Origin of the sequence: Streptococcus sp. F0442, assembly GCF_000314795.2 — a bacterium.
In the GTDB taxonomy this organism is placed as follows: domain Bacteria; phylum Bacillota; class Bacilli; order Lactobacillales; family Streptococcaceae; genus Streptococcus.
In genome coordinates, this window is record NZ_KB373314.1 from 407095 (window position 1) to 463444 (window position 56350).

Below are 56350 nucleotides of genomic sequence, written 5' to 3' on the forward strand. Positions count from 1 at the left end.
TTCTTGTGGAGCTGCTACAAATTCTGGAGCCTCTGGAGCTGCAACTGGTTCTTCCACAGGTGCAGTTGGTGCTGCGACAAACTCTGGGGCTTGTGATGCTTCTGGAACCACTACTTCTTCTTGAAACTCTCCAGCAGCAAGTGCTTGAGCAATTTCTTCTGCACTAGCAGAACGACCATTTACGGCTTCAAAATAATCCAGCCAATCTTGTTTTGACATATTTAATCTCCTTAACTATTGTTCATACTAGGGTATTATACAAAATTTCTGAACCATTTTCAATGAAAGACTGGAAAATCCCTGTAATATCTTTTGAAAAACATACAAATTCTATACATTTCTAGAAATAAGTAAAGAAAAACGCCTCTTTTCAGAGGTCGTAGAATGTAGACAAACTATTTTAAAGTAAAATAAGTTAAGCTATTCTTCAAAGAAATAAAAATGAGTTCCAATTTTAAAATCGATTCAAAAAAATACCAAAACTTTCCGCTGTGAGTAAAGTGCCTGAAACAATAACGTTTCAGGCACTCGGAATTATTGAGACCTTAGGCTCAATAATTAGTCTTGGAACTTCGAAGAAGTTCGCAGACGTCCGTACTCACCTAAGGAAAGTTTTTAATTTGATTTTATCTTCAATCTGAGACCTCTTTTCAGAGGTCTTTTTTTAGGATTCAAATGCATCCATGCCACCTTGGACGTTGGTCACATCATAGCCTTGCTCTTCCAAAAATTGGCAAGCGCGTGCTGAGCGTCGACCAGACTTGCAGATGACATAATAGGACTGATCCTTCTCTAATTCCTGGTAGCGATCTGCTAACTCCGATAGGGGAAGAAGACGAACTCCATCTAAATGAAGCACATCATACTCTTCCTGCTCGCGTACATCAAGAACGTGTAAGTCTCCTTTTTGATAAGCTTGGTAAAAGCTTGAAAATAGAATTTCTTTCATGATTTCTCCTATATGGTCTGTTATGGAAGGGTTAGAATTTCATAGTTAAAGCTAATTGACTCTAAAAATCGGAACAAGTCTTGGGTCTTAATAAAGATGGTTTTTTCATTGGTATTGGGATGGAAGGTCATGATCTCCTCTGACACAATGTCTTTATCGAAATAGACTCGAATATCTTTTTCTTCATTGTTTAATAAACCAAATGGAGAAACCGTTCCTGGCGGTAATTGCATTTTTTCTGCTAGGGATTCGGCTGAAGCCATACGGATCCGGTTGGCTTCCACTTGCTCTTTGAAATCATCCATATCCAATGGTTTCTTGTCGTCCATGATAAGCAGATAGAATTGGGTTTTCTTCTTGTTGGTCAAAAACATGGACTTGGTCCGCACACCTTCTAAGCCTTCAATGTAAGAATCGGCCTGCTTAGTCGTGAATGCAGGTGGGTGTTCCACTACATCAAATTTGATCCCAAGTTCTTCTAATTTGTCCTTAACTTGTTGGTATGCCTCCATCTCCGATCTCCTTTATTTTTGAATGATCTGTTGAACCAACGTTTGCAATTCTGGCACCACCTCTGCCTCAAACCAAGGATTCTTAGCCATCCAAATTTGATTGCGAGGGGAAGGATGAACTAGTGGAAAATAGGTTGGCAAATAGTTCTTAAAATGCTGTACCCGTTCGGTTACCTTGCCACTAACTTTCTCATGAAGGTAGTAGGCTTGGGCATATTGTCCAATCAAGAGGGTCAACTCAATATCCGGACACTCCTTGAGGAGTTGAGGGTGCCACTTTTCCGCAAAGCCTTTGCGAGGGGGAAGGTCACCAGATTTTCCATGCCCTGGGAAATAAAAGTCCATGGGAATAACTGCAAACAAACCAGAATTGTAAAAGGTGTTTTCATCAACTCCTAACCATTCGCGCAGGCGGTCACCACTCTTATCCTTCCAGTAAATCCCAGCTTCCTCCGTCTTCATTCCTGGAGCTTGTCCAATAATATTGATGCGAGCAGTTTTTGGAGCTGCAAAGAGTGGCTCAATCCCTCTATCCGTATAAGCTTTATTTTGAGGGTCTGCCATAATAGCTTCTTTAATGGTTTCAATCCTTGACATACGAACTCCTTCTATGGAAAAACTCAGCCAGAAAACCTGGCCGAGCAGTGGATTATTTGATTAATTCGTAGATGGCTTCTGCGTAAATAGCTGCTGCACGATAGAGATCTTCAACATCTGCGAATTCATTAGCTTGGTGCATCGTATTGACATAATCTGGGAACATAGCTCCAAAGGCAACACCACGTTTCAAGAGGCGACCAAAGGTACCACCACCGATCACTTGTTCGTGTCCTTTGAGACCAGTTTGTTTTTCATAAACACGCAAGAGAGTGGATACCAATTCATCATCCATCGGAACATAGTGAGGTGTGTGACCATGGGCTGACAAGCTCACTGTAGCCACTCCTTCGATCTTTTCAAGGATGGCTTTGATGGTTTCAGGATCTGTTCCTTGAGGGTAACGGATATTGAGGGCAATGGTATTGTCTGCTTGGCTTTCATCAAAATGGAAGACCCCTGCATTCATGCTCAATGGTCCCATTTTGGCATCTGTATGGGCAATATCTAATTTTTCACCAGCAAAATCTTCGTGAAGAAGCGAAGCTGTCACATGAAGGTAAGCCTTAGCAGCGCCACCAAAATCAAATTGGTTCAATAAGAGAGCCAAATAGGTTGCACCATTGATCCCATCTTCAGGAGTTGATCCGTGAGCCGATTTCCCAATAATCGTAACGGTATAGGTTTCTTCATCCACGGTTGAGATTTCATACTGAAGCTGGTGTTCCTTGGCAAAGGCATCTAAGAGGCCAGCAAGATCTGGAAGTTGTCCAGAAACGACTGCCGTCGCAGACTCTGGCACCATGTTTTCACGAAGACCACCTGTAAAGCTATGAAGTTTAGCCTTCCCAGTGTTGTCATTTCCAAAATGAAGGTACTCCGTAATGTTTCCTTTTTCCCCATTGATGATTGGGAATTCCGCATCTGGAGAGAAGCCAAAATCTGGCTCTGGAAGACCGACATGCTTGAAATAGTAGTCCATGTCAGCCCAACCTGATTCTTCATCCGTTCCGACTACAAAACGCACGCGCTTAGAAACTGGAAGTCCTAAGTCTTTAATGATCTTCAAACCATAGTAGCAAGCCATTGTAGGCCCTTTATCATCAGATGAGCCACGCGCATAGAGCTTGCCATCGATAATTTCAGGTTTGTAAGGGTCTGTCTTCCAACCACTACCTGCAGGCACGACGTCCATATGGGCAAAGATCCCAAGCTCTTCTTCTCCTTCACCAAAGGTAAAGTGACCAGCATAATTGTCAACGTTCTTAGTTTCATAGCCATCACGCTTGGCAATTTCTAAGAATTTTTCAAGAGCTTTTACAGGACCAGGTCCAAATGGATGCTCTGCATCTGCCTTGTTGTCATCACGTTCAGAATTGATTTCCAAGAGGCTGTATAGGTCAGCCATCATCTCATCGCGACGTTTTTCTACTTCTGCTTTAAAATCAACTGTTGTCATGCATTCCTCCTCTATCTTCTATTTGCTGAATAGCTTAGCGTTTTTCAATGATTTCGTCAACTGGTAAGCGGTAGCTAGGTTCTACCTTCTCAGCAGCATAGCCGACCGTAATCAAGACTTCCGGACGGAAACGCTCTTCAATGTCCAATACTTCATTGATTTTTGATTTATCAAATCCCAAGATAATATTGGTTCCAATACCTTGGTCCGTCAAAGCAAGTACCAAGTTCATAGCCACAAGACCGGCATTCAAAGCCAAGTAATCACTTGTTTGTTGGGCATCATAGCGAGCAAATTCAGCAGGAAGATTTTGCATAAAGTATTGCAACTGCTCATCTGTGAAGTTCTTAACCCCACCGACACGCGCAATCTTGCGAGCCCGTTTTTGCAAATCGGTATCTGTAAAGAGGGCGATGGTCACAGGGGCTTCCATGACTTGATCGTAGTTTGCACCATAGGCTAATTTTGCCAATTCAGCATTTTTTTGACGAACGACCACAAATTTCCAAGGTTGGCTATTGTGAGCACTTGGAGCTAAGGTCGCAATTTCGATAGCTGTCCGTACATCCTTTGGATCGACCGGCTGGCCAGTAAAATGCTTGATTGCATGACGTTTTTTGTTGAGTTCTAGGAATTTCATAGTCAACTTCCTTTTCTAATTCTATTACCTCTATTTTAACACAAAATGAAAGAGCTTGCAGGGTTTTACAGCCCAAGATTGTGAAAAAAGAAGCGGACATTTTGAAGATCCACCTCTTTTTGGATAGGTTGAATACACAAGAGATCCACCTAGGATTCATTGGAAAGGTCAAAATAGGCAGCTACTACCTTGGCATAGTTGTATTTCTCATTTAAGCTAGCTAGCAACTCACTATTATGGCCTGGATAATTATCCTCTCGTCTCAATTCTTCGTAGAGTTCAATATAGGGAAGGTCCTTGTCCTTGGCATCTTGAAGCTCTGCTTCATAGTCATAGGCCACCTTGCGAAATTGCAGGTTGGTCACCCCATCTTCTTCAACATCAATCAGTGCATACTGGGCTCTGTGGTTTTGAATTGGTTCCCAGTCAAAATAAGGCATGCCAATAGTCCCTGGATTGAGAATCTGCTGGCCCTGACTACCATAACGAAGCAACTGCTTGTGGACATGCCCGTAGATGGCCATATCTGTCTGATCATCCAGCAATTGATCAAAGTTCTCCGTCGCATTAGCTGGACGCAAGTCCCCACCATAATTCTTTTCTGGCAAGTTGTGGCTTAGTGAAAAGCGAATGCCATTGACCTCCTTCTTCCCCACTAGTGGAAGCGAGCGAAGCCAATCGATCCGCTTAGGATCTAGTCCTTCCATGAGGTACTGAGTGAGACGAAGAAGCTGGATCTCCTGCGGATCCTCAAGTCCGTACTCGCCATCCAAGGTCTCTAGAACACAATCGTCCCAATTTCCTCGAACAGCCGCTGTAATCGGAATCGCATCCAGCAAGTCAAAAAGGTCCTCTCGTCCAGGTCCCGGTAGCAAAATGTCCCCTAAAAGCCAGTATTCCGTCGCGCCTAGAGCACGCGCATCCGCAATCACTGCCTCCAGGGCTGTCGTATCTCCGTGAATATCAGATAAAATGGCGATTCGATGGTTCATAACTACTCCTTTATGGATTGAAAAATCTGTGTATATTAAGTATAACAAAAACGAGTACAAAAAGTGAAAACCATCCATTTGAATTAGATGGTTTATCTTATTAGAGCTTATTATACGTTTTAGAGATGATAAATTTGTTTCGAATTATGAGTTAACTATTCCTCATCAGAAAACATCAGTTCATCTATCTTTTCTCTGTCCTCAGCAATTCCTTTATATGACTCAATTGTATTACTAAGGAATTCCATATTTACTTCGTGATTATTTTTATATAAATATATTTGAGCACCTAATGCTTTAAGGGTACCTAGGAGGTCCTTCATTTTTATTAATTCCTCTAAATTCAGATAATCACATTCTAATAAAACTTCTCCCTTTTGGATCTTATTTTTAATTTCACCAATTGGTAAACCAATAGAGTTTCTTATCAATTTACAGGCTTCAAAAATATTATCTGATATTTTAACTTTTGAATAGACTACTGACATCATTTCACCCTTTTAAAAATCTTGCATTATATTAATTCGTTTATCTGGTAAACTTGTTATCCAGTTTCTGCCATGCTATCCACGAAAATGATGATTAAATATAATAGGATATTGTTTATTCTAAAAATAATAAATCTGCTTCATTTTATGAATTTCAATCTTCTTCATAGAACATATAAGAGTCATCTTGCTCAATTTGATTTTTTGTATCTTCCTGTGATTCTATTACATTACTTAAAAACTGCATAGATACAATTTCATTATCAAAAAATAATTGAACCTTCCCACCCAATTCAATTATTTCTTCTAGTGTTTTTCTAAAAAACTTTAATCGATCTAAATTCAAATATTCTGTTTCAACTACAGATGTATTATTGGCTATTTTTTCTTTAATTATTCCAATTGGTTCATGGCTAAAATCTCGTATAATTTTCACGATTTTTATCTCATTACAATTCGATTTTACTTTAGCGATAAATTTATGCACAATTTCTCCTTTTATGAATTAGTTTATGAAATTCTAGTCCTCATCAGAAAACATAAGTTCATCTATTTCTTCTGTGTCTTCTGCGATTCCTTCATAACTGGCAATCATATTATTCAATACTTCTAAAGTTATTTCACCCGTAACATCCTTCACGATCACTTTAGTTCCTAAATTATTTAACCTGTTTATGACTTCTCTAATTTTCTTTAATTCATCTAGTTTCAAATCATTGACTGACATAACTGGTTCGTTTTTTTCTATTCTATATTTTATTTCACTTAAAGAAAATGGAGTAAACTCTCTTAACATCTTATATGTCATTGTTTGATTTGTAATGTGATTAATGATTAGATCTACTGTACTCATTACTAGTTCCTTTTATTGAAAATTATCCACCATATTAATTTTTTTCCCAGTCTCCACCTTGCCATCCCAAAAAATTCTGCATTATAATTAGGTTCTAGAATGAACTAGATATCCCCTTCGTCATCCTCTTCATCCTCTTCATCCTCTACAACCTCAACATTCAAGTGACCATCATCTAGGTATTCTTCTAGAGTGATCTCACCACTTTGAAGCAAGAATTTTTTATTGAGGTTTGTTAACATTTTATCGGCATCATCCAGTAAGACTTCCAGTCGTCTAAGTCCCCAAACAATCTCAAGAATCCCATTCGTATAAGACTTATTTTCTGAAGATTCAATAGAATACATTTGACTTTCTAAAAGCTCAAGACCAGTTTTTAATTGGTCAACACTTGAATCCCAATCTGATTGAATATCGTCGATAAAATCATCTAAATCTTCCTGATTAAGGAATTCTCCATTAAATTTATTATTTAATGACGAACAAACCTGATACAATTTCTCCAATACTTCTTTCATATTCATTTGTTCCTTCTCAATAAACTCTTCCTTTTCACATCATTAAATCTCATCCGAGTCAGTCACTTTACATAGTATATCAAATCTATAGAAAAAAATGTGATAACACCCTGGTTATCACATCTTAAACATTAAGATTACAGTTTAACAATGACTTGCTCACGGCCTGCGAATTCATCAATTTCTTCTTGCCACAATGCTTTTAATTCATCATCAACTACAATAGGACTTCCAATTTCTTCCATTTCTTTAATACGTTCATCAATTGATGGAATATAAACTACAGGACTTTTTATTTTCTTTAGAAAGTCAATAAAATCAATATTAAAAGAAAAATATTTTTGTTTTTCATGGTCATAAAAAGCTATTTTATTATAATTTGTAGCATCGATACCAATTAAAATACTATTACCAAAACTATCCTTAGCAATTGGTAAATAATGGTTGTCGATAAAATCTTCTAATAAACCTTTTTCCATTAAGTATTTAAAATTACAATAATACTTAGCTGAAGAAAAACCGTAAAACGAATGGATGTCTGAACCTTTTTTTTCAATTTTAAAGGTAGCATCAATTGTATCTCCTCCGTTATACTTTAATAAAAACTCTTTATATTTTTCAGGTAACGAAATAGAATAATGTTTCTCTAATTTTTCTACTTCATTTAATACCCCATCTGTTTTAAATGGAAAAATCCTTAACATAGCATTTCCTTTATAGTTGAAAAATCTGTGTTCATTAAGTATAACAAAATCTTACAGAAATAAAAAATGTGATAACACTCGGATATCACATTTTAAACATTAAGGCTACAGTTTAACAATGACTTGCTCACGTCCTGCATACTTATCAATTTCTTCTTGCCAGATTGCCTTTAATTCGTCGTCAACAATAACTGGACTATTTACCTCTTTCATTTTTTGAATTCTTTCATCAATGGATTTAATCTTACAAACTTTACTTTTGATACTTCCCAAAAATTCTTTAAATGAAACAAGAAAAGGGATAATTTTTTGCTTCTCATGATCAAAAAATGCTATTTGATTATAATTTTGTTTCGCAATTCCCAGAAGAATATAATTGCCGAAACTATCTTCTGCAATTGGTAAATAATCAACTTCAATATAATCTGATAGAAAATCATGATCCATTAAATACTGGAAGTTATATTCATACTCAGCATTTTCAAAGCCATAGAAAGCTCGAATATCTGAACTTTCTTTCTTTATTTTAAAGCTTGTCTGCAACGTAATTCCACCGTTGTATTTTAACAAAAAATTTCTATATTCTTCAGGTAATATTAACTTATATTTTCTTTCGAATTGAACTAATGCATCGGAAACACCTATTTGATCAAATGGAAAAATTCTTAACATAACATTTCCTTTATAGTTAAAAAATCTTTATGCATTAAGTATACCAAAAACGAGTACAAAAAGTGAAAACCATCCATTTGAATTGGATGGTTTCTCTTACATTTAATGAATAGACTTACGAAATCGGAAAAATTTCTTCATCGCAATCGTTTAAAATTGAATGGATTTCTCCATCATTAACAATAACTAGATAATCAGTTGGTAAGACCAACACTTTTATAAGTTTTGGATTCCATTTCAATAGTTCGAAAGCGTGAATGCCAACAAAGTCTTCATTATCTTGCCTTTGGTAGCCCATAAACCAGCCTGAATCTCTCTGGATTTGAGTATTTTGTCGTTGCAGATAGGCATGCTCATCCTCGAAGACACCTCTGGCAATTAGAATTTTATCGTCAAATCGAATTTCTGAGGGATTTATCTGCAATTCTTTAGCAAGACTAGCCTGTTCGGACTGAATCCAAAGTGCTACCGTTAAATCCTCTGTAAAATCTTTAAAAGGGTTGGCTTCATAATCAATGGAGACAAGTCTAAACTGCTGTTTTTCTACTTCTATCAGCTTATAGATACTAAACCCAACCTGAAACAAGAGCTCATTTTGAAGGTCACATTTAGATGCCAGTATAGTTGTGATTTTTAACCACTCTTGGAAAAGACCCTCAGAGAATTTCCCATAAAAAATATAACCGTTACTTTCAATTTTTGTATCAAGAAGTTCCATTTATTTTTCCCCTAAAAATAAAATCCTTTAATGCAAGTCTTTTACCGGTTCCGCCACTTCCATCAAGGGACTTGCTTCTTCCTGCTTTCCTTGATGAAGCTTTTCTTGCACTGCCTCCGCCACTGCTCCTGGGATACCGACCGTGACGATCTCATCCACAGTAGCTTCTTTGATTTTGGTCAGTGACTTGAAGTGCTTCATCAGTAACTGCTTGCGTTTTGGTCCCAAGCCTTCGATGCCATCCAGCTGAGAGGAGAAGGAATTCTTGGAACGAAGCTGGCGGTGGAAGGTGATGGCGAAACGGTGGACTTCATCTTGGATCCGTTGCAGGAGGAAAAATTCCTGCGAGGTGCGAGAGAGTCCGATGACTTGGAGAGGATCCCCGAAGAGCAATTCATGGGTCTGGTGCTTGTCATTCTTTTGAAGACCTGCGATGGGAATGTCCAGTCCCAACTCTTCTTGGATGACTTGCTTAGCGATATTAACTTGCCCCTGTCCCCCATCGATGACGATCAGATCTGGTGGCGTCAGGCCATCCCGCATGACACGGCTGTAGCGTCTGCGAATGACTTCCCGCATGCTGGCATAGTCATCTGGCCCGACGACGGTTTTGATCTTGTACTTGCGATAGTCCTTTTTACTTGGCTTCCCATTGACAAAGACTACCATGGCTGAAACCGGACTGGTCCCCATGATGTTGGAGTTATCAAAGGACTCAATGCGTACAGGAGTTGGAATTTGCAGGAGTTTTCCAAGATTTTCAATGGCACCTTGGGTCTTCTCCATGGATTTTTCAAGGAGATTGAACTTCTGCTCCAGACTGACCCGCGCATTCTTGATGGCCAGATTGACCAACTGCTTCTTCTCCCCACGCTGGGGCTTGAGGACCTTGGTATCTACAAGGGCCTTGACCGCTTCCTCATCGATATCCTGAGGGATCAGGATTTCATTGGGGATCAGGTGAGATTTCTCCTGGTAAAACTGCCCCACATAGGTCAAGAAATCCTCGTCCGGATCATTGTAGTAAGGGAAGAGATTGACGTCACGCTCGATCAGCTTGCCCTGACGGACAAAGAAGACCTGCACACACATCCAGCCCTTGTCCACGTAGTAGCCAAAAACATCCCGGTTCTGCAAATCCTTGGCCATGACTCGCTGTTTGGTCCGCAAGGTCCCAATAGCCTGGATCAGATCGCGGTACTCGGCTGCCCGCTCGAATTCCATGTTTTGCGCAGCGGTATTCATCTTGAGCTTGAGATCATCGATAATCTTATCATCCTGCCCCTTGAGGAAATCAGAAACCTCCTGGGCCATGCCCTTGAAATAGGCCTCGTCCTTGTGGCAGACTGTGTGAGCCATGCATTGCCCTAAATGGTAGTAAAAACAGACCTTGGAAGGAGGATTGGTACACTTGCGGAATGGGAAAATCCGGTCCAAAAGTCGCTTGATCTCATTGGCCGCTCCTACGTCTGGATAGGGACCGAAATAGAGACCACCATCCTTTTTGACCTGGCGCGTGATGATGAGGCGCGGATAGCGCTCATTGGTAATCTTGATGAAGGGATAGGACTTGTCGTCCTTGAGCATGATATTGTACTTGGGCTTGTTCTCCTTGATGAGGTTGATCTCAAGAAGCAAGGCCTCAATATTGGACTCGGTGACGATAAACTCAAAATCCACTATCTCAGATACTAGTGCTTCCGTCTTGGTATCGTGGCTCCCTCTAAAATAGGACCGCACCCGATTGCGAAGATTCTTGGCCTTCCCCACATAGATGATGGTTCCGTTCTTGTCTTTGTGAATGTAACAGCCCGGACTCGTCGGCAAAAGCTCGAGCTTGGATTTAATCAAGTTATTCATACTCTCTATTATAGCAAAAAGGGAGGTCTAGCACTTAGCCAACCTCTCTATAATCTACTAAATTAATTGATTTTTAACGAAATAAGATCTGAAAAATGACCGATTAAAATTGAACTTGTATTCTTCATTTTTCTTATAAAACCTTATTATATTGCGTTCACTTTAATATTGTCAAAATAAAGTAGAGGTGGATAACTAGCTCTACCTCTTACTATAAAAACTCAAAGCTATATTGAAACAATAGGCAATGATTATTGAGTAAAATATAAGCTTTAAAAAAAGGGGACATGTTAATTTATTGCTAAAATAAGCTATTGAGGTCAGGATTAGAAGAGAGAGACAAAATAATAATAGTTTAATTTTATAGCCACGCATTTATGCTTCTCCTTTCTAACCTAAACGAACTATTTTTGCTTTCATTGTAGCATAAAACGTAATGGAAAGCTCAAAAATATCATTACGATTTTTTTTCGTTCACTGCTCTATATCATCATTTTTAATGGCGGTATTATATCAAAGATAGCATCAATATTTATAACTTCATTAATCAGTTGGCAAGGGATAGATCATTACTTGATCTTGTTGGGTCATATCTTCTTCTCCTACAGTTGCTTGTTTTTTACTTCCTCAAACCATTTTTCAAATTCTAGACGTGGAATCAATTCCTCATCCTTGTCATAACGCCCTTCATAGCTATAGCGACTATCAAGACTGTTTTTCTGAGCATCATAAATCAACCACATTTCAGTTGGATGTTCGCGATTGTATTCTTGGCACACATCAAGTAATTTCTGTATATCTTCAAGGCCATATCGTAATACCGAAAACATCATATTATCAGAATCATCTACTTTAGTCTCTAAAACAGTGTTAACCTTGTGTAATTTGACATAAACTCCATTAATTTTATAAAAAACATCAAAAGAAAGTAATGCTTCTTCAGAGATACAATAAATGTATACTTTTTCTGCCTGATTTTGGACATATTCTAGTGCTAACGAAATCATACTAGCCTGAACATCCATAAATTTATCTTCAAATTGTGCCATTTGTAACTACTACAATTCCTGTACTTTCACTTCCTCAAACCATTTTTCAAACTCTAGACTTGGAAGCAACTCTTCATCCTTGTCATAACGCCCTTCATAGCTATAGCGACTGTCAAGGCTATTTTTCTTAGCATCATAAATTAACCACATTTCAGTTGGATGTTCACGATTGTATTCTTGGCAGACATCAATCATTTTTTGTATATCTTCAGCTCCATATCCCAATAGAGCGAATGCCATATTATCTGAATCATCTACTTTTTTTGCCACAACTTCATTAACTTTATCCATTTCAATTACAACACCATTAATCTTATAAAAAACTTTATATGATTGCAATGCTTCCTCCGAAATGCAATAAATATATATTTTTTCTGCCTGATTTTGAACATATTCCATTGCTAATGAAACCATGCTAGCCTGAACTTCCATAAATTTATCTTCAAATTGTGTCATATTCTTCTCCTACAGTTTCTCGCCTTTTACTTCCTCAAACCATTTTTCAAACTCTAGACTTGGAAGCAACTCTTCATCCTTGTCATAACGCCCTTCATAGCTATAGCGACTATCAAGGCTGTTTTTCTGAGCATCATAAACCAACCACATTTCAGTTGGATGCTCGCGATTGTATTCTTGGCAAACATCAAGCATTGATTTTACATCCTTGACACCTTCCTTCAACAAGGCTGTTTGTAAACTAATATCAACATGAGAGTCTTTAGGTAAATAATCATTTACTAAGTGTTTGTGTACAATATTTCCCTTAATCTCATAGAAGAGATTAAAACTATACAAACTGTCCGCTATCGCATAAATATAAATTCTATCTGCTTGATTTTGGACATATTCCAGCGCTAATGAAATCATGCTAACCTGAACTTCCATAAATTTATCTTCAAAACTCATTATTTCTCTCAACTACTTCTTTCACTTCGCTGTACCATTGTTCAAAAATATCATCTGCTGTTATTTTGTCTGAGTTGGAATAAAACAAATCATAGGAATACTGAGCCTTAGCTTTTTTATTCACATTATCATATACCAATTTCAGTTGAGTTGGGGCTTGTTTTTTATCCTCTTGAAATAATGTTATAAATCGCTCTAAGTCACTTATTCCAATGTCTAAATACTGAAACATTCTATCAGTCGTTAAATTCTCTATACCCAGCTCATCTAGCTTATTGATCGTATATAGCTTCTTATCCTTAGCAAAAAAGCTGTTAAAAGATAAGGAATGATTCTCACAGGAACCGTAAATATAGGCAGTATCTATTTTTCCTTCTGCTAGTTCAAGCGCTAGACTAATCATATCTTTTTGAATCTCTGATAATTTATCTTCAAAATTTTTCATAGCAACAATCCCATTCTCTCTAATTCTTTTAAAGCTTCTTCCTTTGATGGCAATTGATCACGCGCAAGGAAGTCTTTGACATCCTGTACGTGCTCATAAAAATTACTATTGATTTCTTTTAAATTCTCAATGAAAATCTCTATTAAAGAATCGTCGATATTTTCCAAAGGAGACGGTATCTCTTTCTTATTTGCAAATGAATAAGCTGCTTTTGCAGTGGTAGCTATCGCATAAGTCATATTATCCCAGGATGCTACATGCGACTCATTATCATCTAATTGCATAAAGATAAAAAGTCCACCAAAGTCCGTACTATCATCTAATAGAGCATAGAGCTCATCTCCATTTTTATCTCTCTTCTCCAAAAAACTCCAACACGCATCCAAGGCTATCCGAATATGAAAGTTATAGGGCGAGCTTAACTGATGTGCAATTGCTTCTGAAAAAGTAAGCATCAAATAGCTGTCAAACATATACTCTCCTTGTCTAGTACTATCTGGGCGAGTTAATTTTGGAACGTCCTATCGTCAATTTAAAACTGCTAAATCATTGTTTCAACTTGATTTCTTGAAGCAACTCACCAAAGTAATTGTCAATCAGGGGATCTTTCAACACCTGTTCAAGGTCTAATGCGGATAGTTGCTGCACTAATTGATTGTTTTCAGCTAGCAGTTGTCGGTAACTCGAAACATAAGCTTCTAGCGTTTCCACATCCACACTTTCAATTGTTTGGGGCAGGTACTTTTCTCCAGAATGCTGATACGAATGATAGCAAACCAAAACAAAATAATTGGCAATGCAGCTCCATACAAGAGGATTGGTCTCATTATCCAGCTCCATAAATGTCAAGATATCCTTTTCGTCCATATTCTCCAAACGACTATACAAAAGATCCGGACAAATCTTACTATCCTGGTCAAGCGATTGATTAGCAAGCTTCAAGGAATCCATAACGAAGTCCTTGTATTCTATATGACTGATTAAATCGACTAGATTAAAAGTCAATTCTTGAAAGAAGTATAATAAGCTATCATTACATTTCATTTGTTTTTCCTTTTATATCACTAGCTTGCAATAAATAAACTACGCCTCTTTATAGCTTACAGTTCCGACAAATCTTGTATTGTCCGTTACTTTTTTATTGCTACTACAATCATAATTGTAAAGCAAAATGATGGTGTTGCTTTGAGGAATAACCGCATTGATTCCTTCCCCTATTAAATTACGAAGAATAGTCTGTTCATAGGATGCACCTTTCAACATCTGTTCGAGGTTTGAGTGGTTCCTATCATAAAGCTGAGCTTCTAGCCAATCGTCATCAATATCATCCAAATCAATGCCATTCTCGATTAAGAATTGAGACGGAACTGCCTCTCCGTCCTCATCATAGTGTATCTGCAAATAATGGTCTAATTGAGATTGATCAGCAAAATTTCCAATCCAAATGGACACTGTATTTTCCGTTTCCATACATTTCCTTTTCTATCAAATAACATATCTTTCAGATTTATATTTTTCCACTAGCTCTGAGGGTTTAATTAGGCTCTTACATGTCCCAAATCGGAGAAGAACATGTATGCCCCGTCAGCTATCAAACAGTTTCTCTCCTTGTATTCTACTCTCTCTATTATAGCAAAAAAGAGGGATCTAAAACGATCCCTCTTTGATAATAATCGATCAAGCTTACCCCTTAAGATTGGCCATCTGGAAGATCGGAATCACATAAGGCAGAATGGACATCAAGATGGTGAATAAGACGAAGAACCAGAACCAGAAAGAAGCGAGTGAACGCTGCAAAACTCCTGGTTGAGGTTTATTAGCCTCAATATAGGCCTTGATAGCTGGCCATTTGGTCGCAAGAACCACAAGCATGACAATGGATCCAATAGCTAAGACGCCGATTTGGAGCCAACTTGCTAATCCTTCATCCACATGATAGGCCACATAGTGCAAGCCTTGGGAAATGACAAAGTTGTTGAATATGTGATAGAAAATCGCCCACCAGATATTGTATTCAAAAGTAATGTAGCCAAATCCTAGACCAATGATACTTGCAAAAAAGAGCTGGTCAAAATTGGCATGGAAGAGGCCGAATAAAATAGCCGTCATGACAATGGCAAAGATTTTTCCAAATCGCTCCAAGCCTCGCAAGCCAGCACCACGGAAGAAAAACTCTTCTGTGATCGGCCCCAAGAAACCAGCATACAAGAGCATGGTCCAAGACCGCTCAATGGTATCGCCAATATCTGGACTTGGTGAATAAAGGCCAATGGTCTCAAACATGCGCTCAATCACTTGCGTCATGACAGATGAGAAGACTTGGGAGAAGCCTAAAAAGGCGAGAAGGATAAAGAAGACAGAAGGTGTCATCTTGCGTCCCTTATGCTTGAGATCAAACTTAAAGAGGGCTTTTTTGCGATAGGCATTAAAGATAAAGAGGCCAATAAAAATGGAGATAAAATAGGGAACTCCTGCCCAAACATTCAGGCTAGTCATTCTCTCCGCTAGTTTACTTGGATCTTTTCTGAGCGAACCTGAAAGGATCAGGCCTAGGAGCACTTCCCACAGCACGGTCACCAAGGTCATCACCAAGAGATAAATGGCAAGCGTCCCAGAAAATTTTCCTAGATCCTTTTTGGGGTCTAATAATCGGTTGTATTGATTCATTTGGTTCTCCTAGAAAATAGATAAAAAGTCGCACACATACCTTCATATAGAACAAAGAAGATCAAAAAGGCATGCATAAAGTAGTCTTCTGGTAGAGCTAGAATAATCGAATCCACGCGCGGATCAAACAGCCAGGTATTGTCCCCAGCAAATAAGATCTGATGAAAGAGCGTAAAGAATTGATCAAAGCCAATGATGACAGCCATCACCGCAACCATTACCGGTAGGAGCATCATCCAAAAAAATAGACCACGGTACAGGGCAAGATAGCCTTTTTTGACAACTGTTCGTAGAAACTGGATAAAACCAGGTAGAGTGACCAAGAAAACGACCGTCACCAAATGAAACAGGTACTTGACGGCTTCGAAATGGTGCAAGCCATTTTTGGAAGAGGGGAATTGGGGCATCTTCAACACCCATTGAAAAGGATTGGTCAAGTAGTTCATCAAGACATTGAAATTCTTCATGATGACAGATGCCGAAAAACCAGTCCGACTTTGAATCCCCAACCAATGAATCTCCAGCGGATAGATGGCCCAGGCTAGAGCAATGGTGAGAAGAATCGCAGCTGATAGGATGAAGAAGATTTGGTTTATGGATCTCAAACTTCTAAGCATCAAAATCCCACTCCGCTAGGCTAGAAACGACATGTGTCGGTGCAATGGGTAAGGTTGGCACTTCTTCTGGTTTGGTAAAACCAGTCGTCACCAGAAGGGTCGGAATCCCATTGTCAATACCAGCACGAATATCTGTTAGATAATTATCCCCTACCATAACGACTTCTTCTCTTTCAAGACCTAGGTGTTCAATAGCCTTATCCATGATGATGGCCTTTGGTTTCCCAATGATCACTGGCTCCACCCGTGTTGCTGCTTCGACAAGAGCAATTAGAGATCCTGCACCCGGCAACAAGCCACGCTCTGTTGGAATATTGAGGTCAGGGTTGGTCCCGATAAAGTGGGCCCCTTTTTGAATCGCCAAGGTCGCAGTAGCGAATTTCTCATAATCCACTTGCCAATCGAGGCCAATCACGACATAATCAGGTGCTTCTTCATCTAAGATGAAACCAGCTTCTTCGATGGCTTCTTTGAGCCCCGCTTCTCCGATCACATAGACTTTTTTGCCCAAGTTTTGGTCCTTCATGTAGTCAATGGTCGCAAGGGTAGCTGTATAGATGGTCGACACAGGGGTTTCAATATTGAAGTTAGTCGCCAGCATATCCCGAACAGTCTCTGGTGTGCGGGTTGTATTGTTGGTCACAAAGAGATAGGGAATCTCACGCGCCTGCAGTTCATGAACAAAAGCTTCTCCTGCAGGAATTCGTGATTTTCCTTTGTAAATAGTGCCATCCAAATCAATCAAATAGCCCTTATAGTGCATTTATTCTTCCCTTTCTGTGTCAGCTTCTTCATGCAACTTCTCTGCATCGACTCGTCCCCCAGACCCATACAAGAGCAATGCTCCAGCATAGAGGACAAATTGTAACACCAAACCTGTAAAATTAATCCCTTGACTTCCCGATTGGGTGAACAAGAAGGATGCTACCATGAGGATCACAATGGTCAATAACAAGCCTATCACGGTTGCCTGATCCACACTGATTTGATAAACCGTGCGTTTAGTGCTCCGATTTTTCCCGTCAGACTTAGTTTCTGGTTGCAAATTCTCCACAAAATCCGTCACCAAGGTCGCAGCGAGGCTGACTGTTGTGCTAAAGAGCACGCCTTGAGACAAGCGGTGATAGAAATTGGACCAGAAGGATCCTGATTGGCTAGTAATTCCAATCGAGAAGATCATGACCGGTAAAAGAAAGGCCAAGGTGAAATGGATCCAGACCCGATACCAGCGTACATCTTCTCTTAAAAAGCGACTAAAACTATCTAAATTCAAGCGATAGCGGAAAAATTTATAAATTTCCTCTACCAGGATGATGCCCAAAGCACAAAGAGTCAAGAGCCAATCTCCCAACATGTACAAAGGGTTCTTTTGACGCTTGGCATAGGCCACAACCCGTTTTTGATAGCTTTCAAGTTCCTGTTTTTTATTTTTTAATCTTCTACTTTCCATAATTCCAACCCTTTTCTTCTACTTCTTCCCACTCAATTTCAGCTTGGGCATTGATCTGACCATCTGAAGTAATTTGATGCTGAGTTTTCAAGCCCTCTTGTTCATATTGAGAGGTGATGAGACCTCCTGCTAGCACTTCTTTGACATATTTCAGATGAACTTTTTTAGGGACATGATGGGTCAAGAAGTCTGCTCCCATCACCTCAAAAACCCAGTCCAAGTACTTACTGTTATTGACATGTCCGTTCATATCCAAGTCGTAAAAGCGAACCCGGTATTCTTGTTCGACGCCGCCTTCTAATTCTTTGAAACGGGGACCACGGAGCATGGTTTTTGAAAATTCAGAGTCAAAGGCATCCGTGATTTCGCTCATAACTGGATGGACCTTGCGCGTATCCCGATCCATCAAGACAAAGGTCGCGACCATCTCAATGATAGTATTGCCTTCCTCATCATTGATATTAAAGGCCCGGTAGCAGAAGAGTCGATTGTGACTCTTGGCATAGGTTTCGATGGTGATCTTTTCATCAAACACAGGGAGACGATCGATCTTCATATTGTAATCCGTGATAATCCAGACCAGATTATAGTTCTCTAAAATGTACATATCACTCATACCCAGCTCAATCGATTGCATGCCCGATACCTGTAAAGACAACAAGATCAATTGGGGAATCTTAATATAACCATTGACATCGCTCATATCAAACGGAATTTTCATGCTGTATTCAAATGTTTTTGCCATCTTCTACTCCAAAATAAACTTCTCTGCTACAGTGTCTCCTAAAAAGAGACCTTTCTTGGTCATTCGTACAATATCCTTGTCAGGTACCAAAAGGCCCTGCTGGGTCAATTCCTCAACCACTGATCCATATTGTTGGTCAAAATTCACACTAAACTTTTCTTCAAAACGCTTCTTGGAAACGCCTGTTTTCTTACGTAGTCCTAGAAACATCTCTTCTTCCATCATTTCTGTCTGAGTCAGATGCTCTTCTTGGACACGCGCATTTCCCTCTTCGACAGCCTGCATATAGTGACGAATGGGGCCATGATTCTTGTAGCGAATCCCATCGACATAGCCGGATGCTCCAGCTCCCAAACCATAATACTCAGCATTGTCCCAATACATGAGATTGTGCCGACTTTCAAAACCAGGCTTGGAGAAATTGGAAATTTCGTAATGCTCAAAGCCCGCTCGCTCCAACTCCTGAATAATGTATTCAAACATCTCTGCTTCCAACTCCTCTTTAGGTAGAGGAAGCTTGCCCCGTCTCATGCGGTTCATAAAGACTGTGTGATTCTCAAGAATCAAGCTATAGAGGCTCATATGGGGAATGTCAAGGGCAAGAGCCTTAGCGACATTCTCTTTGACCTGGTCCATGGTTTGCGTCGGAAGGGCATAGATGAGGTCGATCGAAATATTGTCAAAACCAGCCAGCTTCAGACGGTCGATATTGTCATAAATATCCTGCTCTTGATGGCTCCGACCAATCTTCTTGAGCAAACGATTATCAAAGGTCTGCACGCCCAATGAAACCCGATTAACCGGCGAATCTTTCAAGACCGCAATCTTATCCGGATCCAAATCACCAGGATTGGCCTCGATGGTCAACTCTTCCATCTGAGACAGATCAAGCGACTTGGTCAGCTCCTTAATCAGATAGGCTAGCTGATCCGCAGATAGAGCTGTCGGTGTCCCACCCCCAATATAGAGAGTCCGTAAGTGTGAGATTTCTTCCCGACGAAATTCTTGGATCAAATGCTCCAAATAGGCATCGACCGGTTGGTTCTTAATAAAGACCTTCGAAAAATCACAATAAAAACAAATCTGGGTACAAAATGGGATGTGGACATAAGCGGACGTTGGTTTTGTATGCATACCTTTAATTATACCATAAAATCCCCCCGAGTCCGAAAAGAAAAGTGAGTAAGAAGCAAGGAATTCCTTGACAATAACGAATAAAAGGAATAGAATAAATTTAATCATATTCGGAGGTAAGGAGATATGAACAACTAAGTTTCGTTAAATAAAATACTTTATTTAGTGGACTGCTTGTTCTATCTCTTTTTGTGTACCCTCTTGCCTATTTTCCAGCTTTTTTTGGCTAAATAAGGTCTTTTTCTGCTTGGGTTCCACATGAATACAGCTCTACTAAATAGGTAGAGCTGTTTTTTGTCCCAGTAGAAAGGAATCTTATGCTAAAACTATCCCACCTCACTATCCGACATACAAAAGATTTACGCGATCTGGTTCGAGATCTTTCCCTGACCATTCATGAAGGAGAAAAAGTTGCTATTATTGGCGAAGAAGGGAATGGAAAATCTTCCTTACTTCAGGTCCTTATGTCCCCAAAATCTCTACCAGATTATCTGACCATAGAAGGAGAAATCACCACTAATTTTCACTCCTATGCCTATATTCCCCAGGCTTTGCCGGAAGCATTGAAAGAAAAAAGCTTGGAAGAATATTTTTTTGGAGAAGACGAGCTAGACTATGCCACCCTCTACAGACTGGCTGATCAATTGCAATTTAATAGCGACCGATTTGCAAGCGACCAAGCTATCGGAAGTCTATCTGGAGGAGAAGCCCTCAAGGTCCAACTGCTTCACGAACTTTGTCGTCCTCATGAATTGCTATTTTTAGATGAACCTTCAAATGATCTGGATTTGGAGACCTTGGATTGGCTCCAGCAGATGATCCAAACCAATCCCCAAACCATCATATTTATTTCCCATCATGAGGATTTTTTGACTCAGACGGCGGATACCATCATACATCTCAGACAGATCAAACACCGCAAGGAAGCTGAAACCATCGTAGAGCACCTAGGCTATCAAGACTACAGTAGCCAGAGGGAGCAACAATTCAAGCAACAGACTCAGCAAGCGGCCAACGATCAACGAGCCTACAAAAAAACAATGGAGAAGCAACGTCGCGTCCGTCAGCAAGTCGAAACATCCTTACGAAACACTAAGGATAGCACTGCTGGACGTCTCCTAGCAAAGAAAATGAAGTCCCTCCTCTCACAAGAAAAGCGCTACGAGCGAGAATTCCAATCCATGACTTCCCAACCCTATGATGAGGAAATCATTAATCTGCATTTCCCTTCCCTAACTCCCTTGTCTCCTCAAAAACGTGTCCTTCTCTTAGATCAAGAAGAGCTCGCAATTGGTGATCGTGTCCTAGTCAAGAACCTCTCCCTTACTCTTCTAGGACAGGATAAAATAGGGATTATCGGTTCCAACGGTGTAGGAAAATCCACTTTTCTAAAAATGATCTGGGAGATCTTACAGAATAATGAGAGTATCCGCACTGCCTATATGCCTCAAGATTACACTGAACGCCTCCCTATGACTCAGACACCCGTTCAATTTCTACAGCATTCAGGTGATCGCGAAGAAATCAACACTATTCAATTGCATTTAGCCTCCCTCAACTTTACTTATTCTGAAATGTATCATCCTATCTCTGAACTTTCTGGTGGCCAGCAAGGAAAACTCTTCCTCCTTCAATTAGTACTCACAAGTCCCCAATTTCTGCTCTTGGACGAGCCTACTCGTAATTTTTCCCCCACTTCCCAACCAGAAATTCGTCGCCTATTCGTAGACTACCCAGGTGGACTGGTTACAGTCTCCCACGATCGGACCTTCCTCAAAGAAGTCTGCCAAAAAATCTATCGTCTGACTGAAAATGGCTTCGTAGAGATAGAGTCGCTCTAACGTAAAAAAAGATTGGCTAAAAAACCAATCTTTTAAATTGAAAATGAACTCCTCTTAGAAACTTTCCTTAGGTGAGAACGGACGTCAGCGAACTTCATAGAAGTTCCATGACTTAGTTTTGAACCTAAGGTTTCAAAACTAGCGAGTGCCTGAAGCCATTAAGTTTCAGGCACTTTTCTCACAGCGAAAAGTTTCAATAGAGGATTTGATAACTCTGAATTTGTTAGATTTGTATAAAAGAACAGTTCGTCACTGTTCTACAAGCTTGGTTTTGACCAATTATTTTATCTAATTTCGCCCTGCCTCTTGTCCCATTTCATGGGTGCGTTTGTAGGCCGCTTCCACACCTGCAATAATGTCGCCCCGTAAACCGTCTTTTTCTAAGCGATTGACTCCTGCGATGGTTGAGCCACCTGGGCTACAAACAGCATCCTTCAAGCTTCCAGGATGTTGCCCCGTCTCTATGACCATACTGGCGGCCCCTTTGAAAGTCTGAGCCGCCATCTGAAGAGACTGACTACGTGGCAATCCCATGGCAACTCCTGCATCTGCCATGGCCTCGATCATCTGATAGACAAAGGCTGGACCACAGCCTGCGATAGCAGTTGCAGGATCCATCAATTTTTCTTCGATTTCGTAGAGGGCCCCTGCTCCTGCTAAGAGCTGTTTGACTTGGGCTACTTGCTGGTCTGTCACTGCTTGGGAGCGGGTCAGACTGATGACACCTTGACCAATGGCTACGGGCGTATTAGGCATGATGCGGATGAGACCCACTCGCTCATTTTTAACTACACTTGCCATTTGCTCCAGTTCCAGACCTGCTGCCATAGAAACCAACAGGAGATTGGAACGTTGGCCCAAAATGTCCTGGTACTCTTCAAGTAAAGGGCAGATTTGGTAGGGTTTGACACCTAAGAAGATGACCTCCGCCTCTTGAAAGACTTGTTCAAGATCAGACGCTGTTCCCCCATACTGGCTAATAAACTCTTCCACCTTTTGTGGGGAACGGTTGACCAAGAGCAAGTCTGTGCTAGCCACTTCTTTTGCGACCGCTTTGGCCAGACTAGCTCCCATATTTCCAAGACCGATAAATGCTACTTTCATGACTTACCTCACTTGACCATTTCCACTGACGATATACTTGTAACTAGTCATCTCCCTCAGTCCCATTGGTCCACGCGCATGGAGTTTTTGGGTCGAGATCCCCATTTCACAACCTAGGTCAAATTGACCCCCGTCTGTAAAGCGTGTAGACGCATTGACATAAACGGCTGCTGAATCTACTTGCTTGGTAAAATAAGCGGCTGTCTTAAGATTTTCAGTCACAATGGCATCCGAATGATGGGTGCTATGAGCTTCTATGTGGCCTACCGCTTCCTCGACTCCATCAACAACCTTGACTGCTAATATATAATCTAAAAATTCGGTATCAAAATCCTGCTCCTGCGCTGCTGTCCCCGAAATGATAGCCTGTGCGTCTTCATCTAGACGCAACTCAACCGATCTTTCCCGCTCATCCACTAAGCGCTCTTTGACCAAGGGCAAGAAATCAGACGCGATCGCTTGATCGACTAACAAGACCTCCATAGCATTGCAGACAGAAGGGCGACTGGTCTTGGCATTTTCAATAATCGCTAGGGCTTTCTGGAAGTCAGCCTCCTTGTCCACATAGACATGAACAATTCCAGTTCCTGTCTCGATCACGGGGACAATGGCATTTTCAACCACTGCTTGGATCAAGCCAGCACCGCCACGTGGAATAAGCAAGTCCAGGTAGCCCTTGGCCTTCATCATAGCAAGGCTGGAAGCTCGACTCGTATCTTGGATCAATTGGAGAAGGTCTGGATTGAGTCCGGCTTCTTCCAATGCAGCTTTAAGAGCGGTCACGATCGCTTGGGCAGAATGAAAAGCATCCCTTCCAGTACGAAGAACCACTGCATTTCCACTCTTGATGGCAAGCGCTGCAGCGTCTGACGTTACGTTTGGACGGCTTTCATAAATGATCCCAATGACGCCCATGGCTACTCGAATTTTCTGGATTTCAAGGCCATTTTCCAAAACTTCAGTATCCAGCACTTCCCCAATCGGATCTGGCAGATCGATTAAAGCACGGATCCCTTGTGCCATCCCTTCAATCCGTTCTTGATCAAGAAATAGGCGATCTAGCATGACTTCAGAGATCTTCCCGCGTGCTACTTCCATATCGATTTGATTGGCTGCTAAAATGGCTTCCGTCGCTTTCAGAAGCTGGCTGGCCATAGCTTCTAAGGCCTGATTTTTAAGAGCTGTACTGGCCGTATTGATGCTTTTCTTAGCCGATCTCGCTAGGGCTAATTGTTCTTGTGTTGTTTCCATACATTTTCCTTTAGAATTCTGTAAAGAGTAAGTCAATCTCAGGAGTTACCGAGATCCAATCATCACGGTGGATGAGGATTCCCTTGGCTTTTTTAGATTGGAGCATATCGCGCACAGCCGACTGGCCGAGACGAACTTTCCCTTTCCCTAGTAATTGTCCTGACTCTTGATGATAGACGCTGACGATGTCTTGATAAGAAAAATCCCCTTCTGCCTTGGTCACACCAGAAATTAATAAGCTCTTTCCGTATTGCAACAAGGCCTCAGCAGCTCCAGCATCCACCCAAAGAGCTCCTTTACTTTCTGCATAAAAGGCTAGCCATTGCTTCTGGGTTTTTAAACCCTTGTCCTCTGCTAGGAAGTAACTGCCATCTGCTTGCTCTTGCGCCGCTTCGATCAAGGCATCAGGCTTGAGAGATGAGCAAATATAGACAGGAACCCCAGACTCTGTCGCCAGGGTCGCTGCCTTGAGTTTGGTCAGCATTCCGCCAGTTCCATTGCTACTACCCGCACCTCCAGCCATCTCGATCATCTCGCGAGAAATGTGCTCGATCTGCTCCAAACGCTTGGCTGTTGGATCCTGAGAAGGATTGGCTGTATAGAGGCCATCCACATCCGTCAACAGCACCAAAAGATCCGCCTGGGCCATGGCCGCAACCTGCGCACTCAAGGTATCATTGTCACCAACTTTTAGCTCAGCGATAGAAACCGTATCATTTTCATTGATAATCGGAATCGCCCCACGGTTGAGTAAGACAGAAAGGGCCTGGTGGGCATTCTTATAGCGACGTTGATCCGCAAAGTCATCCTGGGTTAATAAAATTTGTGCAGAAACAATGTTGCGTAAAAGAAGATTAGAGGTATATTCTTCCATCAATAAGCCTTGGCCAACTGCCGCAGAGGCTTGCTTGTCTGCCACCTTAGTCGGCCGTTTCTTAAAACCAAGGGCACCAAACCCAGCAGCAACCGCCCCTGATGAAACCATGATCAACTCATGCCCCAATTCGTGTAAGAGGGCCAACTGCTGAGTAATGACCTTGACCTTCTGTCTGGAGAGACTCCCATCGGGATTGGTCAAAGACGAGGTCCCTACTTTAAAGACGATTCGTTTTGCTTTCATCTCTATGTTTCTTTCTAATACTATTTATTTCGTATGTAATGAAAGTGACTGAATCTCCATTCAGCCATTCTTCATTATTCTTTTCGAAGGTCTTCCAGCGTTTTCTCAAAGATTGCTGGCACTTCTGCAGTAAATTCCAAAGTCTCTCCTGTGCGAGGGTGGGTAAAGCCGAGTGTCCGTGCATGCAGAAACTGTCCTTTCCCTTTGAGTGTCTTCTTAGGACCATAAGCAGGATCTCCAGCTACTGGATGGCCGATATAGGCCATGTGCACCCGAATTTGGTGGGTCCGACCGGTCTCCAGTTGCAACTCTACCAGCGTGTAATCCCCAAAGCGTTCCAAGACTTGAAAACGGGTCACTGCAGGTTTTCCTTTAGCCGTCACTGCTTGTTTTTTCCGGTCCTTTTCACTGCGACCAATTGGTGCTTCGATCATGCCCCGATCGTTAGGAAGATTGCCATGGACAATGGCCCAATACTTCCGGAGAGATTTTTTGTCTTTGAGTTCCTCTGCTAAGGCGACGTGGGCTTGGTCATTTTTTGCGACCATCAAGAGGCCTGACGTGTCTTTGTCGATCCGATGAACGATCCCTGGACGCAATTCTCCATTGATCCCTGAAAGGTCCTTGACATGGTATAACAGTGCATTGACCAAGGTCCCGCTGGTATGACCCGCACTTGGGTGAACAACCATGCCTTGGGGTTTATTGACGACGACGACATCCTGGTCCTCATAGACGATGTCTAAGGGCAGATCTTCTGCTTCATAGCTGATCTCTACCATTTCTGGGACTTCATACTGGATGATGTCTCCTTCTTTGACCGTATACTTAGCTTTTTTCACAGTTCCATTGACCAGAACTTTTCCTTCTTTGATCTGCTCATTGGCTACAGCTCGTGACAAGGGAGTCAAATCCGCCAAAGCCTTATCCAGTCGCGCACCGGCTACTTCGATTTTAATTTCCATGCGTTTCCTCTTTCAACATCAGGATCAGGAGCAAGAAAACTCCAACTGTCAAATAACTATCTGCTACATTAAAAATGGCAAAATTCATAAAATCCAGGTGGAACATATCGACTACAAAGCCCTGACGCAGGCGATCGATAAAATTCCCCAATCCACCCGCAATCACCAAGGTCAAGCCTGTCACCATCCAAAGCGATCCCTTGAGGTGCTTATAGAGATAGTAAAAGGCCCCCACCATCACGACTAGCGTGATGAGGGTAAAGAACCATTGCTGATTTTCAAGAAGCGAAAAAGCTGCACCTGTGTTTTGAAGATAGGTCAGGCTGACCACATGGGGAATAAAAGACTTAACGACACCCAGTGGAATGTTCTTGACTACATACCATTTGACCAACTGATCCAGTAGGACCAATAGCACGATTGCTACTGGAACCATTGTTTTTCTCTTCATTTCTTACCTCTTTTGATCAAAATACTCTACCATGACCTCGACAAACTTCTCTGCTACAGGGGAGAGATCCATCTCTTCGCGTTTGACATAGACCATTTTATTGTCCAAGTTGTCTTCTAAAGGAATCACGGTAATGCCATTCACTGACTGGCTATCTAAAAAGCCTGATCCAGTCGCATAAGCATCTGTCCGCTCCAAGATCCCATTCAAGGTAGCCCGGTCGGTTACATTGAACATTTGGGAGCTCGAACTGGTATCGACAAAGTTCTCTGAATAATAGAGGTACTCATCTTTTTCTTGGGTAAAGCGAACAGTTGGCAACTGAGCTAGATCTTCCATGACCAGTTTTTTCTTCTTAGCCAGAGGGTGTCCCTTACGAAGGTAAATATGAGTCTGAAAAGGAATCAAATCCACTACTTCAAGCCCTAATTTATCAACCCGTTGCATAATCCCCTTGGTATTTTGACGGTTGAGATAAATAATCCCTAACTCACTATGCCCTTGAGCCACTTCATCCAAAATTTGGACCGTCGTTGACTCAAAGATGCGGAAGTTTTTATTTTCCGGATAGCGGATCGAGAATTCCGTCATCAATGGTGGCAAGAAGTCATAGTGTTGACTAGAAATAGAGAATTCTTTCTTCTCTTCTTCAGGACTGGCATATTGATTTTGAAAAATATCAAACCCCTTAACCACGTCCTGCGCTTTTTCATAAAATTCCATTCCCCGACGGGTCAAAAATGTCCCCGAACTAGTTCGACGAAAAATTTTAAAGCCCAGTTCCTTTTCCAGATCGCGTACTGAAATAGACAAGCTCGGCTGACTCACATACATTTTTTCAGCAGCCTCACGAAAAGTACCACTATTGGCAATCGCCACTACATATCGTAATTGTTGTATATTCATTCTATTTTCCTTATTACAGTATCGATCTATTATACCATAAATTAGGGGCTGAAAGAAGAGATGCGTTTAAGAGACCTTCATCAAGTGAAAATAAAAAACTGGAACTAAAACAGTTCCAGTTGATACTTATTCAATCACTTGAGTTTCAGCTACTTTCTTGTACCAATGAGCCGATTTCTTCGGATAGCGCTCTTGGGTTTCAAAGTCAACATAGAAGAGTCCGTAACGTTTTTCATAACCATTAGACCATGAGAAGACGTCCATCAATGACCAGATGAAGTAACCCTTGACGTTTGCACCATCGGCAATCGCATCAGACAATACTTCCAAGTGTTGTTTCACATAATCAATCCGGCCATCATCGTAAACCGTGTTGTCCACAAATTCATCTTTGTATCCAAGTCCGTTTTCAGTGATGTAGATCTTCTTGTAGTTTGGATAATCTTTCTTGACACGCATGATTTGATCATACAAACCTTTAGGGTAGATGATCCAGTCCCAGTCAGTACGAGGTACATAGTCAGGAGCTACACGACGTCCAACACCTTTGATTTGGTATTTAGAGCTTCCTTTCTCCCCTTTACCGTTGTGGATGATTTCAGTTTCACCTTCAAAGGCTTCCATCCAGTCACTCATGTAGTAGTTAATTCCAAGGAAGTCGTTCAAATCTTTAGCTGCTTCAAGCGCTGCAAAGTCTTCGTCCCGAAGATCCAGACTACCACCATTAACAGACAAAATGTGGTTTACCCCTTCCATGGTTGCATCTGAATAGTGTCCAAGGTAAGTCGCATCCAAGATAAATTTGTTATGGATGATATCTTCCAACTCAGCAGCCCGTACGTCTGCAGGATTTTTAGGATCCAATGGATACTTAGTTGGAAGAGCATGAACAACCCCGATTTCACCTTTGTAGCCTTTGTCTTTGTACACTTTCACAGCACGAGCATGCGAAACCATCATATTGTGGTGAGATTGGAAGACTTTGGCAAGGTCATATTGAATACCTGGTGGGAATTTACCAACCAAGTATTGACCATCCCCGATTGGGCCAATTTCATTGAAGGTTGTCCAGTAGTTTACTTCTGGGAATTCTTCAAAACAGAAAGCAGCATAATCTACAAAGTGTTCGATATTTTCACGATTCAAGAAGTCTCCATTTGAGTGAAGAGCTTCAGGAGTATCAAAGTGGTGAAGAGTTACGAATGGTTCTACATGACGTTTATGGCATTCTGCAAATAACTTATGATAGAATTCTACCCCTTTTGGATTGACTTCACCATAGCCAGTTGGGAAAATACGTGACCAAGCAATAGAAATACGAATTCCGTTTACGCCATATTCTTCCGCCAACTGTAAGTCTACTGGATATTTATGGTAGAAATCACTCGCTGGTTCAGCAGTATACCAATAGTTGTCTGCTAAATATTTATCCCATGCAACAGGTCCTTTACCGTCTGTATGAGTCGCACCTTCTGCCTGATAAGCTGCAGTTGCGCCACCAAAAATAAAATCTTTAGGAAGTGTTTTTGTCATATTTTCACCTATTTCTTGATTGGATAAAATGAAAAGCGAGGGGAGAGGAGTTAGTGAGCCATCCATCTCCATCTCACTTTTTAGTTCTTATTCTTCAAATTGAGCTTGAACAAAGGCTAGAGCACCTTTTCCATCACGGGTTAACTTGATGTACTGAGCACCTTCTGTCTTCGCCAATTTGATGCCTAGTTTATCTGTTTCAGCCTTCATATCTTCGAAGTTGGAAGCAACCTGAGGCGCCAAGATAACAAGGTCAAATTCTGGCAACATTTCACGGTGGGCTCCATAGCCACCTGCTGCAGCTTTAACTGGAACTTTATACTCTTCTGCGGCTTTATTCAAAGCATTGGCAAGAAGACCACTTGTTCCTCCACCAGCACAAAGAACGAGGACGTTTGTTTCTTCAGTAATTGTATTTTGTGCTGAATCTACTCCAGCTTTTTCAAGAATAGCATCTGCTTTTGCAGTGTTAAAGTTTGCAGCTACCTTTTCTTTTAATTCATCATTAGTTTTACCTGAACGTTCTTCTTCAAGAATTTGTTCATCATAAACCTTGAGGAATGGATAGTAGATAACAATATCTACTACAATTAACAATGCTGCAAGAGCGAATGATAAGAACTGGAAGTTTGTACCAAGAACAATACCAAGAGGTCCTGGTGTAGTCCATGGAAGGTTGGCAGTAAATGAGTTCATGCCAAGTGTTTCAATAAAGAACTTAAAGATCCATACGTTTGCAATTGGTGCAAAGATGAATGGGATAAAGAAGATTGGGTTCAAAACAAGTGGTGCACCAAACAAGATTGGTTCGTTTACACCAAAGAATGTAGGAACTACTGAAGCGCGTCCAATAGCACGATTTCGTTTTGATTTACATAACCACATAAACATGAACGGAACAACAAGAGTTGCACCAGTACCACCCATAGTGACGATGAACATTTGTGTACCAGATGTAAGGATCTTATCAGCGTGCATACCTTGTTGAAGGAGGTTCAAGTTGACTTCGGCATTTGCATAAGTGATCGCTGCAATCGCAGGCTCAACGATAGATGGGCCGTGAATACCAATAAACCAGAAGAATGCAAAAGCACCGAAAATGATCGTAATTCCAACATAACCATCTGCTGCTGAGAAGAGAGGAGCAAGAAGCGTACCGATAGATTCAGCTACTGTTACACCGAGACCGCCCTTAACAATCAATTCAAGTCCATAAAGGAGAACCACTGATACAGTGAATGGAATCAAGTCTTTAAATACTTGAGAGATATTTGGTGGAACTTCGTCTGGCATGCGAATCGTCACATTGTTTTTCACGCAGACCTTGTAAACATTAACGGTAACAAAGGCTGCAATAAAGGCTGTTAGCAACCCTTTAGTCCCCATGAATGCTGTTAAGAATCCGCCATCTTTAGCAGGTTCAGCAGCCATGAGCAAGAAGCCAACCATAGAAGCCAACATTGTAGAAATGAAGTTGATTTGGTTGGTTGCTGGGAGGTCACGGTTCATTGAATCAGTCAAAGCCTTAGCCGTTGTCCCACCTACGAAGAAAGCCAAAATTCCCATCGAATAGCTATAAGGTGTCATCAAGAAGTTTTCAATTTCTTTTGACCAATGGAAGCCCCATGCATTTGGAACATACGCAATTAGGATGAAAATAGATGAGAAAAGGATAACAGGCATCCCTGCAATAAAGCCATCCCGAATCGCTCGCAAATATTTGTTTCGAGAAATCTTTTCAAAGAAAGGTTTCCCTTTTTCAATCAGTTCAATCAGTTTATTCATTATTTCGCTCCTCTTTTATATAGTTCAATCAGATGGTGAATCACGTCCTTTAATAGGATCGTTGTCATGAGATGGTCTTGACCATGCATCATGGTAATGCTATAGGGGATTTCTTCTCCTGCTGCTTCTTGCGCTAGCATGGTCGTTTGAGATTTGTGAGCCTCAGCGATACAGGACCCTGCTTCTTCTACTAAGGATTCTGCTTTAGCAAAATCACCATTTTCAGCAGCTTTTAAGGCTTCCATTAATTTTGATCGAGCGTCACCGGCATAAGCGACAATTTCAAACCCAAGTAATTGGACTTCTTCTTTATTCATGTTGGTTCCTCCTTATGATACCTTTTGAAAATTTTTATAATAGACGTTGAATATGAAGGGCTAAATAGACTTTTTCATTAGGAGATATCTTGGCTCCTGTCTGTTCAGCAATGGTTTGGTAAATTTGATGACTAATCTCATAAGCCTTTGGATAACTTAGCTGGATCAGTTGTTCCATCTCGCTCAAACCTTCTGGATCTTCTCTTCCCTTATCTAGCGAATCTAGGAAATAATTGAGATGGATCATAAAGCGATCATAGAAATGACTGTTTTCTTCTTTCCGTTTCAATCCATTTTGAGCTAGTTTTTCTTCTACAGCTTTCAAAATAACTTGTCGGTCCTGGACATCTGGATCTTGCTCATGAATCATTTCCCCTTGTGCATTAATGAAATGATAAGCGATGCGATTCACTTCATCGTCAGGAAATTGATCCAAGAGTCGCTTTCGAAAGATCTCAATCGCTTCTTTTGCGATTTTATAGGGAATTGGATGCATAGCAGACGCATCAGGAAGGTCACTGTGTTTATATCTTCCCTGTTGAACTGCCTGGTAAGAACAAAAGATGTGATCAGTTAATGTCACATAGATATATTCTTGAACAGGATAGGCATATTTCTTAGACAAGGTATCAATCACTTCATAAGTGGTTGTAATGAAATCAAGAGGAACATCCTTTAGAAGGGCCATAAAGTTTTCTCTTGACTCATCCGTGTTTAAACGAAATACTTTTTCGACCTTATCATCAGCTACTAGATCATTTTTCTTTTTCCCAAAAGCAATCCCACTCCCAACAACAATTAACTCTTGTTGTAGTTCATTTTGAACCAAAGCAACATTATTGTTCATTGGATGGATAATACGATACATGAGGCTCTCCTTTGTAAAATTTGTTAAAAGCAAATAAAAATGACCACGAAGCAACTGAAAAAATTAGCCTACACTAATTGTTCAGTCTACTTGTGGTCACGCCTAATCTAACTTAGTAACGCTCACTGCTATTCAACTTTATAAACTTATTCTATCATAAGCTTTTTGTTTTGTAAACCCTTACAGCGAAAATTTTTAAACATTTTTTTATAAAAAAGAAACAAGACCTTAAAATAATGAAGAGGCTGGGACAAAAGTCCTAGCCTCTCAATCATCTTTGGATTGTCGAGCAAGACGCAGTGGTTGAGTGGGCTCTACTACGCTGATTTCATCAGCTTTTACAGCCCTACTCAACTGTGCGGAGGTGGGACGACGAAATCGAATTCTAACGAATTACCGATTTCTGTCCCACTCTCTAACTGTTGCTTTAGGAGGCAATCATCATTTGAATCTTATACGCGTTCTGTCCAAGGTGTCGCTACTTTAGCCAAGACGTCATTTAATTCTTCAATATTTTGTCGACCTTCTGTACGAAGCCATTCACGAGCAGCTGCTTCTCCATCTTTGATGTAGGCTTCTACTGAACCTGCCCATGTCGCACGTCCACAAAGAACACCGTTGAAGTTAGCACCAGACTCATGCGCAAATTCCAAGGTTTCTTGGAAGAGTTTTGCAGATACACCAGCACTGAGATAGATGTATGGAAGGTTAGTTGCTTCTTCTTGTTCTTTGAAGAAAGCAGCTGCTTCTTCACGACTATAGACTACTTCTCCTTCTCCAAATCCTTCCACGAAGTTCACATTAACTGGAACTTCCACTTTCAAGACATCGATATTGAAACGAGGATCTGAGAAGACTTTCATAGCCTCAATCACCTTACGAGGTTTCACTTTCGCATATTCAGCTGACGCAGCATCCGCAATTCCTTCATCATAAGCCAAGATTTCAAGGAAGAATGGAATATCTTCTGCAGCACATTCAGAACCGATGCGTTCAATATAAGCTTGTTTTTCTTGGTTGAGTTCATCTGCACTGTCTACATCATAGTAGAGCAAGAATTTCACAGCATCTGCGCCTTGTTCTTTGATGCGTTTTGCTGACCAAAGGTTGAGGCAGTCTGGTAGACGCTTTGTGCTTGATGTATCGTAACCTGTTTTTTCATAGGCAAGTAAGAGACCAGCATCTTTGTCCAAGGCTTTTGTAGCAGGTAGACCATATTCTGGGTCCAATAACATAGAGGAAGCATATTTTGTCAATTCATCAGCTACAAGGACTTTTAATTCTTCCATTTGTGCGACTGTTGGTTCTGTATCTTGATATTTGGCCATCAAACGTTTCAAAGCACCTCGTTGGTCAAAAGCCAAAGCTGAAATGACACCATCTTTTGTGCTGAGACGTTCCAAATAGTTGCGTTTTTGTTCTGTTAATACCATTTTATACCTCTTTTACGATTAATTGTTGATACAAGGCATCATAGTGCCCCATGTTGACATGTCCTGTTTGTGCTTCTTGAGCATTTAACATTCCTAGGACATTTGCTTTTTTGAGTAAATCTGCATCACTCTCATGGTGGTAGAGTCCAGATGCAATCCCTGCAACAGTAGAATCTCCAGATCCGACTGGATTGACGACATCGATCTTAGGAATATCTACCTTATAGAAGACATCCCCATGCTTAGCGAAAGCGCCATTTGCACCAAGGGAGACAATCACCCATTCGATGCCATCAAAGAGAGAATCCTGAAGAACTTCTTTTAAGTCTTCCACATTCTTACTCACTTCTTTTCCTAACAACTGTGATAATTCTTCATTGTTTGGTTTAATGACCGTAGGCTTGACAGCTGCTTGAATGGCAGCTTCTAAAGAAGCTCCCGAGCAATCGAGTACGACTGGTTTCCCAGCTTCCCTTGCAATCTTGACAAGGCTAGCATAGTAGTCCACCGGTAAACCAGCAGGAAGACTTCCAGAGATGGCAACAACCTCTACTTGTTCAACCAAGTGACGATAATGGTCGAGAAAGTCTTGCCCTTCTTTTTCAGAAATGGTAGGACCTTTTTCTAAGATTTCTGTTTGCTTGCCTTCGTGAAGGATGGCGATACAATTACGTGTATCTCCAACAATTTCAAAGAAACGTTCCTCTATCCCTTCTCCTAAATGATCGAGAATGAATTGCCCCGTTCGACCACCAAGTAGACCAGTCGCTGCCACTGGATCCTTTATCTCAGAAAGTACACGAGTAACATTAAGACCTTTCCCACCAGCTGTCTTACTCACCTCAGCCACACGATTGACTGTATCCAACTGGAGTACATCCAAAGGATAAGAAATATCAATCGAAGGGTTCATCGTGACCGTTAATATCATACGTCACCTCTTAGTCGTGGTATTCACCACGGTCCCATTTTTCAAGGAATTCTGTAAAGAAATCAGCATCCGCTTGATGTGCATTATGGCTTTCCACATGTTGGATCTTAGCGATCAATTTTTTATTTTCTTCAGTTGGTTTGTATTCAGCGTGGATGAATGCTTCAATGATATCGCACATGAGCAATTCACCAGTAATTTTACCCCCAAACCCGATGACATTAGCGTTTAATTCTTCTTTTGCATAGAGAGCAGTTGTCATATCGCGTACCAAGGCAGAACGGATACCAGGTACTTTGTTAACAGCATTGTTAATCCCAACACCCGTACCACAGATACAAACACCAAGATCTGCTTGGCCACTTGCTACGGCTTCTCCTACTTTTTTACCATAGATGGGATAGTGTGTCCGCGTATGGTCATAGGTTCCAAAATCGAGCACTTCATATCCTTTTGATTTCAAAAAATCAGAAACAGCCATTTTTTCATTTGTCACAATGTGATCACAACCAATTGCAATTCTCATTTGAATTCTCCTCTCATTAGCACATCTTATTCAACATATCGACACGGATCTGGTGACGACCTCCGTCGTATTTACCATTGACGAATCCTTTGGCAATGTTCTTCGCCAATTCATCCCCAACAATTTCAGCACCCATGGTAATCATTCGAGAATTGTTGTGGCCGCGAGTCATATAAGCAGAACGTTCATCTGAAACTTCTGCTGCCACCATTCCTTTGATTTTAGTCGCAACCATAAACGGACCAGCTCCATAAGCATCAATCACGATTCCAAGATTTTGATCGTTTTTGTTCACTTCGCTCGCAACTGCCAATGTCACATCAACAAAATCTTGACCATCTGTGCTTACATCCACAACATCGAAACTCTCTTTTAAAAGAAAGTCTTTTACGAGATCTTTTAATCTTAATCCTGCAGCATCTGCACCAAGTACAATAGACATGTCCTGTCCTCCTTTTATTCGCTTCGTCAATATTTCTGTTGTTATTTTTTCACAAAGAAACATTTTCTTACTTTTGATATTATATTACACCTATTTCGAACGAAAGTCAACATTAAATTGTTTGTTTTTGAACATTTTTTAATAATAAATACACCATATTTTGTTTTATATGATTTTCGTATACAAGGCATATTTGTCTTTGATCTTCTTTGGAATACTATCATCAGTAATAATGGCATTCAGGTCTTCCACTCGATAGAAACTATAGAAAGAATAGCTATCAAACTTACTGTTATCAGCAACCACATATTTCTCAATTGCATTGTTTAGAATAATGGCATTACCATTTCCTTCTTCTTCATTGGCTGTGGAAACATGATGCCCATCGATGCCATTGACCCCGATGAAAGCTTTAGAAACCTTGATTTCTTTCAAGAGTTTATTAGCAAATTGACCTACAAAAGTTTGTGTCTTCACTCGGTAGCGACCACCAACTAAGATCAAGTCATAATTTGGAAAATCCTTTAGCTTTTCAAAAATGGGGAGGGAATTGGTGACAATACTGATTTCCTTTCCTTCTAAATAGTCCCCGATAAAATCTGTTGTCGTACCAGACCCAATAAAGACGGTATCCCCATTTTCGATCAACTCTGCACATTTTTTTGCAATGGTTCGTTTCTCATCAATATTGATGAGATTTTTCTCACTGTGAGAAGCCTCTAACAAGCTATCTTTTACCTTTTTGTGGGCTCCACCATGTACACGAACTAAAAGACCTTGTTTTTCAAGATCGATCAGATCGCGACGAATGGTCATGTCTGTCACCCCAAAGAGTTCCTTGAGTTCTTTGACTGATACCACACTTTTTCGATCCAGTTCCTGAAGAATTTCAACATGTCTGCTATCTTTCATGGTACTACTTCCATTCCTGCTATATTTGTCTCTATTATACTACATTTTTTAAAAAACACAAAATCAAACATTATATTAACAGACTTAAACAAATAATTCTATCAAAAACAATGAAAAAAGCTCTCCGATATATTCGGAAAGCCTTATTTTATGCTATTTAAAGCATCCTTACCTTTTTATTTCAAGGCTCGGAATAAAAAAGTTCACTGAACCTTTTTATTTTGCGATTGGGTAAACAGAAACTTGTTTTTTATCGCGACCTTTGCGTTCGAAGCGTACTACGCCTTCAACTTTTGCGAACAAAGTATCGTCTCCACCACGTCCAACGTTCACACCTGGGTAGATGTGAGTACCACGTTGACGGTAAAGGATAGATCCACCTGTTACAGTTTGTCCATCAGCTGCTTTAGCTCCAAGACGTTTTGCTTGTGAATCACGTCCGTTTGATGTAGAACCTCCACCTTTTTTGTGGGCGAAAAGTTGCAAGTTAGCAAGATTCAATTTCAACATAATTGTTTTCCTCCATGTTAGTTTTCTGTGATAACTCTTGTTTGGATGAACTCAGATGAGTTCTCCGATAAGTTTGCCATCCCTAAGAAAAATGATTCAAAGAATAGTTGGGTCATTTCTCTTTGATGAGGTGGAATGTCTGTCGGGATTGTGACCCGCATGAAACCACCCTCTTCTTCGTTTAATTCTAGTTCCGGTTCATAGCCTGCAAATTTCTCAACAGAGTTGACAAAGTTAATGGCAAGCGTAGAAACCGATGCACACACGACATCAAAGCCGTATTCGCCACTTCCAGCGTGCCCAGTGATTTCTGCACTCCTCAGCTCGCCATCTTCGGCTCGTTCAAAGACTGCTTGTATCATGTGTTCTCCTAAAAATTAAGCGTTGATTGCGTTGATGACAACTTTAGTGTAAGGTTGACGGTGACCTTGTTTACGGTGGCTACCTTTTTTAGGTTTGTACTTGTAAGTAACAACTTTCTTTTGTTTTCCTTGTTTTTCAACAGTTCCAACAACAGTAGCTCCTGAAACAAGTGGAGTTCCGACAACAGTGTTTTCACCACCAACAAGAACAACTTCGTTAAATGTAACTTCTTGACCAGCTTCAACGTTCAATTTTTCAACGTAGACTGCTTGACCAACTTCAACTTTAACTTGTTTTCCGCCAGTTTTAATGATTGCGTATGTGCTCATTATGCACCTCCTATGTATTTTTGGGTTTCCCCGTATTTTTGTGAAGACTCGCCTAGCATCGTGGGACGAACCACTTATTCTCATGAAAATGAGCAACGATGATCGAGCGGTTGCACAGGCATGTGCATAGTCAACTCTCTTAGTATATCACTTCTATCAGACAAAGACAAGCATTTTTGCGCTTTGAAAACGAATTTTCTTTTAAAAAATTCTTTTAAGTGTTTACTAGAATTAAATGACTTCTATAAATCTCAGCTATCTTTATAAAGAAGCTATTTATGATTTAGTTGTTTCCTTTTATGAATGATCTCACCCATCATAAAATTCATGGAGCAATTGGATCAGTTCTTGCTGTTGTTCCAGTAAGTTCTGACCGATGGTGGTGGATTGGATGAGAGTACGGTCCTCCAGGTCTTCAATAACCCTCTTCAAGGAAGTTTGCTCAAATGGCGAATCTACTACCTTTTGAATGTCTTGGAAGGGCTGATGGGTTACCAGTTGAAAACCATAGGAATTATTAAGGAGTGAATAGCCTGCTGTACCTGTCTTCTTTTGATATGCTTCGCAAAGACCCCCATCAATGACAAAGAGTAGTCCTTCACCCCGAATGGGCGATTCCCCCTTTCCTGTCTTCACTGGTGTATGTCCATTCACAATGCGAGATACCTTGGCTTCAAGACCAAATTCCTCTAAAATTAATTGGCAAATCTTTTTTGAATTGCGATAGCTAAAATACTCATTTTCTATTTCCTTATGCGTTTCTGCCTCCTCAATAAAATACCGTTCAAAGGTCGTCATCTTATTCTTCCCAAAGAGAGGAGATAATTGCCCTCGCCAGCAATACCATACTAAATCCGTTGAAAGGTCGTCCCCAACTTCTTTGTTTTTTGCCGCAAAGCGTATATGATATTCGAAAAAGTCTAGTAATTCTTTCCCCGCATACTGGGCTTGATGAAGAAGCAGAGGTTGAAATTCCCCAGAAGGTTTCAAGGGAATACAACCATGAAAAAGCAAGTGATGATTGTAAACCTTATACATGGAACCTTTTTTCATTAACAGCTCCATATGTTTGGCCATTTTGGGAGATCCTTGGAAGGAAGCCAGCATACTGTCTACTATTTGTTTTTCTTCTGAGGATAGTTCAGAAGGATTTTCCCGATCTATGGTTTGGAAGCAGGTATTTTTCAAGGAATAGCTCTTCCCGTCAATGCTGATTGTATTCTTCCAATAATCAATGTTATCCAGCAAGATTTGATTTCCCATCTTAAATTCTGGCCGTCTCTTCATCAATTGAGTTTCTATCTTAAATTGGAGAATGGCCAGCGCTTGATGGACCTTTTCCAGCTGTAATATTTCTTCTGGTGTAAATTCCTCCTCTCTTGTCCCCAGGATAGGCCTAAACTTAGGATTGGCTTTGTAGGTTTTATCCGCAAATAAGGTTAAGGATCGAATGTTTAAGCCATAAGCTTTTTCGATATCCCATAAATAACCATAGCGTGCTGCAATGCGCAATACATTCAATAAACACGCCTTGGATCCAAAAAAAGCTCCCATCCAAATGATATCGTGATTGCCCCATTGAATATCTAAGGAATGAAACTGAAGAAGCTCATCCATTACCTGGGCACTTCCAGCCCCTCTATCAAAAATATCTCCTACCACATGCAGGTGATCTATCAATAAGCGACGAATACTGCTGGCAATTCCCAAGATAAAGGGATCCGCTTCTCTTAGTTCAATAACATAACTTAAGATAGTATGGAAATAAGAATGTTTATCAGCTAGCGTAAGATCACTATAGATCAGTTCTTCTATAATATAGGCATATTCCTGGGGCAAGGCCTTTCTCAGTTTGGAACGGCTATATTTAGCTGCTACAAAACTCAATAGAGTCAAGAGTTGAGAAATCGTTGATTTATACCACTCTTTCTCCTTATTCACTCCTTCCAAAACTCGCTCTGGATAAGATACCAGAGCTGACAGTGTATTCTTTTCCTCTTGTGTCAAGGAAGCTGCAAAGCAATCATTAATTTTCTCATTTAAAATTCCAGCGCAACTTCTCAAAATATAATCAAAAGCCGCAAATTCTCCATGAATATCACTTATGTAGAGTTCTGTCCCTTTTGGTAGGTTTAAAATGGCCTCAAGATTAGTGAGTTCAGTAATGACTTTTTGACGAGAATCAAATTTCTCTAGTAAAATACGCTTATATTGCTCCATATCATTTCTCCAAGGAATCTGCAGTTACAACCCAATCTAGACTGATTCAAGAATCAGTTCATCTTCTTTACTTGCTCCTCAATTAGGAAAGCTGTCTCTTCAATCGATTTATCCGTCATATTGATGACTTGAGCGCCATATTGTTTAAAGACCTTCTTGGAATAATCCAATTCTTGATAGATTTTTTCTAAATCCGTATAGCTTGTTTCTTGTGTTAATCCTAAAGAATCCAAGCGATGGCTTCGAACTTTCATTAATTTTTCGGGCTCGCAGATTAGACCAATCAAGCGACGAGAATCAACCTTATCCAAGACCTGAGGTAAAGGAACTTCTGGGATCAAAGGCAAATTTGCAACCTTATAGCCCTTGTTGGCCAGGTAAATACTCAGGGGTGTTTTTGATGTACGGGAAACACCAAGCAGGACCAAATCGGCTTCTAAAAATCCCTGGGGTGCCTTACCGTCATCATATTTCACAGCAAATTCAATTGCTGAAATCTTTTTAAAATAATCACTGTCCAAGCGGTGCAAGGTTCCTGGAACTTCGATTGGTCTGGTTCCGGTCTTTTCTTGAATGATTTCAAAAAATGGATGCATGAGATCTAAATAAGCCAGACCATTTTTTTGGCTAAATTCCCTGGCTACTGATGCTAACTGACTATTGACCAAGGTGCTGATGACAAGCGCATCATCCTTTAAGGCATCATATAAGATATCCAAGAGTTCCTCTTCTTGATTGATAAAAGGGAAACGGGAACTATTATTAAAAATGATATCTGGATACTGTGCCGTAACTGCTGACAATAATTTTTGGGAAGTTCCACCCAAAGAATCTGAAATACTATATACAATGATCTCTTTTTTCATATTTATTCCTCTTCACTCTTCAGTTCAGCATTTCTTGCTTGTAGGATAATGTAATCGAGCAAGACTGATTTGGTCACCGTTCCCACAATTTTTCGGTCATTTTCCTCATCGACTACCGGTAAGGAATCGATGGCATGATCCTGCAGGAGGGCAGCCGCTTCTAGGATGTTCATGTCTTTTGTACAGGTAATGATATGTGGCATTCGAGTCATACAAACTGCTACAGGAGTCGTCTGGATACTTGAATTAAGAGATGCTCTCAATAAATCTTTACGGGACATAATTCCCAGTAAGAGCTTGTCTTCATCGATAACATAGAGGACATCGGCATCATACATAAATAGGGTGATAATGGCATCCTGAATATAGGAATCATGGGTGACTAAAACCGGAGAGGTCATGATCTCTGCTACTTCTTTTTGAAAAGTATCAAAAAAGAAAAGTGTTTCTAGATCTAATCCAGAATAAGTATAGCCAATTTTGGGAGTCGCTTTCAACATACCAACCAAGGTCAGAAAGGACAAATCTGGGCGCAGGGTCGCTCTTGAAATATCCAATAAATCAGAAATCTTCTCCCCACTTAAGGGCTGATGCATTTTAACAATTTCAACTATTTTCTTTTGACGTTCACTTAATTTCAAAATTTCCTAGCCTTTCTATTTCTAGCTCCATGATGATTATATCAGACATCTTCAAAGCAATATTCATCATATTTTCATCCTTTACTTTCAAATAATCATCATTTTTTACTGAATATTATAGCAAAATAATCCAATTAGTCAACAGAAAAAGATGTATGTTTTATTTGACAAATTTATGTGATGTATAATACAATGTTTTTGTCTTAAATGTGACACATATTTAGTTTTTTTGGAGGCTTATATGACAAAATGGATTTACTCCTTCGAAGAAGGAAGTGCGAAGGACAATGATCTCCTGGGTGGGAAAGGCGCTAATTTAGCTGAGATGAGCCATCTGGGACTACCGGTTCCTCCTGGATTTACCATCACCACAAAAAGTTGTATCCACTATCTCGATCATCCTGACTTCTTTGATTCCTCTTTAAAAGAGGAAATTTTGAAAGCGGTTGCTCAACTGGAAGACAAAACGGGTAAGTCCTTTAGCGGAGAGGATCCTCACTTGCTCTTAGTCTCTGTGCGTAGCGGGGCCAAGTTTTCCATGCCAGGGATGATGGATACCATTCTCAATCTTGGTCTCAATGATCAACGGACTCAATTACTGGCCAAAGAAACCAATCTTGATTTCGCCTACAACTGCTATCGCCGTCTACTCCAGATGTTTGCTGATGTGGTCTATGGTATCGATAAGGGACTTTTTGATGACCAACTAGCAGCATTTGAACAAAAACAGAATAAAAAGGTCCATGATTTTGACCTGGCCCAGCAACAAGAATTGATCCAACACTATAAAGATCTCTACTCCACACACAAAAAGCAATTTCCTGAGAACCCGAATGAGCAACTTTATGCTGCCATCCAAGCAGTCTTTAAATCCTGGAATAACAAGCGGGCTAGAATTTACCGGGAGCTTCATCAGATCCCTCATGATTTAGGAACAGCTGTCAATGTCCAGGCCATGGTCTTTGGAAATAGTGACCAAGCCAGTGGGACAGGGGTTTGCTTCACTAGAAACCCTGCAACTGGGGAGGCAGAACTGTTTGGTGAATTTTTGCTAAATGCTCAAGGGGAAGATGTGGTAGCTGGGATCCGCACTCCTGAGCCGATTGCAGCCTTAAAAGAAATCCAACCTGAAACCTATCAGGCTTTCAGTGACTACGCCAAGATCCTTGAAAACCACTATAAGGATATGCAGGATATTGAATTTACCATTGAGAAAGGCAAGCTCTACATCCTCCAAACCCGAAATGGAAAACGAACAGCCAAAGCTTCTTTAAAGATTGCTCTAGATATGGTAGACCAAGGTCTGATTCGTAAGGAAGAAGCTCTCCTCAGAGTTGCTCCTGCTTCCATCAGTCAACTAATCCATCCTGTCTTTGAGGAAGTGGCCTTAGAGAAAGCACCATTCTTAGCTCAAGGCCTACCAGCCAGCCCAGGGGCAGCTACTGGCCAAATCGTCTTTACTGCCGACCGAGCTAAAGAAATCCATCAAGAAGGGAAAAAAGTCATCCTGGTTCGACAAGAAACTTCTCCTGAAGATATTGAAGGGATGATTGTCAGCCAAGCCATTGTCACCAGCCAAGGGGGAATGACCTCCCACGCTGCTGTTGTAGCTCGTGGCATGGGAACTTGCTGTGTCGCAGGTTGCGGAGAATTGACTATCAGTGAAGAAAATAAAACCCTTTCCTGTGGCAATCTGGTTCTAAGGGAGGGAGATCTCATCTCCGTAGATGGTTATTCTGGTCGCATTTATCGTGGCGAACTTCCAACTGTCCTAGTTGAGAACAACCAAGACCTCCAGCGCTTGCTTGTTTGGGCAGATGAATTCGCCATCCTCCAAGTTCGAGCCAATGCAGAAACCGTCAAAGACTTGACAACCGCTATGAACTTTGGGGCCAAAGGAGTCGGGTTGGCCCGGACGGAACACATGTTCTTTGGACAAGAACGGATTCTTGAAATGCGTCGCCTCATCTTAGCGGATACTGAAGAAGAAACAAAAGAAGCCCTCAATAAGCTCCTAGAATTCCAAGAAGTAGATTTCTACCAAATGTTCCAAACCGTTCAAGATAAACCAATGATTGTCCGCCTGCTCGATCCACCCATGCATGAGTTTCTACCTAAGGATTCCCAAGAAATTGCATTATTAGCAAGCAAACTAAAAAAATCTCCTGATAAACTTGCCGACCGCATTGAAAGTCTGCAGGAAAGCAATCCTATGTTGGGACACCGGGGTTGCCGTCTCGGCATAACCAAGCCGGATATCTACAAGATACAGACAGAAGCTATTTTTAGAAGTGCTATCAAATTGCATCAAGAAGGTCAACAGATTAAGCCGGAAATCATGGTTCCTTTAATTGCTGATCAAAAAGAATTAGCATGCATCAAAGAGTATCTTGTTCAGCATATTGAACAGCTTTTCAAACAGTATGGTCAGGAGCCATTCCCTTATGAAATTGGTACCATGATTGAACTGCCCCGCGCCTGCCTAACCGCAGATAAACTGGCTCAAGAGGCTGATTTCTTCAGCTTTGGCACCAATGACTTGACCCAAATGACCTATGGCTTCTCTCGGGATGATATTGGTAAATTCATTGGCCACTACAAGGACAAGGATATTCTTTCTTTTGATCCCTTCCAAAAAATCGATAGGGAGGGAGTCGGTGAATTAATGAGAATTGCTATCAGCAAGGCCCGTCAAGTAAAACCGAACCTCACTATCGGTATCTGTGGCGAAGTTGGCGGAGATCCTTCTTCGATCTCCTTCTTCCAAGACATTCAAGTCACCTATGTTTCCTGCTCTCCTTACCGGGTTCCTGCTGCCAGACTAGCCGTCGCTCAAGCAGCGATTCAAGCGAAAAACTAAGCTATGCTTACTAAATATATCTTGTAACCCTCTATATTTTAAAGGATCTAGCCTTCCCATTACAGACTAGATCCCTTTCTTTATCTTGATATCAAAAAGCCCCTCAACCTAGAAGATAGCTCTAGGTTCAGGGCGATTGAAGTCTAATTATTTTTTCTCTTCTTCCTCTTATCCCTTGCTTTTATATTTAAAGTCTTTAAAACTCATTTTAGCTTTCGACGAATCGGTCATGCTATTCAATTTTTCTTCTTGCTCTTTGGTGATTTTGAGAGGAATAGCTGAAACCATATTCGGTTTTAAAACACCTGATTCGCTGATCTGATAATCTACCGTAATATTTTCAAGAATCGGTGCTCTATCATATTCCAAGTTCACAACAAAGGAGGCATCTCGATCAATGGTTGTAGTGGTCCGATTCACCATTAAGAACAGGGCCAAGCGAGTTTCCTCATCTCCAAAAGTATAACCTGGGAAAAAGACAAATAATTTTCCGGCATCCCCAAGCGTCGGATTGTCTTTGATAAACTTTTCAGCAAGTTCTAAAATCTCATTGTCCTGATCTTTGTACTGGTCAGCTCTAACAAATGTGAGGGCTTCTTTCTTACTGCTTGAGGTTTGGCTAGATTTTGATTCTTTATTTGAGCTCGTAAAAGATACTTTGACACAGCCTGTCAAAAGAAGCAAACTCGTTATTAACACGATAATTTTTTTCATCTTCTCTCCTTCTAGTTCTTTTTAAAAAGAGGCTGGAAAATCTCAGTCTCTATTATAAAAGGTCCTCAATCAGATCATCGACCTCATCTTTTTCTGCTTTTGGTGTGATCTCCGTTACCATGATCCCTGCTACCGCACGCTCAACCAAAGCTTCCACATCCATGCGTTCCTCATATTTCTCCGCATTTTTGAGTTTGGGATTGGTCTTCGGACGGTCTGGCGCAAAAATGGTACAGCAATCCTCGAAAGGCTGGATAGAGATTTCAAAGGTATCAATCGCTTGGGCAATATCGATGATTTCCAACTTGTCCATGGTCACTACCGGACGGATAACCGGTGTATTGGTCACGGCATTGATGGCTTGCATGCTCTCTAGCGTTTGACTAGCTACCTGACCGAGGCTTTCTCCATTGATGATGACCAAGCCACCACGGATTTGACGAATACGATCTGTGATGCGCATCATAAAGCGTCGGGTCAGGGTCATGAGGTAAGCTTCGGGCGCTTTTGCCTTGATTTCCTCTTGGATCTCTGTGAAGGGCACCTCGATAAATTGGATATTGCCACCAAACTTGGTCAACTTCCGTGTTAATTCCTGGGCTTTTTTCAAGGCACCTGGGCTAGTATAAGGCGGGCTCGCAAAGTGAACGGCCTCGATATCCACCCCACGCTTCAAGGCTAGGTAGCCAGCTACTGGAGAGTCGATCCCACCAGATAGCATGAGCATCCCTTTGCCAGATGTACCAACAGGAAGGCCACCAGCTCCCTTAATGGTTTCATAAGAGATGTAAGCTGCTTCTTCGCGGATTTCGACTTGCAGATTGATATCTGGCTTTTTCATCTGTGCCTGAATGGTTGGAATCGCTTCAAAGACAGCCCCACCCAAGGTTTGATTGAGCTCGCGGCTATCGAGCTCAAAGGTATGGTCACTCCGCTTACTTGAGATTTTAAAGGTCATGCCTTCTTCGTAAATCTCTTTCATAATCCCTTGCACTGCTACTTTCAAGGCTGGGACTGATTTTTCAATCTTGTAAACAGGTGAAAAATTTTGGATTCCAAAAACCTGCTTGAGCGATTCTGCTACTGGTTCATAATCTGTCCCATGTAGATAAGCATGGGCCCGATCGCGGTCCGCTGTCACTTTGACAGCTGGATAAATAGATAAAACATCTTGGATATTATTGCGAAGTTTATTGATGAAACGCATACGGTTCTTTCCTTTCGTAGAAAGCTCTCCATAGCGAATCATAATTTCTGAATAGGTTAAGGTCATGTTGATTTCCTTCTAAAATTAACGTACTTTTCGTGTTTGTTCGTAAATCAGTTTGAATTTGGTTAAGAATTGCTCGACTTGGCTCATGTCATTTTCCAGATCGAGACTCAAGCGAACAGCTGTCTGGGCAATACTCTTGTCCACCCCCATGGCAATCAAGGTACCAGCTGGTTTTCCAGCCTTGGACGAGCAGGCACTAGTGGTCGAGATGTAAATATCAAACTCTTCAAAGGCATGGACCACTACTTCACCACGAACTCCCTTGATCCCGAAAGTCAAGATGTGAGGGGCAAAGTGATCCTCACAAGAAAAGACAGTGACATCTGGATAGTTGGCCAATTCTTTGCGGATCACTTCTTTCATCTGCTGGGTCTTACTGGCAAAAGCTTCTTGGTTTTCCATAGCTAAGCGTAGGGCTTTTGCGGTTGCTGCGATACCTGCCACGTTCTCAGTTGTCGAGCGCATTTCTTTTTCTTGGCCCCCACCCGTTAAGAGAGGGGTGATCTTTTTGCCTTCTTTGATATAGACAAATCCAACCCCACGAAGACCATGGAATTTGTGACTAGAGAAGGTCGCAAAGTCCACGCGCTCTGGTAGATAGCCCGCCGTTGCTACCTTGGCCAAGGCTTGAACCGCATCAACATGGAAACTAATAGTTGGGCGATCTTCTAGGAGAGCAGCAATTTCATGGATGGGTTGGATGGAGCCAATCTCATTGTTGACGGCCATGACAGAGACCAATGTCGTATCCGGACGAAGTAGGTTAGCCAAGGCATCCACTTTGACAAAGCCCCGGGCATCCACTGGCGCATAATCCACTTCGAATCCCTGCGTTTCTAACCAAGTAGCCGATTCCTTAATGGCAGGATGCTCGATGTCAGAGACAATGATATGCTTGCCATAAGGAGCTTTCTCAAAAGCGACACCCTTGAGGACCCAGTTGTCCCCTTCTGTCCCACCAGACGTGAAATAAATCTCCTCAGCTTTCTTGCCAATTAGCTCCGCAATCTGTTTCCGGGAAGCCTCTAAAATACGAGTAGCTTGACTTCCTAAATTGTGCAGACTAGAAGGATTCCCCCAAATCCGAGTCGCTACTTCCGTATAGGTAGCAAGGGCTTCCGGATAAGGTTTGGTCGTTGCTGAATTGTCAAAATAAATCATGTCCTACGCATCCATCACTTTCTTTTTACGTAACTTCTATTTTATCATTTCTAACAGCTTGGGACAAGGATTTGATAAAGATAGATGAGGTGAAATCCCTCTATAAAATTCAGTTCTTTTTAGACATTTTTCAGAAAATGACTTATAATAGGAAAGTGTTAAAAAAAATTCATGATAGAAAGAGAACAAACATGTCACAATATTCAAGAAGTAACAAGAATCAAAAACCTGAGGAACAAGTAGATACCAAACCTTCTCGCGGTGAAAAGGTAAAACAAGGTCTATCACTATTTCAAACGGTTGTAGCTACAATTGCTAGTCTTCTAGGGATTATCGTCACTTCCTTTACCATTATAAGCCTGCTTAATAAAGACAACCAAAAAACAGAAGACAAACCATCTAGCAGCACCAGCGTCGTCGTGGTTCACGATAAGGAGTCTGACTCAAGCGCTACCAATACAGATGCCAATACGCAAACCGATTCAAGCAATACAGATACAAGTTCACAAAAAGAAACCGATAGCTCATCCGCTACAGAATCTAGTTCGTCTGCCGCACAAGACCAAGGCTCCACAGCAACAGACAGTGGCGCAGATACAGCATCATCCGGAACCAACTAAAAAATCAGTAAGGACAATCTTACTGATTTTTTCTAGCTTCTGATTCAGTTTTTTTCTGATGTTTATAGAAAGCATCGATCTCGTTGTCATACTCCCATTTGAGCTTTGAGCGCTCTTCCTGGATTTGATCCAATTGTTCAAAGACGTCACGTCTAAATCGTTCACTATTTTCATCCATTTGGAAAAAATAAGTATGAACTTCTGCAGGTAACTCACCTTCTGCCATGCGATAGACTTCTTCTTTCAACTGGTCCGTTTGCTGCAGAAAATAAGAGAGATCTTCTTCAAGAGATTCCTCTTTTTTCTTTAACTGTTTCATCTTGCTATCAAATTCAAATTCTAATTTATAAAGATCTTCCTTCATCTTCTATCAATTCTCAATTTCTAAGCGGACTAGTAAGTTCTGGTTTGCTCACTTTAGACAAATAGTCTTTTGCTGCAGTTGCAGCTTGTCCTTCAAGACCATCCGTGATATTTTCACTGTAAGTCTTTTTAGCATAGTTTTCTAATTCCTCTGCTTTTGATTTCAAGTTTCGTTGTAGAGGTGCATTTGTTAACTTTATAGCATTTACTGCTACTGCAACAGCCGCTTTTATTGCTAATCTCTGCTGCGCTTTCAGTACTTCCACTAGTTTTTCATTTTTAAATGATAAACTTATTGGCATCGTTTCCTCCTTGCTTCTTTTATGTTAAAGATCCAAAAATTTCAGTAGCACCTTCTGCATCAACCTCTACAAGTTTCTGGGCACATTGAATCATACTCTTTGAGAAGCCACTCATTTTTTCTTTGTAGTTCTTTAAATTACTTTTATCGGTCTCCGCAATTCCGCTATCCCACAAATGTTCAAAAGTCAAATCAGTCATTAAACTTTCTATTTCACTTGCTGATAATGCCCATCCTAATGCAGAAATAGTATTTCTAGATAATTCAACCGATACTTTTACGCTTCCTTCCGCAGTCGTGATCATTTTCTCTGTTTCTGAAACCTTTTGCTCAATTTCTGCATCTGCCAACTGAACTGCCGCATATAATAATTCTGTACGAAGTAAGATTCGTTCCGCATAACTCCCAGCACTTTTAATTCTGTTGTGCAAATTATTAGGATTCTTGAGGTCTAAATTTTTTCGATCCCATTCCAAAGAAGCTTTCTGAGCATCTTTTATAATTTTATCATATTCTTGTAAATATACTAAAATTTCTGAACCAATTGAAGGTAGATTAGCAATTATTTTCGTGACATCAGTGATACCAATACCAAATCCGTCACGTAATATTAAATAAATTTCTGTCTTATGATTCAAAGGATCTTTAAATGCTTCATGTAACAATGAAGTAAGTTTTTGAAATACTTCTGGTTTCATTGTCACAAAGCGTTCAATTGCTTCCTCAGGAAGATAATTCTTCAGGTTATCTATAGTTCTTCTGTTCAGCTTAGCAAGTCTCTGACCTGCAACTAACAACTCTGGATGATAGGATTCCGATGCTGTTAGGATATTACCATAACTGTCTATTTGATAGGCACCGAAATCATGGGAAGAATACTTGTCCATCATACTAGTATACTTAATCGGGACAACTACGTTGACTTGACCTAGTTGTTTATCCCATGGTTTATCACGATTGAGCATACTAACTGGATCAAAAGGATTGACATAATAAACAATTTTTTATCCAATAATTTCAGTTTTTCATCACTATACCCAGCTTTTTTTAAACTTGCTGTTGTATCTGGGCCATCAAAAAGAACAGCTTTTCCAACGTGATTCAATTCTGATTCAGATAATCCTGCCAAACCTTGTACGGATACCATTGTTCCAAGCGAATGAGCAGTTACATCCATTTTAGCATTTGGGGCGGCTTTTTCTTCTAATTCAGTGATCTTTTCTTTCATCCCTTTTGTAGCATATTTTGCTTGGGGTACAATCGCATCCGTAAGTGCAAAAGCTGCATCATTATTGATCCAATCTTGATAGTTAAATTCCTTAAAATTTCCTTTCTTAATTTGTGGTAAATTAATTCCAAAACCATCACTTCCACGAATAGCAAAATAAGTCTGGTGCGTATTCGCATTGATCGTCTCAGTATCTGTAACATAATAGGCATTGTAGCCAGTTTCTTCATCTTCTAATAACTTTTTACTGTCCGGTTGAAGATAAACCTTGCCACCATTTGGCAGATCCGTACCTCCGCCTTTAGTGATTTGACCTTCGTTATCCTTTTTACTTTTTGAATAATCAATCTCAGTAGATTTATTTTTATTAAATAATTTTGGGAAGGAATTTGGACGATCTTTATAGGCACTTTCAGCAATAGACGAGTAAATATCATCAAAACTTTTTAAATTCCAATTTGCCATTTTTTCCTCATTCTAGTTTTATTTTAAAGTTTCTGTTAAAAGATTTTCCAGCCACCATTTTCGTCAATATAGATATCATTTAACATACCCATCCTGTCAATATTAGGCAAACTTTCTCGATTTTCTAGATAAAAATCTACCGAAAATTTTGTGTTCTCCAAATGATTAACCTGACCTGAAATAGATAAATTATATCCTCCTCCTTGCGGAGTTCCGTTTCCTGACTCTTCAATGATCATACTATCCCAATCAATCTGAACGGATTCAACTTTTGAATTTTGAGCTTTGACTAAATCAACAATCTCCTGTTCGTGTTCTTTTAGGTAGTCCAGTTGTTCTTTTTTTATCTCTTCTTCTGTTTTTTGAGCAGCTTTCTTTGAAGAAGTGCTTGTTATCTTCTGCTCCGGCCTTTTGGTCAGGGTCATGATTTTTCCTCCAAGAAAAACCAGTCCTAGTATCGGTAACAAAATGATCAAAAATAGTTCCATTTGTCTCTTCATTCATTTCTCTCCAATCTACACACTTCGAATTGATCTATCAACTTGTTTATTCGAAAATTCTTCCACCCATCCTTAAGTATTGGCCCAAAGACATCGTCTTTAAATTAATTTTGCCATCTTCCACGACCACATCAACTCGCCAACTGGATTCAGGATTTTGATTAAACCCTCCAAAAATGAGAATCATTTCGTCACCACCTTGAGGTGTTCCATTTCCTCCCACGCCCCACTCAGTTTCATCCCAATTAATCTGAACGGATTCGACTTTTGGACTTTGAGTCTTTACAAAATCGACGATTTCTTGCTTGTGCTCTTTGATATAAGCGAGCTGTTTTTGTTTAATGCCTTCTTTGTCTTCTTTAATTGATGAGGATGCGACAATTTTCTCTTGTCTGCTCTTTTCACGTTCTTGCTTCACACATCCTACTAGACATCCAAGTGTTGAAATGAAAGTAATTGTGATCACCAGATTGTTTATTTGTTTTTTCATAATTTTATTTCGTTTAAAACTGATTCCTCTATTGCATCTCTCATTATCTAACGGACGGATCATTTCTTTTCTACCCGATATAAATTGTCTGAACCAATTGAATCTATTTTAGGCATCTTATTTTCGTCTAAGGTAAAATTCAGGCTAAAATTTGTTAGATCACTTCCATTGGCATAACCGAATACTAATAGTATTTCATCACCTCCCTGAGGTGTTCCATTACCTCCTACAACTCTTTTAATACTGTCCCAGTCATAAGACACCTGCGTAATGTTAGCATTATGTGCTTTCACATAGGCCGTCATTTCTTGCTCATGATCTTTGAGATAAGCGATTTGTTTTTTATTTATCGCTTCTTTGTCCTCTCTGCTTGTCGAAGAGGTTGCAATTGGTACTTGTTTCGTTTGCTCTTTTGAATTTATGGTACATCCTCCTATACTTGCAAGGAGAGCTAATATAGTGATTAATTTAAACGTCGTTTGTTTTATCATATTCTATCTTTCTCTAAAACAGTTCATTTTCAAAATCCATTGTACTTGATTAGGAAATAGGCTTTCCGCCAATCGTAAGTTCATGGAGCATAAACATTTCTCGCATTTCAATTGACTGATCATTATTAATTGGAATATCTATTCCCCAACCAGAATCGTCAATATGATTAATGCGCCCAAAAACATTCATATTATATTCGGGAGTTGTAAGTCCACCATCACTCATCTGAGTTTCATCCCAATCAATCTGAACGGATTCAACTTTTGGACTCTGAGCTTTCACAAAATCGACGATTTCTTGCTCGTGCTCTTTGAGATAAGCGATTTGCTCTTTTTTTATTTCTTCCTTTGATTTTTGTACAACTTTCTTTGAAGAAGAAGCCGTTACCTTCTGTTCTGGTTTCTTCGTCATGTTCATGATCTTTCCTCCTAGAAGTAAAAGTCCTAGAATCGGTAACAGGATGATCAAAAATAATTCCACTCGTCTCTTCATTTCTTTTTCTCCTATCAATCATTTCGTGACTGAATGGGCCAGTCACTTTCTTTACTATTATAGCATCTTTCATTTGAATCTCAATCTAACTCACTAGTTAGAGCTTTTCTAAGGTAATCAAAAAGGAACCCGGAGGTTCCTTTTGTGTTATTTTCGATACATCTTGACCTGAAGGTAAAGATCATTATAGATTCCGAGCCATTTTTTTCCAAGTTGTTGATAGACTTCCAAATGGTCCAGTGTTTCATCACTTGGATAGAAGGCCTGGTCATTTTGGATTTCTTTTGGCAACATGGCTTTGGCTTTTTTATTTGGCGTTGAGTAGCCGACATAAAGAGCATTTTTCAAAGCATTTTTAGGACGAAGCATGAAGTTAATAAAGGCATATGCTGCTTCTTTATTTTTAACGGTTTTTGGAATGACAATGTTATCAAACCAAAGGTTGCTGGCTTCCGTTGGGACGACATAGCGAAGATCCTCATTGGCATCCAACATTTGGCTGGCTTCCCCTGAGAAAGTCACCCCAATAGCTGCATTGTTTTGGATCATATAGCCTTTCATCTCATCTGCCACCAAAGCTTTGATATTTGGCGTCAAGGTGTAGAGTTTATCCACCGCCTCTTGCAATTTCTTTGGATCCTTTTCGTTGAGACTATAGCCCAAGGTATTGAGACCAATTCCCATTACCTCACGCGCCCCATCGTACATCATAATGTCATTTCTGTACTCTTCACGCCAGAGATCTGACCAGTGTTCTGGTGCTTCTTTGACCATCTTGGTATTGTAGATAATCCCCAAGGTTCCCCAGAAATAAGGAACGGAATATTGGTTGCCCGGATCAAACGATTGGTTCAGGAGTTTTGGATCAATGTTTTCCATCCCTTTGATCTTGGATTGATCCAATTTTTCAACCAGATGCTCATCCATCATCTTAGCAATCATGTATTCACTAGGAATCGCAATATCGTAGGTCGTGCCCCCCTGTTTGATCTTGGTGTACATGGCTTCATTGGAATCAAAGGTATCATACTGCACCTGAATCCCTGTCTCTTTGGTGAATTCCTGGAGCAATTCAGGATCAATATAATCTCCCCAGTTATAGATGACCAGCTTGTCACTATTCTTGGTATTCATGCTCGCTTCGATCTGGTGACTAATTCCCCAGAGGACCAGAATGACAAGGACAATCCCAGTTAGGAATGAATAAAGTTTTTTCATGCTGCTTCCTCCTTCTCACGGGTAATAAAGTAATAACCGATGACCAAGAGCACACTAAAGAGAAAGACAAGGGCGGACAAGGCATTGATACTGAGGGAAATCCCTTGACGCGCACGTGAGTAGATCTCTACAGACAAGGTTGTAAAACCATTTCCGGTTACAAAGAAGGTCACGGCAAAGTCATCAAGAGAATAGGTAAAGGCCATAAAGTAGCCGGCGATAATAGCTGGTGTCAGATAGGGCAACATGATCTCTTTGAGCATTTGCACTTGGGTAGCTCCCAAGTCATAGGCTGCATTGACCATATCCCGGTTCATTTCCTTGAGACGTGGCAAAACCATCAAGACCACAATAGGAATCGAGAAAGCCACGTGACTAGCCAGAACAGAAAGGAAACCTAGCTGGTACTTCACCGTCGTAAAGAGAATCAAGAAGCTGGCCCCGATCATAACGTCTGGCGCTACCATAAGAATGTTGTTGATGGAAAGCAATGGTCCTTCTAACTTCTTCTTTGATTGGTATATATAGATGGCTCCAAAGGTTCCGATCACCGTCGCAATCAAGGCTGACAAGAAGGCCAACAGGAAAGTCTCTGATAAGATCAGCATCAGGCGACTATCTGCGAACAACTCATTGAAATGCTCAAGTGTGAAGCCTGTGAAGGCATTCATATCTCCCCCTTCATTGAAAGCATAAAAGATCAAATAAAAGATCGGAAGATAGAGGATCAGAAAGACGAAACCTAGATAGAAATGAGATACTTTTTTCATCGTTCTCTCCTTTCTCTCGTTGCCCACATGGTAAAGAGCATGGCAAGGATCAGAACAACTCCGATGGTAGAACCCATTCCCCAGTTTTGTGTTGTCAGGAAGTGCTGTTCAATCGCAGTCCCTAAGGTAATGACGCGGTTTCCACCGATCATCCGTGTCAACATGAAGAGACTCAGACTAGGAATAAAGACAGACTGCACACCTGAGCGGACACCATTCATGGACAAGGGGAAGACCACACGACGGAAGGTATCCCAACGATTGGCACCCAAATCATAGCTGGCATTGATCAAGTTTGGATCTAAGTCATCTAAGACGTTAAAGATCGGCAAGATCATAAAAGGCAACTCGATGTAGCTAGCTACAAAGATAAAGGAGAAATCGGTAAAGAGGATCTGCTGGGGAGCGACTCCGAGAAAGCTTAAAAAGCTATTGATGGAGCCGTTTTGGCCAAAGATTCCGATAAAGGCATATGCCTTGAGCAAGAGATTGACCCAGGTCGGCAAGACGATCAACATCAACCACAACTGCCGGTGTTTGAGAAGCGTCAAAAAGTAAGCAGTTGGGTAGGAGATCAAGAGCGTCACCAAGGTGACAATTCCGGCATAAAGGACCGAATTAAAGCTCATCTTTAAATAAGTCAGATTTTGCGAAGTAAAGAACTCTTTGTAGTTTTCAAGTGAAAACTGCCCTTCAACGTTGAAAAACGATTGAAAGATGATCATGACTACAGGAGCCAAGACAAAGAGAAAAATCCACAAGAAATAGGGGAGGATAAATAGATTAGAGGTTGTTTTCTTCATCTCTTTCCTCCTCAATGGCATTAATCAAACCAGCTTCTTGCTCTTCCACTTCAACGTACTCTTCGATCCGCGCATCGAATTCTTCTTCGGTTTCATTGAGACGCATAACGTGGATATCTTCTGGTTCAAAGTCTAGCCCAATGACTTCTCCCACGATAGCCTTACGGGTTGAGTGAATCATCCACTCATTTCCCAAATCATCATAGGCGATGATCTCGTAATGCACACCACGGAAGAGCTGGGTGTCCACCTTCACTTGGAGCTTGCCTTCTTCAGGAAGAGTGATTTGCAAGTCTTCAGGACGAATGACGACTTCGACTGGTTCGTTTGGACGCATTCCCCCATCGACGGCTTCAAAACGTTTGCCATTGAATTCAACCAAGTAGTCCTCGATCATGCGACCTGAAAGGATATTGGACTCCCCGATAAAGGTGGCTACAAAGTGGTTGATCGGTTCATCATAGATATCAACTGGTGTCCCAGATTGGACGATCTCCCCTTCATTCATGACAAAAATCCAGTCACTCATGGCAAGGGCTTCTTCTTGGTCGTGGGTAACAAAGACAAAGGTAATGCCCAAGCGTTGTTGCAATTCTCGCAACTCATACTGCATGTCTGTTCGAAGTTTCAAGTCAAGTGCAGACAAAGGCTCATCTAAAAGGACCACTCGTGGTTCATTGATAATAGCCCGTGCAATAGCTACCCGCTGGCGTTGCCCACCAGAAAGTTTCTGGATGGAACGTTTATCAAAGCCTCCCAATTGCACCATCTTGAGGACTTCTGTTACTCGTCTCTCGATTTCAGCCTTGTCTACCTTCTTCAAACGAAGGGGAAAAGCCACATTTTCAAAGACCGTCATATGAGGAAACAGAGCATAGGACTGAAAGACTGTGTGGACATCCCGCTTGTTGGTTGGGACATCATTGATCCGCTCCCCATCAAGGTAGACATCTCCAGCGCTAGCATCCAAAAGACCGGCAATGATATTAAGGATGGTCGATTTCCCTGATCCAGATGCACCGAGCAGGGTATAGAACTTCCCTTCTTCCAATTCAAAATTGATATCCTTTAGGACAACGGTTCCGCTATCTTCAAAGACCTTTGAAACATTTTTAAACTCAATAATTGGTTTTTTCAATTCACATAAATTCCTTCTTTACTGCGATTACCAAACTGCTTTTCAAACGAAAACGCAGCGGCTGACAGGAAAACCTGTCAGGCCACCAATACCTCTCGGGGACTTACTAGACTGCCCCACCTATTTACGGTATCGATAGGCACTCACCCCCTCTCCAACAGATGCTATCGATG

General features: G+C 40.8%; 64 protein-coding genes, 2 pseudogenes and 1 other annotated feature. Of the genes and pseudogenes, 3 read left to right on the plus strand and 63 right to left on the minus strand.

Features of this window, described 5'->3' with window-relative positions:
• The 28 genes and pseudogenes from HMPREF9186_RS02115 to hemW form a co-directional block, all read right to left on the minus strand.
• Window positions 1-219: pseudogene (locus HMPREF9186_RS02115) on the minus strand (DUF6574 domain-containing protein); the annotation flags it as partial.
• 445 nt (window positions 220-664) lie between these two features.
• Entirely contained in the window at window positions 665-949 is a 285-nt protein-coding gene (locus HMPREF9186_RS02120) for a rhodanese-like domain-containing protein (RefSeq protein WP_009731176.1), read from the minus strand.
• A 20-nt stretch (window positions 950-969) separates the two neighbouring features.
• Window positions 970-1461, minus strand: coding sequence for a prolyl-tRNA synthetase associated domain-containing protein (locus HMPREF9186_RS02125; RefSeq protein WP_009731177.1), 492 nt, complete (start codon window positions 1459-1461; stop codon window positions 970-972).
• Between the two features lie 12 nt (window positions 1462-1473).
• Complete coding sequence (locus tag HMPREF9186_RS02130) at window positions 1474-2058, minus strand: uracil-DNA glycosylase family protein (protein ID WP_009731178.1); 585 nt, start codon at window positions 2056-2058, stop codon at window positions 1474-1476.
• Window positions 2059-2110: 52 nt separating this feature from the next.
• The gene (pepV, locus tag HMPREF9186_RS02135; protein WP_009731179.1) at window positions 2111-3517 is read right to left on the minus strand and encodes a dipeptidase PepV; all 1407 of its coding nucleotides are present in this window, start codon (window positions 3515-3517) and stop codon (window positions 2111-2113) included.
• A 34-nt stretch (window positions 3518-3551) separates the two neighbouring features.
• Window positions 3552-4157, minus strand: a complete 606-nt coding sequence (locus HMPREF9186_RS02140; RefSeq protein ID WP_009731180.1) for a nitroreductase family protein — start codon at window positions 4155-4157, stop codon at window positions 3552-3554.
• Between the two features lie 149 nt (window positions 4158-4306).
• Window positions 4307-5149 (minus strand): metallophosphoesterase family protein, encoded by an 843-nt coding sequence (locus tag HMPREF9186_RS02145; protein WP_009731181.1) that lies wholly within the window; start codon window positions 5147-5149, stop codon window positions 4307-4309.
• A 155-nt stretch (window positions 5150-5304) separates the two neighbouring features.
• The gene (locus tag HMPREF9186_RS02150; protein WP_009731182.1) at window positions 5305-5640 is read right to left on the minus strand and encodes a hypothetical protein; all 336 of its coding nucleotides are present in this window, start codon (window positions 5638-5640) and stop codon (window positions 5305-5307) included.
• Window positions 5641-5791: 151 nt separating this feature from the next.
• Complete coding sequence (locus tag HMPREF9186_RS02155) at window positions 5792-6124, minus strand: hypothetical protein (RefSeq protein ID WP_009731183.1); 333 nt, start codon at window positions 6122-6124, stop codon at window positions 5792-5794.
• Window positions 6125-6157: 33 nt separating this feature from the next.
• A complete protein-coding gene (locus HMPREF9186_RS02160; RefSeq protein WP_009731184.1) occupies window positions 6158-6490 on the minus strand; it encodes a hypothetical protein in 333 nt (110 codons plus the stop codon).
• A gap of 104 nt (window positions 6491-6594) precedes the next feature.
• Window positions 6595-7014 carry a hypothetical protein gene (locus HMPREF9186_RS02165; RefSeq protein WP_232198423.1) on the minus strand — a complete coding sequence of 140 codons (420 nt, stop codon included), beginning with the start codon at window positions 7012-7014 and terminating at the stop codon, window positions 6595-6597.
• A gap of 131 nt (window positions 7015-7145) precedes the next feature.
• Window positions 7146-7712: an SMI1/KNR4 family protein gene (locus tag HMPREF9186_RS02170; RefSeq protein WP_009731186.1), complete on the minus strand. Its 567-nt coding sequence runs from the start codon at window positions 7710-7712 to the stop codon at window positions 7146-7148.
• Between the two features lie 105 nt (window positions 7713-7817).
• Window positions 7818-8384 carry an SMI1/KNR4 family protein gene (locus HMPREF9186_RS02175; RefSeq protein ID WP_009731187.1) on the minus strand — a complete coding sequence of 189 codons (567 nt, stop codon included), beginning with the start codon at window positions 8382-8384 and terminating at the stop codon, window positions 7818-7820.
• A gap of 115 nt (window positions 8385-8499) precedes the next feature.
• The gene (locus tag HMPREF9186_RS02180) at window positions 8500-9102 is read right to left on the minus strand and encodes an immunity protein Imm33 domain-containing protein (RefSeq protein WP_009731188.1); all 603 of its coding nucleotides are present in this window, start codon (window positions 9100-9102) and stop codon (window positions 8500-8502) included.
• A gap of 27 nt (window positions 9103-9129) precedes the next feature.
• Complete coding sequence (gene uvrC / locus HMPREF9186_RS02185) at window positions 9130-10962, minus strand: excinuclease ABC subunit UvrC (RefSeq protein WP_009731189.1); 1833 nt, start codon at window positions 10960-10962, stop codon at window positions 9130-9132.
• 602 nt (window positions 10963-11564) lie between these two features.
• Window positions 11565-12011, minus strand: coding sequence for a hypothetical protein (locus tag HMPREF9186_RS02190; RefSeq protein WP_009731191.1), 447 nt, complete (start codon window positions 12009-12011; stop codon window positions 11565-11567).
• 9 nt (window positions 12012-12020) lie between these two features.
• Window positions 12021-12467, minus strand: a complete 447-nt coding sequence (locus tag HMPREF9186_RS02195) for a hypothetical protein (RefSeq protein WP_009731192.1) — start codon at window positions 12465-12467, stop codon at window positions 12021-12023.
• A gap of 9 nt (window positions 12468-12476) precedes the next feature.
• The gene (locus tag HMPREF9186_RS02200) at window positions 12477-12917 is read right to left on the minus strand and encodes a hypothetical protein (protein ID WP_009731193.1); all 441 of its coding nucleotides are present in this window, start codon (window positions 12915-12917) and stop codon (window positions 12477-12479) included.
• Window positions 12907-13362, minus strand: coding sequence for a hypothetical protein (locus tag HMPREF9186_RS02205; RefSeq protein WP_009731194.1), 456 nt, complete (start codon window positions 13360-13362; stop codon window positions 12907-12909). The genes HMPREF9186_RS02200 and HMPREF9186_RS02205 overlap by 11 nt, the downstream gene beginning before the upstream one ends.
• The gene (locus tag HMPREF9186_RS02210; RefSeq protein WP_009731195.1) at window positions 13359-13835 is read right to left on the minus strand and encodes an Imm6 family immunity protein; all 477 of its coding nucleotides are present in this window, start codon (window positions 13833-13835) and stop codon (window positions 13359-13361) included. The genes HMPREF9186_RS02205 and HMPREF9186_RS02210 overlap by 4 nt, the downstream gene beginning before the upstream one ends.
• 73 nt (window positions 13836-13908) lie before the next feature.
• Window positions 13909-14406 (minus strand): Imm6 family immunity protein, encoded by a 498-nt coding sequence (locus tag HMPREF9186_RS02215; protein ID WP_009731196.1) that lies wholly within the window; start codon window positions 14404-14406, stop codon window positions 13909-13911.
• 39 nt (window positions 14407-14445) lie between these two features.
• Window positions 14446-14832 carry an immunity 22 family protein gene (locus tag HMPREF9186_RS02220; protein WP_009731197.1) on the minus strand — a complete coding sequence of 129 codons (387 nt, stop codon included), beginning with the start codon at window positions 14830-14832 and terminating at the stop codon, window positions 14446-14448.
• 213 nt (window positions 14833-15045) lie between these two features.
• Entirely contained in the window at window positions 15046-16029 is a 984-nt protein-coding gene (locus tag HMPREF9186_RS02225; RefSeq protein ID WP_009731198.1) for a CPBP family intramembrane glutamic endopeptidase, read from the minus strand.
• A complete protein-coding gene (locus HMPREF9186_RS02230; protein ID WP_009731199.1) occupies window positions 16026-16646 on the minus strand; it encodes a TIGR01906 family membrane protein in 621 nt (206 codons plus the stop codon). The genes HMPREF9186_RS02225 and HMPREF9186_RS02230 overlap by 4 nt, the downstream gene beginning before the upstream one ends.
• Complete coding sequence (locus HMPREF9186_RS02235; protein ID WP_009731200.1) at window positions 16639-17409, minus strand: TIGR01457 family HAD-type hydrolase; 771 nt, start codon at window positions 17407-17409, stop codon at window positions 16639-16641. Before HMPREF9186_RS02235 ends, HMPREF9186_RS02230 begins: the two co-directional genes overlap by 8 nt.
• Entirely contained in the window at window positions 17410-18096 is a 687-nt protein-coding gene (locus HMPREF9186_RS02240) for a hypothetical protein (RefSeq protein WP_009731201.1), read from the minus strand.
• Complete coding sequence (locus HMPREF9186_RS02245) at window positions 18086-18841, minus strand: acyl-ACP thioesterase domain-containing protein (protein WP_009731202.1); 756 nt, start codon at window positions 18839-18841, stop codon at window positions 18086-18088. Before HMPREF9186_RS02245 ends, HMPREF9186_RS02240 begins: the two co-directional genes overlap by 11 nt.
• Before the next feature lie 3 nt (window positions 18842-18844).
• Entirely contained in the window at window positions 18845-19975 is a 1131-nt protein-coding gene (gene hemW / locus HMPREF9186_RS02250) for a radical SAM family heme chaperone HemW (protein WP_037613892.1), read from the minus strand.
• A gap of 317 nt (window positions 19976-20292) precedes the next feature.
• On the opposite strand from hemW, the gene HMPREF9186_RS02255 reads away from it, so the two are divergent.
• Window positions 20293-21816 (plus strand): ATP-binding cassette domain-containing protein, encoded by a 1524-nt coding sequence (locus tag HMPREF9186_RS02255; protein ID WP_009731204.1) that lies wholly within the window; start codon window positions 20293-20295, stop codon window positions 21814-21816.
• Window positions 21817-22104: 288 nt separating this feature from the next.
• Here the strand turns inward: HMPREF9186_RS02255 and proC are convergent, their stop codons facing one another.
• From proC to HMPREF9186_RS02360, 21 genes are all read right to left on the minus strand, one after another.
• A complete protein-coding gene (proC, locus tag HMPREF9186_RS02260) occupies window positions 22105-22920 on the minus strand; it encodes a pyrroline-5-carboxylate reductase (RefSeq protein WP_009731205.1) in 816 nt (271 codons plus the stop codon).
• Between the two features lie 3 nt (window positions 22921-22923).
• A complete protein-coding gene (locus tag HMPREF9186_RS02265; protein WP_009731206.1) occupies window positions 22924-24171 on the minus strand; it encodes a glutamate-5-semialdehyde dehydrogenase in 1248 nt (415 codons plus the stop codon).
• A 10-nt stretch (window positions 24172-24181) separates the two neighbouring features.
• The gene (gene proB, locus HMPREF9186_RS02270) at window positions 24182-25291 is read right to left on the minus strand and encodes a glutamate 5-kinase (protein ID WP_009731207.1); all 1110 of its coding nucleotides are present in this window, start codon (window positions 25289-25291) and stop codon (window positions 24182-24184) included.
• A 74-nt stretch (window positions 25292-25365) separates the two neighbouring features.
• Complete coding sequence (locus HMPREF9186_RS02275) at window positions 25366-26256, minus strand: RluA family pseudouridine synthase (RefSeq protein WP_009731208.1); 891 nt, start codon at window positions 26254-26256, stop codon at window positions 25366-25368.
• The gene (lspA, locus tag HMPREF9186_RS02280) at window positions 26246-26707 is read right to left on the minus strand and encodes a signal peptidase II (protein WP_003001852.1); all 462 of its coding nucleotides are present in this window, start codon (window positions 26705-26707) and stop codon (window positions 26246-26248) included. Before lspA ends, HMPREF9186_RS02275 begins: the two co-directional genes overlap by 11 nt.
• A 3-nt stretch (window positions 26708-26710) precedes the next feature.
• Window positions 26711-27613, minus strand: a complete 903-nt coding sequence (locus HMPREF9186_RS02285; RefSeq protein WP_003001728.1) for a LysR family transcriptional regulator — start codon at window positions 27611-27613, stop codon at window positions 26711-26713.
• A gap of 126 nt (window positions 27614-27739) precedes the next feature.
• Window positions 27740-29146, minus strand: a complete 1407-nt coding sequence (lacG, locus tag HMPREF9186_RS02290) for a 6-phospho-beta-galactosidase (RefSeq protein WP_332251582.1) — start codon at window positions 29144-29146, stop codon at window positions 27740-27742.
• Between the two features lie 87 nt (window positions 29147-29233).
• A complete protein-coding gene (locus HMPREF9186_RS02295; protein ID WP_009731210.1) occupies window positions 29234-30931 on the minus strand; it encodes a lactose-specific PTS transporter subunit EIIC in 1698 nt (565 codons plus the stop codon).
• On the minus strand, window positions 30931-31248 hold the full coding sequence (locus HMPREF9186_RS02300; protein WP_009731211.1) for a PTS lactose/cellobiose transporter subunit IIA: 318 nt from the start codon (window positions 31246-31248) through the stop codon (window positions 30931-30933). The genes HMPREF9186_RS02295 and HMPREF9186_RS02300 overlap by 1 nt, the downstream gene beginning before the upstream one ends.
• Before the next feature lie 34 nt (window positions 31249-31282).
• Window positions 31283-32116, minus strand: a complete 834-nt coding sequence (locus HMPREF9186_RS02305; RefSeq protein ID WP_009731212.1) for a PRD domain-containing protein — start codon at window positions 32114-32116, stop codon at window positions 31283-31285.
• Window positions 32117-32568: 452 nt separating this feature from the next.
• Window positions 32569-33549: a tagatose-bisphosphate aldolase gene (gene lacD / locus HMPREF9186_RS02310; protein ID WP_009731213.1), complete on the minus strand. Its 981-nt coding sequence runs from the start codon at window positions 33547-33549 to the stop codon at window positions 32569-32571.
• Window position 33550: 1 nt separating this feature from the next.
• Window positions 33551-34480 carry a tagatose-6-phosphate kinase gene (locus HMPREF9186_RS02315; protein ID WP_009731214.1) on the minus strand — a complete coding sequence of 310 codons (930 nt, stop codon included), beginning with the start codon at window positions 34478-34480 and terminating at the stop codon, window positions 33551-33553.
• A 10-nt stretch (window positions 34481-34490) separates the two neighbouring features.
• Window positions 34491-35006, minus strand: coding sequence for a galactose-6-phosphate isomerase subunit LacB (gene lacB, locus HMPREF9186_RS02320; protein WP_009731215.1), 516 nt, complete (start codon window positions 35004-35006; stop codon window positions 34491-34493).
• Window positions 35007-35022: 16 nt separating this feature from the next.
• Window positions 35023-35448, minus strand: coding sequence for a galactose-6-phosphate isomerase subunit LacA (gene lacA / locus HMPREF9186_RS02325; protein ID WP_009731216.1), 426 nt, complete (start codon window positions 35446-35448; stop codon window positions 35023-35025).
• 165 nt (window positions 35449-35613) lie between these two features.
• Window positions 35614-36360 carry a DeoR/GlpR family DNA-binding transcription regulator gene (locus HMPREF9186_RS02330; RefSeq protein ID WP_009731217.1) on the minus strand — a complete coding sequence of 249 codons (747 nt, stop codon included), beginning with the start codon at window positions 36358-36360 and terminating at the stop codon, window positions 35614-35616.
• Window positions 36361-36576: 216 nt separating this feature from the next.
• A complete protein-coding gene (gene rpmA, locus HMPREF9186_RS02335; RefSeq protein WP_003002805.1) occupies window positions 36577-36870 on the minus strand; it encodes a 50S ribosomal protein L27 in 294 nt (97 codons plus the stop codon).
• Between the two features lie 17 nt (window positions 36871-36887).
• On the minus strand, window positions 36888-37232 hold the full coding sequence (locus HMPREF9186_RS02340; protein WP_009731218.1) for a ribosomal-processing cysteine protease Prp: 345 nt from the start codon (window positions 37230-37232) through the stop codon (window positions 36888-36890).
• A gap of 15 nt (window positions 37233-37247) precedes the next feature.
• Window positions 37248-37562 (minus strand): 50S ribosomal protein L21, encoded by a 315-nt coding sequence (gene rplU / locus HMPREF9186_RS02345; protein ID WP_003007734.1) that lies wholly within the window; start codon window positions 37560-37562, stop codon window positions 37248-37250.
• A 34-nt stretch (window positions 37563-37596) separates the two neighbouring features.
• Window positions 37597-37684: a sequence feature (ribosomal protein L21 leader region), on the minus strand.
• A gap of 187 nt (window positions 37685-37871) precedes the next feature.
• Window positions 37872-39782 (minus strand): fructose-bisphosphatase class III, encoded by a 1911-nt coding sequence (locus HMPREF9186_RS02350; protein WP_009731219.1) that lies wholly within the window; start codon window positions 39780-39782, stop codon window positions 37872-37874.
• A gap of 53 nt (window positions 39783-39835) precedes the next feature.
• On the minus strand, window positions 39836-40648 hold the full coding sequence (locus HMPREF9186_RS02355) for a pyruvate, water dikinase regulatory protein (protein WP_009731220.1): 813 nt from the start codon (window positions 40646-40648) through the stop codon (window positions 39836-39838).
• Between the two features lie 2 nt (window positions 40649-40650).
• Window positions 40651-41289, minus strand: a complete 639-nt coding sequence (locus tag HMPREF9186_RS02360) for a helix-turn-helix transcriptional regulator (RefSeq protein ID WP_009731221.1) — start codon at window positions 41287-41289, stop codon at window positions 40651-40653.
• A gap of 241 nt (window positions 41290-41530) precedes the next feature.
• On the opposite strand from HMPREF9186_RS02360, the gene ppdK reads away from it, so the two are divergent.
• Window positions 41531-44149 (plus strand): pyruvate, phosphate dikinase, encoded by a 2619-nt coding sequence (ppdK, locus tag HMPREF9186_RS02365; protein ID WP_009731222.1) that lies wholly within the window; start codon window positions 41531-41533, stop codon window positions 44147-44149.
• 168 nt (window positions 44150-44317) lie between these two features.
• Here the strand turns inward: ppdK and HMPREF9186_RS02370 are convergent, their stop codons facing one another.
• The 3 genes from HMPREF9186_RS02370 to HMPREF9186_RS02380 are packed head-to-tail and all read right to left on the minus strand — an operon-like array spanning window position 44318 to window position 47297.
• Window positions 44318-44863: a lipoprotein gene (locus HMPREF9186_RS02370; protein ID WP_009731223.1), complete on the minus strand. Its 546-nt coding sequence runs from the start codon at window positions 44861-44863 to the stop codon at window positions 44318-44320.
• Window positions 44864-44915: 52 nt separating this feature from the next.
• A complete protein-coding gene (gene thiI, locus HMPREF9186_RS02375; RefSeq protein ID WP_009731224.1) occupies window positions 44916-46136 on the minus strand; it encodes a tRNA uracil 4-sulfurtransferase ThiI in 1221 nt (406 codons plus the stop codon).
• 18 nt (window positions 46137-46154) lie between these two features.
• Window positions 46155-47297: a cysteine desulfurase family protein gene (locus HMPREF9186_RS02380; protein ID WP_009731225.1), complete on the minus strand. Its 1143-nt coding sequence runs from the start codon at window positions 47295-47297 to the stop codon at window positions 46155-46157.
• Window positions 47298-47488: 191 nt separating this feature from the next.
• Between HMPREF9186_RS02380 and HMPREF9186_RS02385 the strand changes: the two genes are divergently transcribed.
• The gene (locus HMPREF9186_RS02385) at window positions 47489-47917 is read left to right on the plus strand and encodes a DUF6556 family protein (protein ID WP_009731226.1); all 429 of its coding nucleotides are present in this window, start codon (window positions 47489-47491) and stop codon (window positions 47915-47917) included.
• A 19-nt stretch (window positions 47918-47936) separates the two neighbouring features.
• Here HMPREF9186_RS02385 and HMPREF9186_RS02390 read toward each other — a convergent pair whose 3' ends face one another.
• The 11 genes and pseudogenes from HMPREF9186_RS02390 to HMPREF9186_RS02440 all read right to left on the minus strand — a co-directional run bounded on the left by HMPREF9186_RS02390 (window position 47937) and on the right by HMPREF9186_RS02440 (window position 56177).
• Entirely contained in the window at window positions 47937-48281 is a 345-nt protein-coding gene (locus HMPREF9186_RS02390) for a hypothetical protein (protein ID WP_009731227.1), read from the minus strand.
• A gap of 13 nt (window positions 48282-48294) precedes the next feature.
• Window positions 48295-48582: a hypothetical protein gene (locus tag HMPREF9186_RS02395; RefSeq protein WP_009731228.1), complete on the minus strand. Its 288-nt coding sequence runs from the start codon at window positions 48580-48582 to the stop codon at window positions 48295-48297.
• A gap of 19 nt (window positions 48583-48601) precedes the next feature.
• Window positions 48602-50274, minus strand: a pseudogene (locus HMPREF9186_RS11725) (hypothetical protein).
• A 35-nt stretch (window positions 50275-50309) separates the two neighbouring features.
• Window positions 50310-50774 (minus strand): hypothetical protein, encoded by a 465-nt coding sequence (locus HMPREF9186_RS02405; RefSeq protein WP_009731231.1) that lies wholly within the window; start codon window positions 50772-50774, stop codon window positions 50310-50312.
• A 46-nt stretch (window positions 50775-50820) separates the two neighbouring features.
• A complete protein-coding gene (locus tag HMPREF9186_RS02410) occupies window positions 50821-51264 on the minus strand; it encodes a lipoprotein BUG3 (RefSeq protein WP_037614018.1) in 444 nt (147 codons plus the stop codon).
• Between the two features lie 59 nt (window positions 51265-51323).
• On the minus strand, window positions 51324-51755 hold the full coding sequence (locus tag HMPREF9186_RS02415) for a hypothetical protein (RefSeq protein ID WP_009731233.1): 432 nt from the start codon (window positions 51753-51755) through the stop codon (window positions 51324-51326).
• 49 nt (window positions 51756-51804) lie between these two features.
• Window positions 51805-52248 carry a hypothetical protein gene (locus HMPREF9186_RS02420; RefSeq protein WP_009731234.1) on the minus strand — a complete coding sequence of 148 codons (444 nt, stop codon included), beginning with the start codon at window positions 52246-52248 and terminating at the stop codon, window positions 51805-51807.
• A gap of 147 nt (window positions 52249-52395) precedes the next feature.
• Window positions 52396-53466 (minus strand): ABC transporter substrate-binding protein, encoded by a 1071-nt coding sequence (locus HMPREF9186_RS02425; protein WP_009731235.1) that lies wholly within the window; start codon window positions 53464-53466, stop codon window positions 52396-52398.
• Window positions 53463-54236 (minus strand): ABC transporter permease, encoded by a 774-nt coding sequence (locus tag HMPREF9186_RS02430; RefSeq protein WP_009731236.1) that lies wholly within the window; start codon window positions 54234-54236, stop codon window positions 53463-53465. The genes HMPREF9186_RS02425 and HMPREF9186_RS02430 overlap by 4 nt, the downstream gene beginning before the upstream one ends.
• Window positions 54233-55039, minus strand: a complete 807-nt coding sequence (locus HMPREF9186_RS02435; protein WP_009731237.1) for an ABC transporter permease — start codon at window positions 55037-55039, stop codon at window positions 54233-54235. Before HMPREF9186_RS02435 ends, HMPREF9186_RS02430 begins: the two co-directional genes overlap by 4 nt.
• Complete coding sequence (locus HMPREF9186_RS02440) at window positions 55020-56177, minus strand: ABC transporter ATP-binding protein (protein ID WP_009731238.1); 1158 nt, start codon at window positions 56175-56177, stop codon at window positions 55020-55022. The genes HMPREF9186_RS02435 and HMPREF9186_RS02440 overlap by 20 nt, the downstream gene beginning before the upstream one ends.
• Window positions 56178-56350: the final 173 nt, after the last annotated feature.

Bases quoted from the DNA above. Each gene is read 5' to 3' on its own strand.
- HMPREF9186_RS02220 (WP_009731197.1), bottom strand. From the start codon at position 14,832: ATGGAAACGGAAAATACAGTGTCCATTTGGATTGGAAATTTTGCTGAT.
- rpmA (WP_003002805.1), bottom strand. From the start codon at position 36,870: ATGTTGAAATTGAATCTTGCTAACTTGCAACTTTTCGCCCACAAAAAA.
- ppdK (WP_009731222.1), top strand. From the start codon at position 41,531: ATGACAAAATGGATTTACTCCTTCGAAGAAGGAAGTGCGAAGGACAAT.
- lacA (WP_009731216.1), bottom strand. From the start codon at position 35,448: ATGTCTATTGTACTTGGTGCAGATGCTGCAGGATTAAGATTAAAAGAT.
- HMPREF9186_RS02180 (WP_009731188.1), bottom strand. From the start codon at position 9,102: ATGGAACTTCTTGATACAAAAATTGAAAGTAACGGTTATATTTTTTAT.
- HMPREF9186_RS02215 (WP_009731196.1), bottom strand. From the start codon at position 14,406: ATGAAATGTAATGATAGCTTATTATACTTCTTTCAAGAATTGACTTTT.
- HMPREF9186_RS02195 (WP_009731192.1), bottom strand. From the start codon at position 12,467: ATGACACAATTTGAAGATAAATTTATGGAAGTTCAGGCTAGCATGGTT.
- rplU (WP_003007734.1), bottom strand. From the start codon at position 37,562: ATGAGCACATACGCAATCATTAAAACTGGCGGAAAACAAGTTAAAGTT.
- hemW (WP_037613892.1), bottom strand. From the start codon at position 19,975: ATGCATACAAAACCAACGTCCGCTTATGTCCACATCCCATTTTGTACC.
- thiI (WP_009731224.1), bottom strand. From the start codon at position 46,136: ATGACCTTAACCTATTCAGAAATTATGATTCGCTATGGAGAGCTTTCT.
- HMPREF9186_RS02125 (WP_009731177.1), bottom strand. From the start codon at position 1,461: ATGGAGGCATACCAACAAGTTAAGGACAAATTAGAAGAACTTGGGATC.
- lspA (WP_003001852.1), bottom strand. From the start codon at position 26,707: ATGAAGAGAAAAACAATGGTTCCAGTAGCAATCGTGCTATTGGTCCTA.
- HMPREF9186_RS02140 (WP_009731180.1), bottom strand. From the start codon at position 4,157: ATGAAATTCCTAGAACTCAACAAAAAACGTCATGCAATCAAGCATTTT.
- HMPREF9186_RS02425 (WP_009731235.1), bottom strand. From the start codon at position 53,466: ATGAAAAAACTTTATTCATTCCTAACTGGGATTGTCCTTGTCATTCTG.
- proC (WP_009731205.1), bottom strand. From the start codon at position 22,920: ATGAAAGTAGCATTTATCGGTCTTGGAAATATGGGAGCTAGTCTGGCC.
- lacB (WP_009731215.1), bottom strand. From the start codon at position 35,006: ATGAGAATTGCAATTGGTTGTGATCACATTGTGACAAATGAAAAAATG.
- HMPREF9186_RS02200 (WP_009731193.1), bottom strand. From the start codon at position 12,917: ATGAGTTTTGAAGATAAATTTATGGAAGTTCAGGTTAGCATGATTTCA.
- HMPREF9186_RS02315 (WP_009731214.1), bottom strand. From the start codon at position 34,480: ATGATATTAACGGTCACGATGAACCCTTCGATTGATATTTCTTATCCT.
- HMPREF9186_RS02240 (WP_009731201.1), bottom strand. From the start codon at position 18,096: ATGGAAAGTAGAAGATTAAAAAATAAAAAACAGGAACTTGAAAGCTAT.
- HMPREF9186_RS02390 (WP_009731227.1), bottom strand. From the start codon at position 48,281: ATGAAGGAAGATCTTTATAAATTAGAATTTGAATTTGATAGCAAGATG.
- HMPREF9186_RS02420 (WP_009731234.1), bottom strand. From the start codon at position 52,248: ATGAAGAGACGAGTGGAATTATTTTTGATCATCCTGTTACCGATTCTA.
- HMPREF9186_RS02160 (WP_009731184.1), bottom strand. From the start codon at position 6,490: ATGAGTACAGTAGATCTAATCATTAATCACATTACAAATCAAACAATG.
- HMPREF9186_RS02370 (WP_009731223.1), bottom strand. From the start codon at position 44,863: ATGAAAAAAATTATCGTGTTAATAACGAGTTTGCTTCTTTTGACAGGC.
- HMPREF9186_RS02330 (WP_009731217.1), bottom strand. From the start codon at position 36,360: ATGAAAGATAGCAGACATGTTGAAATTCTTCAGGAACTGGATCGAAAA.
- lacD (WP_009731213.1), bottom strand. From the start codon at position 33,549: ATGGTATTAACAGAACAAAAACGCAACTATTTGGAACGTCTCAGCACA.
- HMPREF9186_RS02145 (WP_009731181.1), bottom strand. From the start codon at position 5,149: ATGAACCATCGAATCGCCATTTTATCTGATATTCACGGAGATACGACA.
- HMPREF9186_RS02355 (WP_009731220.1), bottom strand. From the start codon at position 40,648: ATGAAAAAAGAGATCATTGTATATAGTATTTCAGATTCTTTGGGTGGA.
- HMPREF9186_RS02225 (WP_009731198.1), bottom strand. From the start codon at position 16,029: ATGAATCAATACAACCGATTATTAGACCCCAAAAAGGATCTAGGAAAA.
- HMPREF9186_RS02405 (WP_009731231.1), bottom strand. From the start codon at position 50,774: ATGAAGAGACAAATGGAACTATTTTTGATCATTTTGTTACCGATACTA.
- pepV (WP_009731179.1), bottom strand. From the start codon at position 3,517: ATGACAACAGTTGATTTTAAAGCAGAAGTAGAAAAACGTCGCGATGAG.
- HMPREF9186_RS02430 (WP_009731236.1), bottom strand. From the start codon at position 54,236: ATGAAAAAAGTATCTCATTTCTATCTAGGTTTCGTCTTTCTGATCCTC.
- HMPREF9186_RS02305 (WP_009731212.1), bottom strand. From the start codon at position 32,116: ATGTATCGTATTATCCATCCAATGAACAATAATGTTGCTTTGGTTCAA.
- HMPREF9186_RS02275 (WP_009731208.1), bottom strand. From the start codon at position 26,256: ATGGAAATTAAAATCGAAGTAGCCGGTGCGCGACTGGATAAGGCTTTG.
- HMPREF9186_RS02300 (WP_009731211.1), bottom strand. From the start codon at position 31,248: ATGAATAAAGAAGAAGTCCAATTACTTGGGTTTGAAATTGTCGCTTAT.
- HMPREF9186_RS02205 (WP_009731194.1), bottom strand. From the start codon at position 13,362: ATGAAAAATTTTGAAGATAAATTATCAGAGATTCAAAAAGATATGATT.
- HMPREF9186_RS02190 (WP_009731191.1), bottom strand. From the start codon at position 12,011: ATGGCACAATTTGAAGATAAATTTATGGATGTTCAGGCTAGTATGATT.
- HMPREF9186_RS02410 (WP_037614018.1), bottom strand. From the start codon at position 51,264: ATGAAAAAACAAATAAACAATCTGGTGATCACAATTACTTTCATTTCA.
- HMPREF9186_RS02350 (WP_009731219.1), bottom strand. From the start codon at position 39,782: ATGGAGCAATATAAGCGTATTTTACTAGAGAAATTTGATTCTCGTCAA.
- HMPREF9186_RS02210 (WP_009731195.1), bottom strand. From the start codon at position 13,835: ATGTTTGACAGCTATTTGATGCTTACTTTTTCAGAAGCAATTGCACAT.
- HMPREF9186_RS02150 (WP_009731182.1), bottom strand. From the start codon at position 5,640: ATGATGTCAGTAGTCTATTCAAAAGTTAAAATATCAGATAATATTTTT.
- uvrC (WP_009731189.1), bottom strand. From the start codon at position 10,962: ATGAATAACTTGATTAAATCCAAGCTCGAGCTTTTGCCGACGAGTCCG.
- HMPREF9186_RS02235 (WP_009731200.1), bottom strand. From the start codon at position 17,409: ATGCACTATAAGGGCTATTTGATTGATTTGGATGGCACTATTTACAAA.
- HMPREF9186_RS02415 (WP_009731233.1), bottom strand. From the start codon at position 51,755: ATGATAAAACAAACGACGTTTAAATTAATCACTATATTAGCTCTCCTT.
- HMPREF9186_RS02175 (WP_009731187.1), bottom strand. From the start codon at position 8,384: ATGTTAAGAATTTTTCCATTTGATCAAATAGGTGTTTCCGATGCATTA.
- lacG (WP_332251582.1), bottom strand. From the start codon at position 29,146: ATGACAAAAACACTTCCTAAAGATTTTATTTTTGGTGGCGCAACTGCA.
- HMPREF9186_RS02285 (WP_003001728.1), bottom strand. From the start codon at position 27,613: ATGAATATACAACAATTACGATATGTAGTGGCGATTGCCAATAGTGGT.
- HMPREF9186_RS02380 (WP_009731225.1), bottom strand. From the start codon at position 47,297: ATGATTTATTTTGACAATTCAGCAACGACCAAACCTTATCCGGAAGCC.
- HMPREF9186_RS02165 (WP_232198423.1), bottom strand. From the start codon at position 7,014: ATGAATATGAAAGAAGTATTGGAGAAATTGTATCAGGTTTGTTCGTCA.
- HMPREF9186_RS02255 (WP_009731204.1), top strand. From the start codon at position 20,293: ATGCTAAAACTATCCCACCTCACTATCCGACATACAAAAGATTTACGC.
- HMPREF9186_RS02170 (WP_009731186.1), bottom strand. From the start codon at position 7,712: ATGTTAAGGATTTTTCCATTTAAAACAGATGGGGTATTAAATGAAGTA.
- HMPREF9186_RS02245 (WP_009731202.1), bottom strand. From the start codon at position 18,841: ATGGCAAAAACATTTGAATACAGCATGAAAATTCCGTTTGATATGAGC.
- HMPREF9186_RS02340 (WP_009731218.1), bottom strand. From the start codon at position 37,232: ATGATACAAGCAGTCTTTGAACGAGCCGAAGATGGCGAGCTGAGGAGT.
- HMPREF9186_RS02130 (WP_009731178.1), bottom strand. From the start codon at position 2,058: ATGTCAAGGATTGAAACCATTAAAGAAGCTATTATGGCAGACCCTCAA.
- HMPREF9186_RS02295 (WP_009731210.1), bottom strand. From the start codon at position 30,931: ATGAATAAACTGATTGAACTGATTGAAAAAGGGAAACCTTTCTTTGAA.
- HMPREF9186_RS02230 (WP_009731199.1), bottom strand. From the start codon at position 16,646: ATGCTTAGAAGTTTGAGATCCATAAACCAAATCTTCTTCATCCTATCA.
- HMPREF9186_RS02120 (WP_009731176.1), bottom strand. From the start codon at position 949: ATGAAAGAAATTCTATTTTCAAGCTTTTACCAAGCTTATCAAAAAGGA.
- HMPREF9186_RS02435 (WP_009731237.1), bottom strand. From the start codon at position 55,039: ATGAAGAAAACAACCTCTAATCTATTTATCCTCCCCTATTTCTTGTGG.
- HMPREF9186_RS02385 (WP_009731226.1), top strand. From the start codon at position 47,489: ATGTCACAATATTCAAGAAGTAACAAGAATCAAAAACCTGAGGAACAA.
- proB (WP_009731207.1), bottom strand. From the start codon at position 25,291: ATGAAAGCAAAACGAATCGTCTTTAAAGTAGGGACCTCGTCTTTGACC.
- HMPREF9186_RS02395 (WP_009731228.1), bottom strand. From the start codon at position 48,582: ATGCCAATAAGTTTATCATTTAAAAATGAAAAACTAGTGGAAGTACTG.
- HMPREF9186_RS02265 (WP_009731206.1), bottom strand. From the start codon at position 24,171: ATGGAAACAACACAAGAACAATTAGCCCTAGCGAGATCGGCTAAGAAA.